The 57,671-nt window shown below is 66.4% G+C and carries 51 protein-coding genes; 41 read left to right on the top strand and 10 right to left on the bottom strand.

Features of this window, described 5'->3' with window-relative positions:
- Nucleotides 1-17: 17 nt before the first annotated feature.
- A complete protein-coding gene (gene fabZ / locus G020_RS0109285; RefSeq protein ID WP_018947806.1) occupies nt 18-476 on the top strand; it encodes a 3-hydroxyacyl-ACP dehydratase FabZ in 459 nt (152 codons plus the stop codon).
- The gene (gene lpxA / locus G020_RS0109280) at nt 473-1,255 is read left to right on the top strand and encodes an acyl-ACP--UDP-N-acetylglucosamine O-acyltransferase (protein ID WP_018947807.1); all 783 of its coding nucleotides are present in this window, start codon (nt 473-475) and stop codon (nt 1,253-1,255) included. Before fabZ ends, lpxA begins: the two co-directional genes overlap by 4 nt.
- Nucleotides 1,256-1,388: 133 nt before the next feature.
- Here the strand turns inward: lpxA and lpxB are convergent, their stop codons facing one another.
- From lpxB to G020_RS0109265, 3 genes are read right to left on the bottom strand one after another with little or no spacing between them, the layout of a single operon-like run.
- On the bottom strand, nt 1,389-2,570 hold the full coding sequence (lpxB, locus tag G020_RS0109275; protein ID WP_024329402.1) for a lipid-A-disaccharide synthase: 1,182 nt from the start codon (nt 2,568-2,570) through the stop codon (nt 1,389-1,391).
- A complete protein-coding gene (locus tag G020_RS0109270) occupies nt 2,567-3,664 on the bottom strand; it encodes a DegT/DnrJ/EryC1/StrS aminotransferase family protein (RefSeq protein ID WP_018947809.1) in 1,098 nt (365 codons plus the stop codon). The genes lpxB and G020_RS0109270 overlap by 4 nt, the downstream gene beginning before the upstream one ends.
- 37 nt (nt 3,665-3,701) lie before the next feature.
- A complete protein-coding gene (locus G020_RS0109265; protein ID WP_029681273.1) occupies nt 3,702-4,688 on the bottom strand; it encodes a Gfo/Idh/MocA family protein in 987 nt (328 codons plus the stop codon).
- Between the two features lie 120 nt (nt 4,689-4,808).
- Here G020_RS0109265 and rnhB point away from each other — a divergent pair, with 120 nt between their 5' ends.
- The 26 genes from rnhB to G020_RS0109135 all read left to right on the top strand — a co-directional run bounded on the left by rnhB (nt 4,809) and on the right by G020_RS0109135 (nt 35,552).
- Nucleotides 4,809-5,408: a ribonuclease HII gene (gene rnhB / locus G020_RS0109260; protein ID WP_024329401.1), complete on the top strand. Its 600-nt coding sequence runs from the start codon at nt 4,809-4,811 to the stop codon at nt 5,406-5,408.
- The gene (dnaE, locus tag G020_RS0109255) at nt 5,408-8,974 is read left to right on the top strand and encodes a DNA polymerase III subunit alpha (protein ID WP_156002729.1); all 3,567 of its coding nucleotides are present in this window, start codon (nt 5,408-5,410) and stop codon (nt 8,972-8,974) included. Before rnhB ends, dnaE begins: the two co-directional genes overlap by 1 nt.
- A 91-nt stretch (nt 8,975-9,065) precedes the next feature.
- A complete protein-coding gene (locus G020_RS0109250; protein WP_024329399.1) occupies nt 9,066-10,031 on the top strand; it encodes an acetyl-CoA carboxylase carboxyltransferase subunit alpha in 966 nt (321 codons plus the stop codon).
- Nucleotides 10,006-11,289, top strand: coding sequence for a tRNA lysidine(34) synthetase TilS (gene tilS / locus G020_RS0109245; RefSeq protein ID WP_024329398.1), 1,284 nt, complete (start codon nt 10,006-10,008; stop codon nt 11,287-11,289). Before G020_RS0109250 ends, tilS begins: the two co-directional genes overlap by 26 nt.
- Nucleotides 11,290-11,466: 177 nt before the next feature.
- Nucleotides 11,467-13,137 (top strand): CTP synthase, encoded by a 1,671-nt coding sequence (locus G020_RS0109240; protein ID WP_024329397.1) that lies wholly within the window; start codon nt 11,467-11,469, stop codon nt 13,135-13,137.
- 10 nt (nt 13,138-13,147) lie between these two features.
- Nucleotides 13,148-13,990, top strand: a complete 843-nt coding sequence (kdsA, locus tag G020_RS0109235; protein ID WP_024329396.1) for a 3-deoxy-8-phosphooctulonate synthase — start codon at nt 13,148-13,150, stop codon at nt 13,988-13,990.
- A 61-nt stretch (nt 13,991-14,051) separates the two neighbouring features.
- On the top strand, nt 14,052-15,329 hold the full coding sequence (eno, locus tag G020_RS0109230; protein ID WP_024329395.1) for a phosphopyruvate hydratase: 1,278 nt from the start codon (nt 14,052-14,054) through the stop codon (nt 15,327-15,329).
- Between the two features lie 39 nt (nt 15,330-15,368).
- Entirely contained in the window at nt 15,369-15,758 is a 390-nt protein-coding gene (gene ftsB, locus G020_RS0109225) for a cell division protein FtsB (protein ID WP_018947818.1), read from the top strand.
- Entirely contained in the window at nt 15,751-16,494 is a 744-nt protein-coding gene (gene ispD, locus G020_RS0109220) for a 2-C-methyl-D-erythritol 4-phosphate cytidylyltransferase (RefSeq protein ID WP_018947819.1), read from the top strand. Before ftsB ends, ispD begins: the two co-directional genes overlap by 8 nt.
- Nucleotides 16,491-16,991: a 2-C-methyl-D-erythritol 2,4-cyclodiphosphate synthase gene (ispF, locus tag G020_RS0109215; RefSeq protein WP_024329394.1), complete on the top strand. Its 501-nt coding sequence runs from the start codon at nt 16,491-16,493 to the stop codon at nt 16,989-16,991. Before ispD ends, ispF begins: the two co-directional genes overlap by 4 nt.
- A complete protein-coding gene (locus G020_RS0109210; RefSeq protein ID WP_024329393.1) occupies nt 16,988-17,368 on the top strand; it encodes a VOC family protein in 381 nt (126 codons plus the stop codon). The genes ispF and G020_RS0109210 overlap by 4 nt, the downstream gene beginning before the upstream one ends.
- Nucleotides 17,369-17,408: 40 nt before the next feature.
- Entirely contained in the window at nt 17,409-19,199 is a 1,791-nt protein-coding gene (locus G020_RS0109205; RefSeq protein WP_024329392.1) for an ABC transporter transmembrane domain-containing protein, read from the top strand.
- A gap of 35 nt (nt 19,200-19,234) precedes the next feature.
- A complete protein-coding gene (gene glpK / locus G020_RS0109200) occupies nt 19,235-20,740 on the top strand; it encodes a glycerol kinase GlpK (protein WP_024329391.1) in 1,506 nt (501 codons plus the stop codon).
- Nucleotides 20,741-20,848: 108 nt separating this feature from the next.
- The gene (locus G020_RS0109195; protein ID WP_024329390.1) at nt 20,849-21,073 is read left to right on the top strand and encodes an addiction module protein; all 225 of its coding nucleotides are present in this window, start codon (nt 20,849-20,851) and stop codon (nt 21,071-21,073) included.
- A 58-nt stretch (nt 21,074-21,131) separates the two neighbouring features.
- Nucleotides 21,132-23,591 carry a type I restriction-modification system subunit M gene (locus tag G020_RS0109190; RefSeq protein WP_024329389.1) on the top strand — a complete coding sequence of 820 codons (2,460 nt, stop codon included), beginning with the start codon at nt 21,132-21,134 and terminating at the stop codon, nt 23,589-23,591.
- Nucleotides 23,584-24,960 carry a restriction endonuclease subunit S gene (locus G020_RS14980; protein ID WP_081647407.1) on the top strand — a complete coding sequence of 459 codons (1,377 nt, stop codon included), beginning with the start codon at nt 23,584-23,586 and terminating at the stop codon, nt 24,958-24,960. Before G020_RS0109190 ends, G020_RS14980 begins: the two co-directional genes overlap by 8 nt.
- The gene (locus G020_RS14975) at nt 24,957-27,542 is read left to right on the top strand and encodes an AAA family ATPase (RefSeq protein ID WP_024329387.1); all 2,586 of its coding nucleotides are present in this window, start codon (nt 24,957-24,959) and stop codon (nt 27,540-27,542) included. The genes G020_RS14980 and G020_RS14975 overlap by 4 nt, the downstream gene beginning before the upstream one ends.
- The gene (locus G020_RS0109175; RefSeq protein ID WP_024329386.1) at nt 27,539-28,129 is read left to right on the top strand and encodes an AAA family ATPase; all 591 of its coding nucleotides are present in this window, start codon (nt 27,539-27,541) and stop codon (nt 28,127-28,129) included. The genes G020_RS14975 and G020_RS0109175 overlap by 4 nt, the downstream gene beginning before the upstream one ends.
- Nucleotides 28,126-28,359 carry a hypothetical protein gene (locus G020_RS0109170; protein WP_024329385.1) on the top strand — a complete coding sequence of 78 codons (234 nt, stop codon included), beginning with the start codon at nt 28,126-28,128 and terminating at the stop codon, nt 28,357-28,359. Before G020_RS0109175 ends, G020_RS0109170 begins: the two co-directional genes overlap by 4 nt.
- On the top strand, nt 28,356-28,505 hold the full coding sequence (locus G020_RS15275) for a hypothetical protein (protein WP_156002726.1): 150 nt from the start codon (nt 28,356-28,358) through the stop codon (nt 28,503-28,505). Before G020_RS0109170 ends, G020_RS15275 begins: the two co-directional genes overlap by 4 nt.
- On the top strand, nt 28,505-29,962 hold the full coding sequence (locus G020_RS0109160; RefSeq protein WP_024329384.1) for an ATP-binding protein: 1,458 nt from the start codon (nt 28,505-28,507) through the stop codon (nt 29,960-29,962). Before G020_RS15275 ends, G020_RS0109160 begins: the two co-directional genes overlap by 1 nt.
- A gap of 182 nt (nt 29,963-30,144) precedes the next feature.
- Nucleotides 30,145-33,225 carry a type I restriction endonuclease subunit R gene (locus G020_RS0109155; protein ID WP_024329383.1) on the top strand — a complete coding sequence of 1,027 codons (3,081 nt, stop codon included), beginning with the start codon at nt 30,145-30,147 and terminating at the stop codon, nt 33,223-33,225.
- Nucleotides 33,215-33,943: a M48 family metallopeptidase gene (locus G020_RS0109150; protein WP_024329382.1), complete on the top strand. Its 729-nt coding sequence runs from the start codon at nt 33,215-33,217 to the stop codon at nt 33,941-33,943. Before G020_RS0109155 ends, G020_RS0109150 begins: the two co-directional genes overlap by 11 nt.
- Nucleotides 33,944-34,108: 165 nt before the next feature.
- The gene (locus G020_RS0109145; protein WP_231363057.1) at nt 34,109-35,038 is read left to right on the top strand and encodes a hypothetical protein; all 930 of its coding nucleotides are present in this window, start codon (nt 34,109-34,111) and stop codon (nt 35,036-35,038) included.
- Between the two features lie 51 nt (nt 35,039-35,089).
- Nucleotides 35,090-35,350: a type II toxin-antitoxin system HicA family toxin gene (locus tag G020_RS0109140; protein ID WP_024329380.1), complete on the top strand. Its 261-nt coding sequence runs from the start codon at nt 35,090-35,092 to the stop codon at nt 35,348-35,350.
- A complete protein-coding gene (locus G020_RS0109135; RefSeq protein ID WP_024329379.1) occupies nt 35,340-35,552 on the top strand; it encodes a type II toxin-antitoxin system HicB family antitoxin in 213 nt (70 codons plus the stop codon). Before G020_RS0109140 ends, G020_RS0109135 begins: the two co-directional genes overlap by 11 nt.
- 42 nt (nt 35,553-35,594) lie before the next feature.
- Here G020_RS0109135 and G020_RS0109130 read toward each other — a convergent pair whose 3' ends face one another.
- The 5 genes from G020_RS0109130 to G020_RS0109110 form a co-directional block, all read right to left on the bottom strand.
- Nucleotides 35,595-36,443 carry a pirin family protein gene (locus tag G020_RS0109130; protein ID WP_024329378.1) on the bottom strand — a complete coding sequence of 283 codons (849 nt, stop codon included), beginning with the start codon at nt 36,441-36,443 and terminating at the stop codon, nt 35,595-35,597.
- Between the two features lie 87 nt (nt 36,444-36,530).
- Nucleotides 36,531-36,890: a hypothetical protein gene (locus G020_RS0109125; RefSeq protein ID WP_024329377.1), complete on the bottom strand. Its 360-nt coding sequence runs from the start codon at nt 36,888-36,890 to the stop codon at nt 36,531-36,533.
- A gap of 3 nt (nt 36,891-36,893) precedes the next feature.
- Nucleotides 36,894-37,724: an ABC transporter ATP-binding protein gene (locus G020_RS0109120; RefSeq protein WP_024329376.1), complete on the bottom strand. Its 831-nt coding sequence runs from the start codon at nt 37,722-37,724 to the stop codon at nt 36,894-36,896.
- Nucleotide 37,725: 1 nt separating this feature from the next.
- Nucleotides 37,726-38,697: an iron ABC transporter permease gene (locus G020_RS0109115; protein ID WP_024329375.1), complete on the bottom strand. Its 972-nt coding sequence runs from the start codon at nt 38,695-38,697 to the stop codon at nt 37,726-37,728.
- Between the two features lie 6 nt (nt 38,698-38,703).
- Nucleotides 38,704-39,621, bottom strand: coding sequence for a cobalamin-binding protein (locus G020_RS0109110; protein ID WP_024329374.1), 918 nt, complete (start codon nt 39,619-39,621; stop codon nt 38,704-38,706).
- 283 nt (nt 39,622-39,904) lie between these two features.
- Between G020_RS0109110 and bluB the strand changes: the two genes are divergently transcribed.
- The 8 genes from bluB to cobS are packed head-to-tail and all read left to right on the top strand — an operon-like array spanning nt 39,905 to nt 47,205.
- Complete coding sequence (gene bluB / locus G020_RS0109105; protein WP_019591327.1) at nt 39,905-40,687, top strand: 5,6-dimethylbenzimidazole synthase; 783 nt, start codon at nt 39,905-39,907, stop codon at nt 40,685-40,687.
- Complete coding sequence (gene cbiB, locus G020_RS0109100) at nt 40,684-41,640, top strand: adenosylcobinamide-phosphate synthase CbiB (protein WP_019591326.1); 957 nt, start codon at nt 40,684-40,686, stop codon at nt 41,638-41,640. The genes bluB and cbiB overlap by 4 nt, the downstream gene beginning before the upstream one ends.
- Before the next feature lie 55 nt (nt 41,641-41,695).
- Complete coding sequence (gene cobD / locus G020_RS0109095; RefSeq protein WP_019591325.1) at nt 41,696-42,685, top strand: threonine-phosphate decarboxylase CobD; 990 nt, start codon at nt 41,696-41,698, stop codon at nt 42,683-42,685.
- Complete coding sequence (locus tag G020_RS0109090) at nt 42,678-44,186, top strand: cobyric acid synthase (RefSeq protein WP_019591324.1); 1,509 nt, start codon at nt 42,678-42,680, stop codon at nt 44,184-44,186. The genes cobD and G020_RS0109090 overlap by 8 nt, the downstream gene beginning before the upstream one ends.
- The gene (cobU, locus tag G020_RS0109085) at nt 44,183-44,710 is read left to right on the top strand and encodes a bifunctional adenosylcobinamide kinase/adenosylcobinamide-phosphate guanylyltransferase (RefSeq protein WP_019591323.1); all 528 of its coding nucleotides are present in this window, start codon (nt 44,183-44,185) and stop codon (nt 44,708-44,710) included. Before G020_RS0109090 ends, cobU begins: the two co-directional genes overlap by 4 nt.
- Nucleotides 44,711-44,738: 28 nt before the next feature.
- Nucleotides 44,739-45,812: a nicotinate-nucleotide--dimethylbenzimidazole phosphoribosyltransferase gene (gene cobT / locus G020_RS0109080; RefSeq protein WP_019591322.1), complete on the top strand. Its 1,074-nt coding sequence runs from the start codon at nt 44,739-44,741 to the stop codon at nt 45,810-45,812.
- Entirely contained in the window at nt 45,809-46,420 is a 612-nt protein-coding gene (locus G020_RS0109075; RefSeq protein WP_019591321.1) for a histidine phosphatase family protein, read from the top strand. The genes cobT and G020_RS0109075 overlap by 4 nt, the downstream gene beginning before the upstream one ends.
- Complete coding sequence (gene cobS / locus G020_RS0109070) at nt 46,417-47,205, top strand: adenosylcobinamide-GDP ribazoletransferase (protein WP_019591320.1); 789 nt, start codon at nt 46,417-46,419, stop codon at nt 47,203-47,205. The genes G020_RS0109075 and cobS overlap by 4 nt, the downstream gene beginning before the upstream one ends.
- A gap of 141 nt (nt 47,206-47,346) precedes the next feature.
- Here cobS and G020_RS0109060 read toward each other — a convergent pair whose 3' ends face one another.
- Nucleotides 47,347-48,078: a SapC family protein gene (locus G020_RS0109060; RefSeq protein ID WP_019591319.1), complete on the bottom strand. Its 732-nt coding sequence runs from the start codon at nt 48,076-48,078 to the stop codon at nt 47,347-47,349.
- 268 nt (nt 48,079-48,346) lie between these two features.
- On the opposite strand from G020_RS0109060, the gene G020_RS0109055 reads away from it, so the two are divergent.
- From G020_RS0109055 to G020_RS0109040, 4 genes are all read left to right on the top strand, one after another.
- Nucleotides 48,347-51,640, top strand: coding sequence for a hypothetical protein (locus G020_RS0109055; RefSeq protein ID WP_019591318.1), 3,294 nt, complete (start codon nt 48,347-48,349; stop codon nt 51,638-51,640).
- Between the two features lie 74 nt (nt 51,641-51,714).
- On the top strand, nt 51,715-52,485 hold the full coding sequence (locus tag G020_RS0109050) for an NTP transferase domain-containing protein (RefSeq protein ID WP_081647406.1): 771 nt from the start codon (nt 51,715-51,717) through the stop codon (nt 52,483-52,485).
- On the top strand, nt 52,479-53,240 hold the full coding sequence (locus tag G020_RS14970; RefSeq protein ID WP_081647405.1) for a LicD family protein: 762 nt from the start codon (nt 52,479-52,481) through the stop codon (nt 53,238-53,240). The genes G020_RS0109050 and G020_RS14970 overlap by 7 nt, the downstream gene beginning before the upstream one ends.
- A complete protein-coding gene (locus G020_RS0109040) occupies nt 53,237-54,295 on the top strand; it encodes an alanine--glyoxylate aminotransferase family protein (protein WP_019591315.1) in 1,059 nt (352 codons plus the stop codon). The genes G020_RS14970 and G020_RS0109040 overlap by 4 nt, the downstream gene beginning before the upstream one ends.
- A 69-nt stretch (nt 54,296-54,364) precedes the next feature.
- On the opposite strand, the gene G020_RS0109035 is transcribed toward G020_RS0109040, so the two are convergent.
- Complete coding sequence (locus G020_RS0109035; protein WP_019591314.1) at nt 54,365-55,915, bottom strand: hypothetical protein; 1,551 nt, start codon at nt 55,913-55,915, stop codon at nt 54,365-54,367.
- Between the two features lie 204 nt (nt 55,916-56,119).
- On the opposite strand from G020_RS0109035, the gene G020_RS0109030 reads away from it, so the two are divergent.
- The gene (locus tag G020_RS0109030) at nt 56,120-57,361 is read left to right on the top strand and encodes a flagellin (protein WP_019591313.1); all 1,242 of its coding nucleotides are present in this window, start codon (nt 56,120-56,122) and stop codon (nt 57,359-57,361) included.
- Nucleotides 57,362-57,671 lie beyond the last annotated feature (310 nt).

Raw genomic sequence — 57,671 nt, 5'->3', positions numbered from 1 at the left:
AACACAGGATACGCCCCGTGGATGCCCTCGACGTTCAGCAGATCATGCAGTACCTCCCCCATCGATACCCGTTCCTCATGGTGGATCGGGTGGTGGAGTGCGAACCCGGCGAGCATCTGGTCGGGCTGAAGAACGTCAGCATCAACGAGCCGTTCTTTCAGGGGCATTTCCCGGTCAAGCCGGTGATGCCGGGGGTGCTGATCCTCGAGGCCCTGGCCCAGGCGACCGGGCTGCTGGCCTTCAAGACCGAGGAGGCGCGCGGCGTCAATCAGGACAAGCAGCAGCTCTACCTGTTCGTGGGCATCGACCAGGCGCGTTTCCGCCGCCAGGTGGTGCCCGGCGATCAGCTGGATCTGCGGGTGGAGCTGACGCGCACGGTGCGCGGGATCTGGCGCTTCGATGCCGAGGCGAAGGTAGGCGACGAGATCTGCGCCACCGCTGAACTGATGTGTGCGGGCAAGGAAATCGACGCGTGATCGATTCGCGGGCGGACATCCATCCGAGCGCCGAGCTCGACAGCTCGGTGGAAGTCGGACCGTTCTCGGTGATCGGCCCGAACGTGCGCATCGGCGCGGGGACCCGAGTCGGGCCGCACGTGGTGATCAACGGTCCGACCGAAATCGGCCGCGACAACCGCATCTTCCAGTTCTCCTCGATCGGCGAGGAGCCGCAGGACACCAGCTATCGCGGTGAGCCGACCCGGCTGGTGATCGGCGACCGCAACGTGATCCGCGAGTCGGTGACCCTCAGCCGCGGCACCGCCAAGGGGCTGGGCGAGACGGTGATCGGCCATGACAACCTGATCATGGCCTATGTGCACATCGCCCACGACTGCACCATCGGCAACGAGATCATCTTCTCCAATGCCACCTCGCTGGCCGGCCACGTGGAGATCCACGACAAGGCCACCCTGGGCGGCTTTACCCTGGTGCACCAGTTCTGCCGCGTGGGGACCTTCGCGTTCACCAGCATGGGCTCGGCGCTCAACCGCGACCTGCCGCCGTACTGTCTGGCCAGCGGCAACTATGCGCGGCTGATCGGCATCAACAAGGTGGGGCTGCGCCGCAACGGTTTCAGCGACGTGGCGATCCAGGGGCTGCATCGGGTGTTTATCCGCGGCATGCGCGGACGGGCCGGGCGCGAATCCCATCTCGACGCGATGCTGGCGGAGACCGATATCCCCGAGGTGCGCGACCTGATCCACTTCGTCCAGGGATCGCGGCGCGGCATCCTGCGGGGTGGTCGCCAGCACTGATCGCGGTTTTCGCGCGTAAGCGCGCTCCTGCAGGGGTACCGCATGGGGCGCACGGGGCATTTGTCGGGTTCCGGCATGCAGGGGCGGCCCTGGTCGCGAACCAGGGGCAAACGCGCCGAGCCCGCACGGGGCGTCAGTCGGCGGGCAGCAGGTGTCCGTGCTCCAGCATCTCGGCGGCCGCTGCGGCCACGCGGCGATCCGCGCCGCCGTCGCCCAGTCTTTCCCGTACCCGTGACAGGCGCTCGCGCATCGCTTCCAGGCGTTCCGGTTCCCGCAGCAGGGCGTCCGCATCCTCGGCGAGGCGTTGCGGCGTCGCGTCGTGCTGCAGGTATTCGGGGACGACCCCTTCCTCGGCGACGATGTTGACCAGAGCGATGTGCTCCAGGTGCACCAGCCGGCGGAACACCAGATGCGACACGGCCCCCATGCGGTAGAACACCAGCATCGGGGCGCGCAGCAGGCCGGCTTCCAGGGTCGCGGTGCCTGACGCGGTGAGCAGGAGGTCGGCATCCGCCATGATCGCGTGGGTCCCGTCCTCTTCACCGACATAGTCCAGTGGCGGCTCGCTGCCGGGCTCCCCGCCCGCGGCGGGTGAGGCGGCCAGCCCGGCGAGGCGCTCCGCGGTGACACCGGGGGCGAGGCCCACCGCGAAGCGCAGATCCGGATGTCGATGGTGCAGGCGGCGGGCGGTTTCCAGCAGCAGGGGCCAGTGGCGCTTGAGCTCGCCGCCGCGACTGCCCGGCAGCAGGCCGATGATTCGGGTGTCCGGTGCGACGCCCAGGCGTTCGCGCAGGGGTGGTTCCGGCGCCTGCACGTGGTCAACGAGGGGGTTGCCGACGTAGCGTACCGGCACGCCGGCGCGTTCGTAGATGGCGGTCTCGAACGGGAACAGCACGGCCATGGCATCCACGTAGCGGCGGATGCGGCGGATGCGGCCGCTGCGCCAGGCCCACAGCTGGGGGCTGACGTAGAACAGCACCGGGATGCCCAGGCGTTTGGCGTGCGCGGCCAGGCGCAGGTTGAATTCGACGTAGTCGACCAGCACCAGCAGCGCGGGGCGGGTGGTCTCGAGATGGTCGCACATGCGGCGGAACAGCCGCCGCAGGCGGGGGTAGTTGACCAGTACGTCGACCAGCCCGACCACCGCCAGTTCTTCCACGTCGATGCGGGTGTCCACGCCGGCGGCGCGCATGCGTTCGCCGCCCATCCCGGAGAAATGCAGGTCGTCCGCGTGGCCGGCGAGTTCCCGCACCAGCCCCGCCCCCAGGGCATCGCCGGAGCTCTCGCCGGCGCAGACGACCACCTCGCGGGTCATGTCAGGGAAACACGGATCCGTTCGACGATGCGGTCGACCTGCGCGTCTTCCAGTTCGGGGAAGATCGGCAGGGACAGGCAGCGCGCGGCCACCGATTCGGTCACCGGCAGGGATTCGGGCTCGCCGTCGGGCTCTGCGAACGCCTTCTGCTGGTGCAGCGGCACCGGGTAGTAGATCGCGTTGGCGATGCCGTCCTCGGTCAGGGCAGGCATCAGCGCGTCGCGGTGATCGGTCAGCAGGGTGTACTGGTGGTAGACGTGCAGGCCGATGCCGTCCTCGTGCGGGGTCTCCAGCGGCAAGCCTTTGAGGCCCTCGCTGTAGCGTGCGGCCACGCGCCGGCGCTCGGCGTTGTAGTGGTCGATGTGCGGCAGTTTGCAGCGCAGGATGGCGGCCTGCATCTCGTCCAGGCGCGAGTTGTAGCCGATCTCGTCGTGGTAGTAGCGCTGGCTGGAGCCATGGTTGCGCAGGCGACGCAGGGCCTCGGCCGAGGACGGGCAGGAGGTGGTGACCAGTCCGCCGTCGCCGAACGCGCCGAGGTTCTTGCTGGGGAAGAAGCTGAATGCCCCGAACGCGGTGGTGGAGCCGGTCTGCGCGCCGTCGATGCTGGCGCCGAAGGACTGCGCGCAGTCCTCGATCACCATCAGCTTGTGGCGCTCGGCGATCTCGCGGATGCGCGGCAGGTCGGCCGGCTGGCCGAACAGATGCACCGGGAGGATGGCGCGGGTACGCGGGCTGATGGCCGGCTCGATCTGCTCCGGATCCAGATTGAAGGTCCGCGGGTCGATGTCCACGAATACCGGCTCGGCGCCCAGGTAACGGATCGCCTCGGCGGTGGCGATGAAGGTGAAGGGCGTGGTGATAACCTCGTCGCCCGGACCGATGCCCGCGGCATGCAGGGCCAGCTGCAGGGCGTCGGTGCCGGATGCGCAGGTGATGGCGTGTTCCACGCCGAGGTAGTCGGCCAGCTCCTCTTCCAGGGCCTGGACGTTGGGTCCGAGGATGAAACGGGCGCCGGTGAGGACTTCCTGCAGGGCGGCATCGATCTCGGTGCGCAGCGTCTGGTACTGACGCTGCAGGTCGACCATGGGGATCACGGGCGGGCTCCTGTTGCCGTTTTCGGGAATGGAGAAATCAAAGGGACGAGTGGGGGCCGTCGGCGCGGCCCATCACGTTGAGATTGGCCTGCACCAGTTCGGTGATGCGGCTGGCGGTCTCCAGCGCGCGCTGGCCGTCGCGGCCGCTGACCAGCACCGGGGCCTGACCGCGCGCGGCGGCGACGAAGGCGCGGATCTCGGCCAGCAGCGCATCGGCTTCGTCGAATACGCGCTCGTCGCGGTGGATCTCGGGCGCTCCGGTCTCGGGATCGACGTCGCCCAGGTGGTTGAACGACAGGATGCGGTTCTGGAAGTCCACCGAGGCATAGGCATGCGACTGGAAGATGCGCATGCGCCGCTCGGATTTGGTGCTGATGCGGCTGGAGGTGACGTTGGCCACGCAGCCGTTCTCGAACTCCAGGCGCGCATTGGCGATGTCGATGTCGCCGGTCAGGACCCGGGCGCCGGAAGCACGGATCTCGGCCAGTGGCGAGTCGACCAGCGCCAGGATGATGTCGATGTCGTGGATCATCAGGTCCAGCACCACCGAGACGTCGGTGGCGCGCGGCTTGTACGGCGCCAGTCGGTGCGACTCGATGAAGCGCGGGTGCAGCGGATTCTCGGTCAGCTGGCGCAGGGCCGCGTTGAAACGCTCCAGATGCCCGACCTGCAGGACCACGCCGCGCTCCTCGGCGAGGCGGTTGAGTGCCTCGGCCTCGTCCAGCGTCGCGGTCACGGGCTTCTCCACCAGCACGTGGCAGCCGGCCTCGATGAAGTCGCGGGCGATCGCGTAGTGCAGGGTGGTGGGCGCGGCGATGGAGACCGCATCCACCCGGCCGATCAGCGCGCGGTGGTCGGTTTCGGCGGCGCAGCCGTGTTCTTCGGCGACGCGCCGGGCGGTTTCGGGGTCGGCATCTGCCACCGCCACCAGTTCGGTATCGGGGAGGGCCGCGTATTTCGCCGCATGCCAGCGGCCGAGGTGGCCAACACCAATGGCGGCGCAGCGCAGGGGATTCTGAGACATGGTCGGGATGCTCGGTCCGGAGGGGGCTGTGCTAGGATTTCGGCGCTATTGTAACGGATCCCCCGGGTGGCGTGCGGGCCATGGGCCGGGGGATTGCGCGCGAACGGCGGGAGCGGCTTCATGAGCGGGATTGCAGGCGGTACAGGGCGGGTCGCGGGCGTCGACGAGGTGGGCCGCGGACCGCTGGCCGGGCCGGTGGTGGCTGCGGCCGTGATCCTGCCGGAGGGCTTCTATGCCCCCGGTCTGACCGATTCCAAGAAACTGACGGCGCGCCGGCGCGAAGCCCTGGACGAGCAGATCCGCGATGGCGCCCTGGCCTGGGCCCTGGGGCGCGCCGAGGCGGGCGAGATTGATCGCCTGAACATCCATCGCGCGACCCTGTTGGCCATGCAGCGGGCGGTGCAGGCCCTGGATCCGGCCCCGGCACATCTGCTGGTGGACGGGCGCTTCACCCCCGAGGGTCCCTGGACCGCCGAGGCCCGGGTCGGCGGTGATGGCAGCGTCGCGGCCATCAGTGCCGCCTCGGTGATCGCCAAGGTGGCACGCGACGGTGAACTGCGCGCGCTGCACGAGCAGTGGCCGGAATACGGCTTCGACCGGCATGCGGGTTATCCCACCGCCGCGCATCGGGCGGCGCTGGAACAGCACGGGCCGTGCCCCGAGCATCGGCGCAGCTATGGTCCGGTGGCGCGGGCGCTGGCGGCCGCCAGCGAGGCATGATGATGAATACCCAAACCACTGACGATCTCAACCTGCAGGACCCGGGGTTCGTGCACCTGCGGCTGCACTCGGAGTATTCCCTGATTGACGGCCTGGTGCGTCTGAAGCCGCTGGTGCAGAGCGTGGCCGCGGCCGGGATGCCGGCGGTGGCGGTCACCGATCACTGCAACCTGTTCGGCCTGGTGAAGTTCTACAAGGCGGCGATCGGCGCCGGCGTGCAGCCGATCGTGGGCGCGGACGTGCTGGTGCGCGACGCGCGCGCCGATGCCACCCCGGCGCGCATGACCCTGCTGGCGCAGAACGATGCCGGCTATCGCAACCTGACCCGGCTGATCTCGCGCGCCTGGCAGGAAGGCCAGGAGAAAGGCGTGCCGCGGATCGACTGCGCGTGGCTGGATGGCGGCGCGGCGGAGGGGCTGATCGCGTTGTCCGGGACCATCGACGGGCTGTTCGTCAGCGGCAGCGGGGTCGCGCAGACCCTCGCCGAACCCGTACTGCGCCCGTGGCTGGAGCGTTTCCCCGGGCGCTTCTACCTGGAGCTCACGCGCACCGGGCGGCCGGGCGAGGAGGCCTGGATCGAGGCCGCGATCGGCGCGGCCGAGAGCCACGGGCTTCCGGTGGTCGCGACCAACGACGTGCGTTTTCTCGGCAGCGAGGATTTCGAGGCCCACGAGGCGCGGGTGTGCATCCACGACGGCCACACCCTGGACGACGCGCGCCGGCCGCGGCGCTACTCCGAGCAACAGTACCTGCGCACGCCACAGGAGATGGCCGCGCTGTTCGACGATATCCCCGAGGCCCTGGCCAACAGCGTGGCCATCGCCCGGCGCTGCAGCGTGCGCCTGACCCTCGGGGAGTCGGTGCTGCCGGATTTTCCGGTGCCCGCGGGGCGCACGGTGGAGCAGCATCTGCGCGAGATCTCCGATCAGGGGCTGCGCGCACGCCTGGAGCGCTTCCAGTTCGCCGAGACCGCGGACTACGAGGCACGGCTGACGCGCGAGCTGGACGTGATCTGCCAGATGGGTTTCCCCGGCTACTTCCTGATCGTGGCCGACTTCATCCAGTGGGCCAAGGACAACGGGATTCCCGTGGGGCCCGGGCGCGGTTCCGGTGCCGGCTCGCTGGTGGCCTACGTGCTGGGCATTACCGACCTGGATCCATTGCGTTACGAGCTTCTGTTCGAGCGCTTTCTCAATCCCGAACGCGTCTCCATGCCCGACTTCGACGTCGACTTCTGCATGGAGAAACGCGACGACGTGATCGAATACGTCGCCGAGCGCTACGGCCGTGACAAGGTCTCGCAGATCATCACCCACGGCACCATGGCGGCCAAGGCCGTGGTACGCGACGTCGGGCGCGTGCTGGGGCATGGCTACGGTTTCGTCGATCGCATCGCCAAGCTGATCCCGTTCGAACTGGGCATGACCCTGGAAAAGGCCCTGGCCGAGAGCGAGGACCTCAAGGCGCAGTACGACGAGGACGAGGAGGTCCGCGCGATCATTGATCTGGCGATGAAACTGGAAGGCCTGACCCGCAACGCCGGCAAGCATGCCGGCGGGGTGGTGATTGCGCCGTCGGCCCTGACCGACTTCTCCCCGCTGTACTGTGAAGACGACGGCGGCTCGCTGGTCACCCACTTCGACAAGGACGACGTCGAAGCGGTGGGCCTGGTCAAGTTCGACTTCCTCGGCCTGCGCACGTTGACCATCATCGACTGGGCGGTGCAGAACCTGCGGCGCATGGACCCGGAGATCGAGATCGACCTGGAGGGTGTCCCGCTGGATGATCCGGAGTCGTTCCGCCTGTTGAAGAACTACCAGACTACGGCAGTGTTCCAGCTGGAATCCGGCGGCATGAAGGATCTCATCCGGCGCCTGCAGCCGGATTCCTTCGAGGACATCATCGCGCTGGTGGCATTGTACCGGCCGGGTCCGTTGCAGTCGGGCATGGTGGACGACTTCATCGACCGCAAGCACGGGCGCTCCGAGGTGGAATACCCGCACCCGGATCTGGAGCCGGTGCTCAAGCCGACCTACGGCGTGATCCTGTACCAGGAGCAGGTGATGCAGATCGCCCAGGTGCTGGCCGGCTACACCCTGGGCGGTGCGGACCTGCTGCGCCGCGCGATGGGCAAGAAGAAGCCCGAGGAGATGGCCAAGCAGCGCGAGATCTTCGTCAATGGTGCGGTGGAACGCGGGGTGGAGGAGCACACCGCCACCTACATCTTCGACCTGGTGGAGAAGTTCGCCGGCTACGGCTTCAACAAGTCGCACTCCGCGGCCTATGCCCTGGTGGCCTACCAGACCGCCTGGCTCAAGGCCCATTACCCGGCGCCGTTCATGGCGGCGGTGCTGTCGGCGGACATGGACAACACCGACAAGGTGGTCGGTCTGATCGAGGAATGCCGCAGCATGGAGCTGGCGGTGCTCCCGCCGGACGTGAACCAGTCGGACTACCGCTTTACCGTGCAGGACGCGCGCACGGTGGTGTACGGGCTGGGGGCGATCAAGGGCGTCGGCGAGTCCGCGATCGAGACCCTGCTGAAGGCACGCAACGAGGGCGGGCCGTTCCACGGGCTGGTGGATCTGTGCCAGCGGGTGGATCTGGGCAAGCTCAACAAGCGTGTGCTGGAGACCCTGGTGCGGGCCGGTGCGCTGGATTCCCTCGGTGCCAACCGTGCGACCCTGCTGGCCGACATCCCCACCGCGGTGGCCGCGGCGGAACAGACCGAACGCAACGCCAGCCTGGGCGTGGTGGACCTGTTCGGCGACCCGGCGGCCGCGGTGGTGCCGGAGAGCGAGACGCAGCCGGAGATGGAGGACGACGACCGGCTGCGCGGGGAGAAGGAGACCCTCGGGCTGTATCTCACCGGGCATCCGGTGGAACGTTATCGCGGGGAGCTGCGCGAACTGACCGGCACGAGCCTGGCCGAGCTGGAGGCGAAGCTGGAACAGCGCCCCGACGAGGGCGAGAACCGCGGGCGCGGACGCCAGGAGACCGTGCGCATCGCCGGGCTGGTGGTGGGCGTGCGGGTGCGCAACACCAACAGCGGGCGCATGGGCGTGGCAACCCTGGACGACCGCAGCGGGCGCGCCGAGCTGGTGCTCTTCAACGACGATTTCAACCAGTATCGTGAGCGCCTGGAGCCGGACACCCTGCTGGTGGCCGAGGGTACGGTGACCCTGGACGACTACGCCGGCGGGGTGCGCATGCGCGCGCGCCGGGTCCTGACCCTGGACGAGGCGCGCGCGCAATGGGCACGCGCGCTGTGTCTGGACCTGCGCGAGGTCCGGGCGGAGCAGATCGCGGGGCTGCACGGCCTGCTGCGGGAGCACCGGCCGGCCGGGCGCGGCAACGGCAATGGCAGTGGCGGGACGCCGGAGGGGGGCGAAGAGGGTGCCCCGTCCGGCTGCCCGCTGCGCCTGCGCTATCGCCGCGACGGCATGGAGGCGGAGCTGAAGGTGCCGGAAGAATGGCGGGTCCTGCCGAACGAGACCCTGCTGCGCGGCATCCAGCAGACCCTGGGGCCGTCCTGCGAGGCGCGGCTGCTCTACCAGCGGGGCTAGGCCCCGGCCGGCGGGGCCCGCAGGCGGCCAGCGTAGATCGCGCCGATTCGTTACACTCGCCACCCCGAACGTGACTGACTGGAATCCTTGCATGAACCCGGAATTTCTCGACTTCGAACAGCCGATCGCCGAGCTGGAGGCCCGCATCCGCGACCTGCAGTACGTGGGCGACGACACCGAGGTCAACATCCAGGAAGAGGTCCAGCGGCTGCAGGACAAGTGCCAGTCGCTGACCGAAAGCATCTTTGCCAAGCTCACGCCCTGGCAGATCGCCCAGCTGTCACGTCATCCCCGGCGTCCGTATCTGCTCGACTACATCCCGGCGCTGTTCGAGGAATTCGAGGAACTGCACGGCGACCGCGCCTATGCCGATGATCCCGCGATCGTCGGCGGCATCGCCCGCTTCGACGGGCGGCCGGTGATGATCATCGGCCACCAGAAGGGGCGCCAGACCCGGGACAAGGTGCAGCGCAATTTCGGCATGCCGCGTCCGGAGGGCTATCGCAAGGCCCTGCGCCTGATGGAGATGGCCGAGCGCTTCCGCATGCCGGTGTTCACCTTCATCGACACCCCGGGCGCCTATCCCGGCGTGGGGGCGGAGGAACGCGGCCAGAGCGAGGCGATCGCGCGCAACCTGCGGGTGATGGCGCGGCTGGACACCCCGATCATCGCCACGGTGATCGGTGAGGGTGGCTCCGGCGGTGCGCTGGCGATCGGGGTGGGCGATGCGACGCTCATGCTGCAGTATTCGACCTATTCGGTGATCTCGCCGGAGGGCTGTGCCTCCATCCTGTGGAAGAGTTCGGAGAAGGCCGCCGAGGCCGCCGAGGCGCTGGGGATCACCTCCGGGCGGCTGAAGGAGCTGGGTCTGATCGACCGGGTGATCGACGAACCGCTGGGCGGCGCCCACCGCGATCCGGAGACCATGACCGAGCATCTGCGTGCGGCGCTGGCCGAGACCCTGGGCGGGCTGGAGCGGCTGGACCCGGGCAAGCGCCTGGAACGGCGTTACCGCCGGCTGATGGACTACGGTGCCTTCCAGGAAGCCGGCGCCTGACCCCGTCGACGTCGCGTTGCGGCGGTTCCTCGAGGAGTGTCCCGCGGGCGGCCCCCTGCGCGTTGCCTTCAGTGGCGGGCGTGATTCCTCGGTTCTCCTGTACGCCCTGACCACGGCCTGTCGCACCTCCGGGCACCCCGACCCCGAGGTCTGGCACGTGGACCACGGGCTGCATGTGCAGTCCGGGGCGCAGTCGGAGCATTGTCGGGGTGTGGCGCGGTCTATGGGCCTGCGCTTCGTGCTCCGGGTGGTGCGCGAGCTGGATACCCGCGAGCAAGGCGTGGAGGCCGCGGCGCGACATGCCCGCTATGCGTTGCTGCGCGAGGGCCTGGGGCCGACCGGGGTGGTGGTGACCGCGCATCATGCCGGGGACCAGGCCGAGACCTTCCTGCTCGCGGCCCTGCGCGGCAGCGGACCACACGGACTGCGCGGCATGGTCCCGTGGCGCCGCGAAGGCGAGGGCTGGCTGGCGCGCCCGCTGCTGGACGTGGCGGATGCAGCCGTGGCGGGGCGGGCATGGATGGACGGGCTCACCTGGGTGGAGGATCCCACCAACGCCGATCCGGGGTTCGACCGCAACTTCCTGCGCCGCGAGATCCTGCCGCGGCTCAATGAACGTTTTGCGGCCTCGGCCGGGCTGGCGCGGTCCGCTCGCTGGCAGGCCGAGGTGGCGGGCGGGGAGGACGCCGATCTGGCGCGCCAGCTGGCGGGCGCCGGGGCCGGCGAAGTTCTGCCGCTGGCCGCCCTGCGGCCACGGGAGCCGGGGCGCCGCCGTGCCCTCCTGCGTTACTGGATCCGCGAACATGGCCTGCGCCCGCCGGGGTACCGGCGGCTGGAAGAATTCCTGCGTCAGGCCCTGGAGGCGGACGGGGATCGCCAGCCGCGGCTGGACTGGGACGAGGGCTGCCTGCGGCGCTACCGCGATGCGCTGTATCTGGATCCGCCGGAGACGGAGCCCGCGTCGCCCATTCCGTGGCCGGCCGGCCAGCAGCGGCTGCGTCTGCCCGATGGGCGGGTGCTGACGCGCGAGCATCCCGCCTTCGCCGATCCGCTGCTGGCCGGGGCGGTGGAGGTGGTGTTCCGCCGGGGCGGCGAGCGGGTGGCGGCGGGCGGTCGGCACCGGCGGCTGAAGTCGCTGATGCAGGAGCGCGGCATTCCGCCGTGGCGGCGTGCGCGTATCCCGCTGCTGCGTCCGCCGGGCGGGACCGTCCGGGCGGTGCTGTGGCCGCGCGGGCCGGGAGCGGATTCGATCGCGTGACCCGGTTTGCGTTGTCGGAATACGGCGCCGGTGGCGGAGCCGGGGCGGGGCGCCTCAGGCCCGCCATGACGGGCCCGAAGGCCCTTCGCGGAGCGCGTTCGCGATTGAGCGGAAACGGGGGGTCTGGTACCCTTTGCGGGCATTTTGACCCCCGTCGGTCCCGGCCAGGTTTCCCGCATGACGCGATTCGTTTTTATCACCGGAGGCGTGGTTTCGTCTCTGGGCAAAGGTATTGCATCCGCCTCCCTGGGGGCGATCCTCGAGGCGCGTGGCCTGAAGGTCACGCTGATGAAGCTGGATCCCTACATCAACGTTGATCCGGGGACCATGAGTCCGTTCCAGCACGGCGAGGTGTTCGTCACTCACGACGGGGCCGAGACCGACCTGGATCTCGGGCACTACGAGCGCTTCGTGCGCATCCGTACCTCGCGGCACAACAATTTCACCACCGGCCAGATCTACGAGAGCGTCATCCGCAAGGAGCGCCGCGGTGACTACCTGGGCGGCACGGTGCAGGTCATTCCGCATATCACCGACGAGATCAAGCGTTCGATCCGCGAGGGCGCGGATGACGCCGACATCGCGCTGATCGAGATCGGCGGGACCGTGGGCGACATCGAGTCCCTGCCGTTCCTCGAGGCGATTCGCCAGATGGGCGTGGAGCTGGGGCATGACAACGCCCTGTTCATGCACCTGACCCTGGTGCCCTACATCGATGCCGCCGGCGAGATCAAGACCAAGCCGACCCAGCACTCGGTCAAGGAGCTGCGCTCCATCGGCATCCAGCCGGACATCCTGCTGTGCCGTTCGAGCCATGCGATCCCCGAGGGGGAGCGGCGCAAGATGGCGCTGTTCACCAACGTGGAGGAAAAGGCGGTCATCTCCGCGGTGGACGTCGACAACATCTACAAGATCCCGCTGTGGCTGCATTCGCAGAAGCTCGACGAGATCGTGCTGCGCAAGCTGCACATCGAGGATCTGCCGGTCGCCGACCTGTCCGACTGGAAGCACGTGGTCAACGCCATGGAGTTTCCGGAGTCGGAGGTCACGGTGGGGATGATCGGCAAGTACGTCGATCTGACCGAGTCGTACAAGTCGGTCAACGAGGCCCTGACCCATGCCGGCATCGAGGTGGGTACCCGCGTGCGCATCCGCTACCTGGATTCGGAAAAGCTGGAGGGCGACACCCCCGAGGCGCGCGCCGAGCTGGAAGGGCTGGACGCGATCCTGGTGCCGGGCGGCTTCGGCGAGCGCGGGGTCGAGGGCAAGATCGAGGCGGTTCGCCATGCGCGCGAGGAGGGTATCCCCTATCTGGGGATCTGCCTCGGCATGCAGGTCGCGGTCATCGAGTACGCGCGGCACGTGGCCGGCCTCAATGGCGCGCATTCCACCGAGTTCTCGCCCGAGACGCCGCACCCGGTGATTGCGCTGATCACGGAATGGCAGGACCGCGAGGGGCGCATCGAGCACCGCGACGCCGAGAGCGACCTGGGCGGCACCATGCGCCTGGGTGCGCAGACCGCCTGCCTGAGCGAGGGCTCGCGCATCGCCGCGGCCTACGGCGGCACGCGCATCGAGGAGCGTCACCGCCACCGCTACGAATTCAACAATGCCTACCGCGCGCGTCTGGAAGAAGCCGGACTGGTGATCTCCGGGGTGTCCGAATCCGGAGAGCTCGTGGAGGCGGTGGAACTGGTGGATCACCCGTGGTTCGTCGGTTGCCAGTTCCACCCGGAATTCACGTCCACGCCGCGCGACGGACATCCGCTGTTCGCCGGCTTCGTCCGTGCGGCGCGGGACTACCAGAACGAGCGCGCGCCGGATGTCGGCGCGGCGCTGACCGATTGAGGGCGGGTTGATGGAACTGTGCGGTTTTACCGTGGGCCTGGACCGGCCGTTCTTCCTGATTGCCGGTCCCTGCGTGATCGAATCGGAGGCCATGGCCGAGGAAACCGCGGGGCAGCTCGCCGAAATCACGGGCGAACTGGGGATCCCGTTCGTCTACAAGTCGTCCTTCGACAAGGCCAACCGTTCCTCCACCCGCAGCTATCGCGGGCCGGGCATGGAGGAAGGGCTGCGCATCCTCGAAACGGTGCGCGAGCGCATGGGCGTGCCGGTGCTGACCGACGTGCACGAGGACACCCCGCTGGCGGAGGTCGCCGCGGTGGTGGACGTGCTGCAGACCCCGGCGTTTTTGTGCCGCCAGACCAATTTCATCCAGAACGTGGCCCGTCAGGGGCTCCCGGTGAACATCAAGAAGGGCCAGTTCATGGCCCCCTGGGACATGGGCAACGTGGTGGACAAGGCGCGCGAGGCCGGCAACGAGTCGGTGATGGTCTGCGAGCGCGGGGTGTCCTTCGGCTACAACACCCTGATCTCCGACATGCGCGGCCTGGCCGACATGCGCCGCACCGGCGCCCCGGTGGTGTTCGACGCCACCCACTCGGTGCAGCAGCCGGGCGGGCAGGGTGCCAGCTCCGGCGGGCAGCGCGAATACGTGCCGGTGCTGGCGCGTGCGGCCGTGGCCAGCGGTATCTCCGGGCTGTTCATGGAGACCCACCCCGATCCGGCGAACGCGCTGTCGGATGGTCCCAATGCCTGGCCGCTGCCGCGCATGCGCGAGCTGCTGGAAACCCTGAAGGCGCTGGACGAGGCGACCAAGTCGCGTCCGCTGGCGGAAGCCGAATACGGCCTGGGCTGACCCCGGGGTGACCCGGGGGCGGCCGGCCCCGAATCGAACGAGTCAAGGAGAGAGTACGAGCATGTCCCAGATTGCCGAGATCCACGCGCGCGAGATCATCGATTCCCGCGGCAACCCGACGGTGGAAGCCGACGTCGTCCTGGCCTCCGGTGCGACCGGGCGGGCGTCGGTGCCGTCGGGGGCTTCCACCGGGGCGCGCGAGGCCCTGGAGCTGCGCGACGCCGCGGCCCGCTATGGCGGCAAGGGCGTGGAGAAGGCGGTGGGCCACGTGAACGGCGAGATCCGCGACACCCTGCGCGGCATGGAGGCGGACCAGACCGCGGTCGACCAGCGCATGCTGGAGCTGGACGGTACCGAGAACAAGTCGCGCCTGGGCGCCAACGCCCTGCTGGCGGTGTCCATGGCCGTGGCGCATGCCCGCGCGGCCGATGCCGAGCGCCCGCTGTTCGAGACGGTCGGCGGGCCGGATGCGCATCTGCTGCCGGTGCCGATGATGAACATCGTCAACGGCGGTGAGCATGCCGACAACAGCGTCGACATGCAGGAATTCATGATCCTGCCGGTGGGCGCGCCCAGCCTGCGCGAAGCGGTGCGCTACGGCGCCGAGGTCTTTCACGCACTGAAGAAGGTGCTCAACCAGCGCGGTCTGGGCACCGGCGTGGGCGACGAGGGCGGGTTCGCGCCCAACCTGGAGTCCAACTCGGCCGCGGTGGAGACCATCCTCGAGGCGATCCATCAGGCCGGGTTCAAGGCCGGGCGCGACATCTGGCTGGGCCTCGACTGCGCCGCCTCCGAGTTCTACCGCGATGGCCGCTACCACCTGGATTCCGAGGGCAAGTCGTTTAATGCCGAGGAATTCTGCGACTACCTCGCGCACTGGGTCGATCAGTACCCCATCCTCAGCATCGAGGACGGGCTGGCCGAAGACGACTGGGAGGGCTGGAAGATCCTGACCGAGCGTCTGGGTGAGCGCGTGCAGCTGGTGGGCGACGATCTGTTCGTGACCAACACGCAGATCCTGCGCGAGGGCATCGACCGCGGCGTGGCCAACTCCATCCTGATCAAGCTGAACCAGATCGGCACCGTGACCGAGACCCTGCAGGCGATCGAGATGGCGCGCGAGGCGGGTTACACCTCGGTGATCTCGCACCGCTCGGGCGAGACCGAGGACGTGACCATCGCCGATCTGGCCGTGGCCACCGGCGCCGGGCAGATCAAGACCGGCTCGCTGTCGCGCTCCGATCGCGTGGCCAAGTACAACCAGCTCATGCGGATCGAGGAGCATCTTGGCGGGCAGGCCCGCTACCCGGGCATGGACGCCTTCCGGGTCCGGCCCTGACCCCGGGGAACCGGGGTGTCCCGGCCGGAGGCCTGAGCGATGCGCTGGCTGCTGCCGGGCGGTCTGGTGCTGCTCGTGCTGGCGCTGCAGTGGCCGTTGTGGTTCGGCGAGGGCGGCTGGCCGGATGTCCGCGAACTGCGCAGCGAGACGGCCATGCAGGAAGCGGAAAATCAGCGCCTGCGTGAACGCAACCGGGCGCTGGAGGCCGAGGTCCGCGATCTGCGCGAGGGCTCCGCGGCGGTGGAAGAACGCGCCCGGCGTGACCTGGGCATGATTCGCGAGGACGAGACCTTTTTCTTCATCGTGGATGAAGAAGACGAAGCCCCGGGCGAAGTCCCGGGGCTGATGCCCGAGGACGCGTCCACCGGGGCCGCGCCGGAGCATTTCGAGGAGGACACGACGATCGTGGAGGATCCGTTCGATGAGTGATGCCGACTCCCCCGAAGGTTCGGGAGTCTTCTGGGCGCTGATCCCCGCAGCCGGGATTGGTCGTCGCATGGGGACGGATCGTCCCAAACAGTTCCTCACCCTGGGGCCGCGCAGCGTGCTGGCCCATACCCTGTCGATCTTTCTGGAGCATCCGCGGATTCGCGGCGTGATCCTGGTGCTGGGCCCGGACGTGGACCCGGACGCGCTCGACCTGCCGCTGGCCGGCGGGCGTCTGTTCCGCGTGGCCGGCGGCGACGAGCGGGCCGACTCCGTGCAGAACGGCCTGGACTTCCTCGAGGAACGCGCCGGCCCCGAGGACTGGGTGCTGGTGCACGACGCCGCGCGCCCGTGCCTGCCGCCGGACGATCTCGACCGCATGCTGGACGAGCTGCGCGACGATCCCGTGGGGGGAGTGCTGGCGGCCCCGTCCACCGATACCATCAAGTGGGCGGACGCCGACGGTCGGGTGGAATCCACGCTCGATCGCGAGCGGGTGTGGCGGGCCCTCACCCCGCAGATGTTCCGCCTGGGTACGCTGCGTGACGCCAACGCCCGCGCGCGTGCCGCCGGACACCCGGTGACCGACGAGGCCAGCGCGATCGAATGGGCGGGACTGCGGCCGCGCCTGGTGGAGGGGTCGCTGATGAACATCAAGATCACCCGTGCCGAGGACCTCGAACTGGCCCGTCTATACTTGCTGGAACAGGGCCGGCTCGACGGAGGGTATCGGGGATGACGGCGATGCGTGTGGGCCAGGGTTTCGATGTACACGCCTATGAGGCGGGGGATCACGTGGTGGTCGGCGGGGTGCGGATCCCGTTCGATTACGGCGTGCGCGCCCACTCCGACGGTGACGTGCTGCTGCACGCGCTGTGCGATGCCCTGCTGGGGGCGGCCGGTCTGGGCGACATCGGCCGCCACTTTCCCGACAGCGATCCGGCGTTCTCCGGTGCCGACAGCCGCGACCTGCTGGAAGAGACCCTGCGCCGGGTGCGCGCGGCGGGCTGGGTCCCGGTGAACATCGACGCCACCATCATCGCGCAGCGTCCGCGCATGGGCCCGCATGTGGAGGCCATGCGCGCCAACATCGCCGCGGACACCGGGTTGCCGGCGGACGCGGTCAACGTGAAGGCCACCACCACCGAGCGGCTGGGCTATACCGGCCGCGAGGAGGGTCTCGCCGCGCAGACCGTGGTGCTGCTGCAGACCCCGGGAGACGGGGCGGTCGCATGAGCGACGGCGTGGTGCGCGGGGTGCACCACGTGAGCGTGGTGGTGGCGGAACCGGAGCGCTCGGCCACGTTCTACGGGGATCTGCTCGGGCTGGCGCCGTTGCCGCGCCCGGATCTCGGGTTCCCCGGGCGCTGGTTCGATCTGGGTGACGGGCGCGCCCTGCATCTGCTGGGTGTGCCCAACCCGGATCCGGTGGAGCGCGGGGTCGCCGGGGGCCGCGACCGCCATCTGGCCCTGGCGGTGGACGGGCTGGAGGCCCTGCTGGCACGTCTGGAGGCGGCGGGTTTCCCCGCGCAGCGCAGCCGTTCCGGGCGTCCCGCGGCCTTTGTGCGCGATCCTGACGGGAACACCGTCGAATTCGTCGCAGCCGGCGGATGACCCTCTCCGCACCCGCATTCCCCCACCGCCGGCAGCCGGCATGAACTGGGACGACGCCGACACCCCGCGGCCCGCGGCCCGCAACCTGCGGGTCCTGATGCCGCTGCTCGCATTCCTGCGGCCGTACCGGCGGCGCATCGTGTTCGGGCTGGTGGCGCTGGTGGTGGGCTCGGGGGCGATCCTGGCCTTCGGCGGGGTGCTGCGCCTGCTGGTGGACGCCGGCCTGGGCCCCGAGGACCCCGCCGGGCTCAACCGCGCGCTGGTGCTGCTGCTGGTGGTGGTGACGGTGATGGCCATCGGGGTGGGGGCGCGAATCTATCTGGTGACCTGGCTGGGCGAGCGGGTGGTGGCTGACCTGCGCCGCGCGGTGTTCGCCAACGTGATCCGGCTGGATCCGGCGTTTTTCGAGCAGACCCGTACCGGCGAGGTGATCTCGCGCCTGACGGCCGACGCGACACTGATCCAGACCGTGGTCGGCACGACCCTGACCATTGCCGCGCGCAACCTGCTGCTGATCGTCGGCGGGCTGGTCCTGATGTTCCTGTCCAGCCCGCCGCTGGCGGCCCTGCTGGTGGCCGGCCTGCCGGCGGTGGCCGTGCCGGTGTGGCTGCTCGGTCGGCGGGTGCGGCGGCTGTCGCGCCGGACCCAGGACCGGGTCGCGGACGTGGGCGCGCGCACCGACGAGACCCTGTACGCGATCGAGACGGTACAGGCCCACGGCCAGGAAGACGCCGAACGCGGCCGGCATGCTTCGGCGGTGGAAGCCGCCTTTGGCATGGCCACGCGTCGGGCCGCCACCGGCGCACTGCTGGCCGCTGCGGTGATGCTCTTGATGTTCGGCCTGATCGCCGGGGTCCTGTGGATCGGTGGCCACCGCGTGCTGGACGGGATGATGACCCCGGGCGAGCTGGCCGCGTTCCTGTTCTACGCGGCCCTGGTGGCGGGTTCGATCGCCGCGCTCAGCGAGGTGACCAATGAACTGCTGCGGGCGGCCGGGGCCGCGGAGCGCCTGCTGGAACTCGCGGAGGTCCGTTCCGGGCCGCCCTGGCCACGACACCCCGAAGCCCTGGCGGACCCGGTGCGCGGCGAGATCGCGCTGGAGGACGTGGTCTTCGCCTATCCGACGCGCCCGCAGCCGCCGGCACTGGACGGGGTCTCCCTGCGGGTACGCCCGGGCGAGTCGGTGGCGCTGGTGGGACCGTCGGGGTCCGGCAAGTCGACCCTGTTCCGGCTGCTGCTGCGGTTTCATGACCCGGATGCGGGCTGTATCCGGCTCGACGGGCACGACCTGCGCCGCCTGCGGCCGGACGAACTGCGCCGGCACATCGCGGTGGTGCCGCAGGAGCCGGTGCTGTTCTCCGGGACCGTGCGCGAAAACGTGGCCTACGGCGTGCCGGATGCGTCCGACGCGGCGCTGCAGGCGGCCGCGGAGGCGGCGCATGCGCGGGGGTTCATCGAGGCGCTGCCGGAAGGCTGGGACACCGCGCTGGGCGAGCGCGGCGTGCGCCTGTCCGGCGGCCAGCGGGCGCGTCTGGCGCTGGCCCGCGCCCTGCTGCGCGAGCCGGCCGTGCTGCTGCTGGACGAGGCCACCAGCGCGCTGGACGCCGAAAGCGAACGCGAGGTGCAGGCGGCGCTGGAAGAGGTGCGGCACGCGCGCACCGTGCTGACCATTGCCCACCGGCTGGCCACCGTGCAGTCGGCGGACTGGATCGTCGTGCTGGACGGCGGCCGCGTGGTCGGCGAGGGCACCCATGCCGAACTGCTGGCGCAGGGCGGGCTGTATGCACGGCTGGCGGCGCTGCAGTTTGCGGATGCGGACGCGCTCGCCTGAAACTCGGGGCGAGGCGGATCAAGCGGGAGGACATCATGGCCAACGGATACATCCTCGCCCTGGACCAGGGCACCACCAGCTGCCGGGCCATCCTGTTCGATCTGGAGGGCGGTATCGCCGGGGTCGCGCAGAAAGAGTTCGCCCAGTCCTACCCGCACTCCGGCTGGGTGGAGCATGACGCGATGGAGATCTGGGGCACCCAGATCGGCGTGGCGCGCGAGGCGCTGGAGCGCAATGGCATCAAGCCCGCGCAGCTGGCGGCCATCGGCATCACCAACCAGCGCGAGACCACGCTGGTATGGGATCGTCACAGCGGCCGCCCGATCCATCCGGCCATCGTGTGGCAGGACCGGCGTACCGCGGATCTCTGCGACCGCCTGCGCGACGAGGGTCTGGAAGGCCATATCCGCGCGACCACCGGGCTGCTGCCGGACGCCTATTTCTCCGGTACCAAGATCCGCTGGATCCTCGATCACGTGGACGGCGCGCGCGAGAAGGCCCGCAACGGCGACCTGCTGTTCGGCACCATGGACAGCTGGCTGGTGTGGAACCTCACGCGCGGCGACCGCCACGTCACCGACGTGACCAACGCCTCGCGCACCATGCTGTTCGACATCCACCGCCTGCAGTGGGATGACACCCTGCTGGACGCGCTGGACATCCCGCGCGCCATGCTGCCCGAGGTGGTGTCCTCCAGCGAGGTACTGGGCCACACCGGCACGGAGATGTTCGGCGGCGCGCGGGTGCCGGTGGCCGGCATGGCCGGGGACCAGCACGCGGCCCTGTTCGGCCAGGCCTGTTTCGAGCCGGGCATGGCCAAGAACACCTACGGCACCGGCTGTTTCCTGCTGATGAACACCGGCACCCGCCCGGTGACCTCGGAACACGGCCTGCTGACCACCATCGCCTGGGGCCTGGACGGGCAGGTGGAATATGCACTGGAGGGCTCCATCTTCATCGCCGGTGCCGCCGTGCAGTGGCTGCGCGACGAGATGCACCTGATCGATACGGCCGCGGAGTCGGAGTACTTCGCGAGCCGGGTGGAGGACGCCGGCGGGGTCTACGTGGTGCCGGCCTTCGCCGGGCTGGGGGCGCCGTACTGGGATCCGCATGCGCGCGGGGCGATCTTCGGCCTGACCCGGGGCACGCGCAAGGAGCACGTGACGCGCGCGACGCTGGATGCCCTGGCCTACCAGACCCGCGACGTGATCGAGGCCATGCAGGCCGATTCCGGCCTGGCCCTGCAGACCCTGCGGGTGGACGGCGGTGCGGTGGCCAACAATCTGATGGTCCAGTTCCAGGCCGACCAGCTGGGGGTGCGGGTGGAGCGCCCGGCCATCACCGAGAGCACCGCCCTGGGCGCCGCCGGCCTGGCCGGTCTGGCCACGGGCCTGTGGAGCCGCGACGACCTGCGCGCATTCAGCCGCATCGAACGCGTGTTCGAGCCGCAGCTGGACGCCGCCACGCGCGACCGCCAGTACCACGGCTGGAAGGAAGCCGTGCGCCGCTGCATGAACTGGGAACGCGACGCGCGGGGGTAGGCCCGCGTCGCGGAGTATTGTGGTGTAGTACCGTCCGGGGGCCGATCGTGTCTTGAGCGTCTGATGGCTGGCGTTCGGAAGTAACAGGATCTACGTGAGAGGTGATCTATGAGGATCAAGGACCTGATTGATGAAGCCGAGGCACTCCCAGTTGAGGAGCGTGCGCTGGTGGTCGATTCGCTTCTGCGCAGTCTCAATCCCCCCGAATCCCGGATCGATGAAAAATGGGCTTCGGTGGCGCAGGAGCGATTGAAGGAGTTTCGTTCCGGTGATGTGGAGGCCGTTCCCGGAGAACAAGTGTTCGCGAAGATCTGGGACGGGCAATCTCAATGAGCTTCCGCTTTCACCCTGAAACCAAGCACTGACTGCGAAAAGAGAAAACAGTTAATCCATGGCAATCAAGAAATCCGAGCTCTACTCCTCCCTCTGGCAGTCCTGCGACGAACTGCGCGGCGGGATGGACGCTTCGCAGTACAAGGACTACGTACTGACGCTGCTGTTCATGAAGTATGTCAGCGACAAGAAGGACTCGCTGATCGAGGTCCCCGAGGGCGGCAGCTTCGCCGACATGGTGGCGCTGAAGGGCGACAAGGAGATCGGTGACAAGATCAACAAGATCATCGGCCGACTCGCCGAGGCCAATGACCTCAAGGGCGTCATCGATCAGGCGGATTTCAACGACGAGACCAAGCTGGGCTCGGGCAAGGACATGCAAGACCGGCTGTCGAAGCTGGTGGCCATCTTCGAGCAGCTCGATCTGGGCGCCAACCGTGCCGACGGCGACGACCTGTTGGGTGACGCTTACGAATACCTGATGCGCCACTTTGCCACCGAGTCCGGCAAGAGCAAGGGTCAGTTCTACACCCCGGGCGAAGTCTCCCGGGTGATTGCCCAGGTGGTGGGCATCGGGCCGGACACCCGTCAGGATGAGACCCTTTACGATCCCACCTGCGGGTCCGGGTCGCTGCTTCTGCGCGCCGCCTACGAGGCGCCACAGGGCATGAGCATCTATGGCCAGGAAAACGACAACGCCACCTGGGCGCTGGCGAAGATGAACATGATCCTGCACGACTACCCCACGGCGGAGCTGTGGCGGGACAACACCCTCTCCCGCCCCTATTTCAAGGACGCGTCAAACTCTGGCGACGGCAGCCTCAAGACCTTCGACTACGCCGTCGCCAATCCGCCGTTCTCCGCCAAGTCCTGGACCAACGGCCTGGACCCGGCCAACGACGAGTTCGGCCGCTTCGAGTACGGCATCCCGCCGGCGAAGAACGGCGACTACGCCTTCCTGCTGCATCTCATCAAGTCGCTCAAGTCCACCGGCAAGGGCGCCATCATCCTGCCCCACGGCGTGCTCTTTCGCGGCCACAAGGAGGCCGGCATCCGCCGCAACCTGATCCGGCGCGGGCTGATCAAGGGCATCATCGGTCTGCCGGCCAACCTGTTCTACGGCACCGGCATCCCCGCCTGCATCCTGGTCATCGACAAGGAGCACGCCGCCAACCGCGAGCACATCTTCATGATCGACGCCAGCCGCGAGTTCATGAAGGACGGCAACAAGAACCGCCTGCGCTCGCGCGACATCCACAAGATCGTGGACGTGTTCAACTACCAGCGCGAACTGCCCGGCTATGCCCGCCGCGTGCCCCTGGCCGAGATCGCCTCTGATGCCAACGACTACAACCTCAACATCCCACGCTACATCGACGCCGGCGAGGCGGAGGACCTGCACGACCTCTACGCCCACCTGAACGGCGGCATCCCCGAGCGCGACGTGGACGCGCTCGAAACCTACTGGTCCGTGCTGCCCGGCCTGCGCGAGGCGCTGTTCCGCGACAACGGCCGGCCCGGCTACCTCGAACCCCGGGTCGACGCCCGCGAGGTCAAGGCCACCGTGTTGGGCCACCCCGCCTTCACGGCCTTCGCCGAGCGCGTGTCCGGCGTCACCGACGACTGGCAGGCGGCCCATCGCCCGGACCTTTACGCCCTGCATGCGGGCGACAAGCCCCGCGAAGTGATCCACGGCCTGTCCGAGGATCTGCTGCAACGCTTCACCGATGTGCCCCTGCTGGACCGCTACGCCGTCTACCAGCGCCTGATGGACTACTGGGCGGATGTCATGCAGGACGATGTCTACCTCATCGCCGCCGAGGGCTGGGTCGAAGCGGCCCGGCCCCGGGGCGTGATCGAGAACAAGGAACGCAAGATCAAGGAAGAACCCGACCTCACCGTCGGCAGCGGCAAGAAGGCGAAGAAATACAAGCTGGATCTGATTCCGCCCGCGCTGGTCATTGCCCGCTATTTTGCCGACGAACAGGGCCGGCTCGACGAGCTCCAGGCCGAGTACGAGACGGCCAGCCGCGAGCTGGAGGAATTCATCGAGGAGCACGACGGCGAGGAAGACCCCCTGAGCGAGGTCAAGAACGACAAGGGCAAGGTCACCAAGACCGAGATCCCCAAGCGCCTCAAGGCCCTAAAGGGCGAGCCCGAGGCCGAGGACGAAATCGCCGCCCTCAAGCAGTGCAAGAAACTCATGGACAATGAGGCGGCTGCCAAAAAGGCCGTCAAGGACGCCCAGACGGAACTCGACCAGGCCGTACTGGCCCGCTACTTTGATCTCACCGAGGACGAGATCAAACAGCTCGCCGTGGACGACAAATGGCTGGCCGACATCCGCGCCGCCATCGAATCGGAAGTCGAGCGTATCACCAACCAGCTCGCTGGCCGCGTGCGCGAGCTGGAAGAGCGCTACGCCGAGCCCCTGCCGAGCATCGAGCACGAAGTAGACGCGCTTGCCGCCAAAGTCACGGGCCACCTGGAAAAGATGGGAGTGCGGGTCGATGGCTGAGCGCAGTGGGGCAGTGGAACAGCAGGCCGTTAGGGATGGGGCGGCCTTCTATTCGGTGGAGCCCGAGATCGCGACTACGGAGGACGTGCCGCCCGGGTACAAGCGGACCGAGGTAGGAGTGATTCCGGAGGATTGGCGTTTGTGCGAGTTGAGAAAGTTACTTAGCGCGCCACCAAACTATGGGATTAACGCAGCCGCTACTCAATATGAAGAGTCTCTGCCAGCATATCTCCGGATCACGGATATAGATAACGACGGGCGTTTTTCACCTGATCCTCCGGTGTCTGTGAAGCACAAGAGCGCACACGACTATTTCCTGAACACAGGAGACTTGGTATTCGCTCGCACTGGAGCAAGTGTTGGGAAATCATATGAATATAAGTCCTCAGATGGCCGACTAGTTTATGCGGGATTTCTTATTCGGGTTTCTCCAGACACAAGACGACTAGACCCTACTTTTCTGTCTAATTTTTGCAGGACTGAACATTACTGGAATTGGGTTAGATCCGTCTCTTTGAGAAGCGGGCAACCTGGCGTCAATGGCGCAGAGTACGGTTCCCTATTGGTGCCGGTACCTCCGGTTAAGGAACAACGCGCCATCGCCACCGCCCTGTCGGACGCGGACACGCTGATCGAATCCCTCGACCGCCTGATCGCCAAAAAGCGCGCCATCAAACAGGCTGCTATGCAAAAACTCCTCACCGGCCAGACCCGCCTGCCGGGTTTCGCCGGCGAGTGGGAGACGAGGCGGTTGGGGAATCATGTGAGTTTCCTGAAAACTGGCACGAATTCCCGCGCCGAACTTGCTAGTAATGGTCGCGTCGCATACCTGCACTATGGAGATATTCATGTTCGATCCAGCGTCACACTGAACCCGAACGCCGTAACAACGCCGCATATTGCGGCTTCGAAAGTGCGCCATCTGGACAAGTTGGCGCCGGGCGACTTGGTGTTCGTGGACGCATCGGAGGATCTCGAAGGTGTCGGAAAGTCCGTCGAAATTATTGACGTGCCAAAAGAGGGCATGGTTGCTGGACTGCACACCATCGCAGCACGATTCGATAAGGACGTGCTCGCCGACGGATTCAAGGCTTACTTGCAGTTTTGTCCGCAGTTTATCGGCACCCTTCGACGGTTGGCGGCGGGCACGAAAGTTCTTGCCACTAATTGGCAACACCTAGCGAGCGTTGAGATGGAGCTTCCTTGTGTAGCGGAGCAGCAGGCCATCGCTGCCGTCCTCTCAGACATGGACGCGGAAATCGAGACCCTGGAACGCCGCCGTGACAAGTCCCGCCAGACCAAGCAAGGCATGATGCAGCAGCTCCTGACCGGGCGGGTGCGCTTAGTTAAACCAGGGAAAGCAGCATGACGGACGTTACCCAGGAAATCGTTGATTGGCTTCGCGCAAGGCCGGATTGGCTTCAGGACGCCGCTGAGCGGTTATTGGCCTCTGGCAACCTGGGCGACGGCGACATTCAGGAAATCGCGCAATATTTGAAAACAGAAGACGGACGAAGGGTTTCAACACATAGAACGTTCGACGGCCTTGGCGGGGGGAATGCTAGCGCCGACGAATTACGGTTGGTGTCAATCGGGGACATTCAAGGTATCGAGAATCTCGCACCCCGAGTCCCCATTTCCTTCGGCCAGGGAAATCTTGTAGTCGTGTACGGCCACAATGGGTCCGGCAAAAGCGGCTATACGCGAATTCTCAAGCGGGCTTGCGGTCATCCACGGGCCGTGGAGCTGAAGCCAAATATCTTCCAGCAGCCGCCGCCCAGCCAACAGTGCAACATTACGTACAGCGTCGCAGGCCGTGAACAGACCGTCGCCTGGTCGGCGGATGGGACTTGCGTTGACACGTTGCGCACGGTGGACATTTTCGACTCAGAAGCAGCTTCGTACTACCTGACCAGCGAGACGGAGACATCCTATGTGCCACCCCAAATCGCATTGTTTGAGCGACTGGCCTCGGCATGCGAACGGGTTAAGACATGCCTGAAGAGTGAACAGGTGAGTCTGAAGAGCAGCTTGCCAACACTGCCATCGAAATACGAGCAAACCCCGAGCGGCAAGGCATACCGCCTATTGAAACCCGCCATGGCGCAAGGCGAGATCGAGCGGCTGACGCAATGGACAGATGACAATGAAAAGTCACTGAGCCAGCTCGAAGAGCGTCTCAAGACGGCTGACCCGGCTTCGCAGGCGCAGAAGGCTCGGCGCACGAAGAGTCAGGTCGATCAGCTTATCCAGCAATTGGAATCGACCGCTTCTGGCTGTAGCGCTGAGCGTGTAAAGGCCGTTCGGCAAGCCCGCGAACAAGCCGCCTCGAAGCGGCGGGCTGCAAGTGAGGCGGCACAGATCGATTCCGCTGAACTCGAGGGTATCGGCTCCGAAACGTGGATCGCATTGTGGGAGGCGGCTCGTGCGTATTCTCAAAGCGCCTACCCGGAGCAGGAGTTTCCAGTAACGGATGACGGGACCCGCTGCGTTTTGTGTCATCAAACGCTTGAACCCGACGCACAGCAACGCCTGCGTGACTTTGAGGTTTTTGTTCAGGGCACAGTGGAAGACGAGGCCAAGAAGGCGGAGTTGGCCTACAAAAAAGCGCTGGATGAGTTGCCTCAAATATTGACTAACGATTCGATTCGAACTCGTTGCGAAGCGGCCGATTTGCATGAAGAAGGCTGGGTGGAACGGCTTGAGCAGTTCGGGGAGCAGGCTGAACAAGCCGTGCAATGTCTGCGCCACGAAGAGCGCGCTGGCGAAGCGCGCCCGGTTGCATGGCCCGAGCAGTTGCTAAAGATGCTGACGGAGCGGGCTGAATCCCTTGAACAGCGCGCCCTTCAATACGATGCAGATGCGAAGCACTTTGATCGAAAGCAGGCTGAGCAGTACCGGCTCAACCTGGAAGCTAAACGGTGGGTAGCGCAACAGGCAGATGCCGTCAAAGCGGAAGTGGCGCGACTGAATCAGGTGGCCAAATACGACGAGTGGGCGCGACAGGCGAATCCGCGCGGTATTTCTCTCAAGGCTGGTGAACTTGCGGAGAAAGCCATTTCGCAAGCATATTTGACTCGTTTCCGTGACGAGTTGAAGCGACTCGGAGCGGCACATATCAAGGTCGAGGTCGTTAAAACCCGGACGAAGCAGGGCACAGCGCTTCATCGGGTTGCGCTAAAAGATGCCACTTGGCCGAAAGCTTCGCCCGATATGGTCTTGAGCGAGGGAGAACGTCGCATTATTGCCCTGGCAGCGTTCCTTGCGGACGTTGGTGAAAAGCCGCACCCAGCACCATTCATTTTCGATGACCCCATCTCCTCCCTAGATCAAGAGTTCGAGTGGTACGTTGCCTTGCGGCTCGCACAACTGGGGAAGGAGCGGCAAGTACTAGTGTTTACGCACCGGCTTTCGCTATATGGGGCGGCAGAAGAGGCTGCGAAGAAGGTCGGCGACGACTGGGAGAAGAAAAATCTGGAGCAACGATGTATTGAGTCGTTTAGCGGAACCACTGGTCACCCCGCTGATGAAAGTGCCTGGAGCGCGAAGACGAAAACCGCAAACAACAACCTGTTGAACAGACTCGATGAAGCGAAAAAGGCAGGTGAAGCGGGTGGTGGGGATGGTTATCGGTGTCATGCCCAAGGCATCTGCACGGACTTTCGAAAACTCCTGGAGCGGACGATTGAGGACGACCTCCTCGGCCAGATCGTCAAGCGTAACCGACGGAGTGTTCAGACTGACAACAGGCTCAAATGGCTGCCTAGAATAACTGGCGATGACTGTCAGTTCATCGACGGCTTGATGACGAAGTACTCGGCGTTCGAGCACAGCCAATCGCCGGAAACGCCGGTCCGGATTCCGGATGAAGCTGAACTTAGAGAAGACATCGAGTCATTGAAAGCATGGCGAGAGGAGTTCAACAAACGATCCCCGGAGGCGATGGCGTGAGCACAGCCAGTCAGCCGCCCACCTGCTGGATTATCGCCGGCCCGAACGGTGCGGGCAAGACGACTTTTGCACTGGAATACCTGCCCAACGCGGTCGGCTGCCGGCAGTTCGTCAATGCGGATCTGATTGCGGCGGGCATGGCGCCACTGGCGCCGGAAACCGAGCGGGTGGCGGCGGGGCGGCTGTTTCTGAAAGAGATCGAGCGCCATGTCCGCGCCCGCAGGGACTTCGGTTTCGAGACCACGCTGGCCGGGCGCGGGTACATCCGCCAGATCCATCGTTTGCGGAAGGCAGGATGGCGGGTGGAGCTGATCTACCTTGCGCTCCCCGACCCGGAAGCGGCCAGACAGCGGGTAGCGGAGCGCGTGGCTCATGGCGGACATGATATCCCAGAAGCGGATATTCAGCGGCGGTTCTATCGTGGTCTTCGCAATCTTTTCGATGTCTATATCGGCGAAACCAATCGAACCCGGTGTTTTTCGAACGAAGGCGAACTGCCCGAGCTGGTCTTCGTTCAGGAAGAGGGACGCCGCGACATCTATCGGCAAGATGTTCTCTCGGGGCTTCTTGGAATGGTGCGGAAATGAACAAGTTATCCAAAGACGATGAGTTGGCTCTAGCGGCGCTGCGCCGTGCGGTCGCCAACGCCCTGGAGCGCAAGCGCCGGCTGGGGCAGTACGCCGTGGTCTGGCGCGACGGTGAAATGGTCCGCCTGTCCCCGGAGCAGATTGGCAGCGCGCAGGAGTATGTATCGGAGGCGTCCGCCCCGCCATCCGCTGTACGCGAGCCGGGGCCGGACAGCGAGGGTCCGAAGTGAGCAGTGTCGGCCAACGCGCCCTGCGCGATCTGGATCAGGCAGCGGCGATCGCTGGCAGCAAGGCGCTCTGCGACGCCAATCGCGCTGTCCATGAGAAGCTGCGCTACGGCGTGCACATCAGGCCGCCGGGGCAGGAGGACGTGTGATGGGCGATGCACGCGACATCGAGCTGATCGAGGAGCTTCGTTCGCACTCGAACGAATTGCCCTGGTTGGAGTTCAAGCGAGACAACATCGAGCCGCAGTCGATCGGCAAGCGTTGTTCGGCGATCTCGAATGCAGCCCGCCTTGAGGGCCAGGATTGCGGCTACATGGTGTGGGGCATCGACGATGCAACCCACGCCGTGGTGGGCACGGCTTTCGATCCGGATAACCACAAAGTCGGCAGTCAGGAGTTCCAGCTATGGCTTGCCCAGCGGCTGCAGCCGAGTATCGCTTTCTCGTTCCGTGCCATCGATCACCCCGACGGGCACGTGGTCCTGCTGGAGATCCCGGCGGCCAACAGCGCACCGGTGGCGTTCGACAGTATTGCCTATATCCGCATCGGTAGCACCACGCCCAAACTGGCCGACTATCCCGAGCGCCACCGGGCGTTGATCGATTCACTTCGACCCTACACCTGGGAGCACGGGAACGCCCTGCAATATGCCACGGGCGACGATGTGCTCGAACTGCTGGATTATGCCCAATACTTCCGCCTTACCCGGCAGCCGCTGCCCGACAACCGGGCCGGCATCTTCGATCGCCTGGTGGGCGATAACTTGATTGAGAAAGACGTCGGGCAGCGGTGGAACATCACGAATCTTGGCGCCATTCTGTTTGCGACGGATCTGGATCGGTTTGACGCCTCTCTGTCACGCAAGTCGGTTCGATTGGTTGTCTACGATGGCCGAAATCGGGCCGCGAAGGTCAGTCATCGGATGGATGGCGCCAAGGGATACGCCTGTGGCTTCGAGGGGTTGGTAGGCTACATCAACGACATCGTGCCCCACAATGAACACATCGGTCGCGCCTTGCGCGAGGTCCGACCTGTGTTCCCCGAGCTCGCCGTGCGTGAGCTGGTGGCGAACGCTCTGATTCATCAGGATATGACCATCACCGGTGCCGGGCCACAGATCGAGATCTTCGAGGACAGGATGGAAATCACGAACCCCGGTCGTCCGCTGATTCAGCCGGACCGGATGATTGATCTGCCCCCGCGCTCACGCAATGAGGCACTGGCATCGTTGATGCGGCGGATGAGGTTTTGCGAGGAGCAAGGCAGCGGACTGGACAAGGTGGTTGCCGAGGTGGAACTGTACCAACTGCCACCACCGTGGTTCCGTGGAGACGATAACTCCATGCAAGTAATCCTCTATGCGCCGCGCTCTTTCGCCAACATGACCCAGGAGGAGCGGATTCGCGCCTGCTATCAGCACGCGGTACTGAAGTTCCTGACTGGCGGGGAACGGATGAGGAACGCGACCCTGTGTGAACGGTTCGGGATCGACAGCAGGAATGCCTCTCAGGCCTCCGGCGTGATCAAGCACGCGTTGGAGGCCGGGCTGATCAAGCCCGCAGATCCTGAGCATCCCCGGGCCGGCTATGTCCCCATCTGGGCGTGATTTCTTGATTGGGTTTTCATTCCAGCAGGGCGGCGGAGACCATCGAGTGACATGAGTGACGTCAAAACAACAGGTTGCGTCTGCATTTCGGCGTTCTATTTCTTGATCGGGTATTCAGCGGGCTCGCCATCCGCTGTACGCGAGCCGGGGCCGGACGGTGACGGCGATGGCGGGAGCCGGAAATGAGTCAGGTCGGCCAACGCGAACACCTCACCCAGCAGCAGGTGCTGCGCGTCTTCCAGGACGAGCTGGGCTATCGCTACCTGGGCGACTGGAAGGACCGGGCCGGCAACCGCAATATCGAGGAAGACCTGCTGCGCGACTGGCTGGCGCGGCAGGGCCATGAGGAGCGCGTCATCAATCGCGCCCTGCGCGATCTGGACCAGGCCGCGGCGATTGCCGGTAGCAAGACCCTCTATGACGCCAACCGCGCCGTCTACGAGAAGCTGCGTTACGGAGTACACGTCAAGCCATCGGTGCAGGAGCAGACGGTCACCGTCTGGCTGATCGACTGGGCCAATCCAGAGAACAACGACTTCGCCGTGGCCGAGGAGGTCACGGTGGTCGGGGCCAACACCAAGCGCCCGGACGTGGTGCTGTACGTCAACGGCATCGCCCTGGGCGTTCTGGAGCTCAAGCGCTCCACCGTGGCGGTGGCCGAGGGCATCCGCCAGAGCCTGGACAACCAGAAGCCGCAGTTTATCCAGCCCTTTTTCGCCACCATGCAGTTGGTGATGGCGGGCAACTCCAGCGAGGGGCTGCGCTACGGGGTGATCGAGACGCCCGAGAAGTTCTGGATGGAGTGGAAGGAGCCATCCGACATCGAGGACCCACTGGAGCAGGGCCTGCACCAGCTCTGCCGCAAGGAGCGGTTACTGGAGATTGCCCACGACTTCATGGTCTTCGATGCCGGCATCAAGAAGACCTGCCGCCACAATCAGTTCTTTGGCGTGCGCGCCGCGCAGGATCATGTGCAGCGTCGTCAGGGCGGCATCATCTGGCACACCCAGGGCAGCGGCAAGTCGCTGACCATGGTGTGGCTGGCGAAGTGGATCCGCGAGAACGTCGATGACGCCCGGGTGCTGGTGATCACCGACCGCACCGAACTGGACGAGCAGATCGAGAAGGTCTTCAAGGGTGTGGACGAGCAGATCCACCGCACCCGGAGCGGCGCCGACCTGATCGATGTGCTCAACCGCAGTGACGAATGGCTCATCGCCTCGCTGGTCCACAAGTTCGGCGCCTCGGAGGAAGGCGACGTCGATGCCTTCATCCAGGACATGCGTAGCCACCTGCCGAAAGGCTTTCGGGCCAGGGGCAATCTGTTCGTGTTCGTGGACGAGTGCCACCGCACCCAGTCCGGCAAGCTGCATGAGGCCATGAAGGCCCTGCTGCCCGAGGCCCTGCTGATCGGCTTCACCGGCACGCCGCTGCTGAAGAAGGACAAGCGCAAGAGCATCGAAGTCTTCGGCCCCTACATCCACAGCTACAAGTTCGACGAGGCGGTGCAGGACGGCGTGGTGCTGGATCTGCGCTACGAGGCGCGGGACATCGACCAGCATGTCACCTCGCAGGCCAAGATTGACCAGTGGTTCGAGCTCAAGACCCAGGGCCTGAACGACTATGCCCGCGCCCAGCTCAAGAAGCGCTGGGGCACGCTGCAGAAGGTGCTTAGCTCACGGGACCGGCTGGAGAAAATCGTCTCCGACATCCTCTGGGACATGGCCACCCGCGACCGGCTGATGAGTGGCCACGGCAACGCCATGCTGGTGGCCGGAAGCATCTATTCGGCCTGCCGGCTGTTCGAGATGTTCGAGAAGACCGAACTGAAGGGCAAGTGCGCCATCGTCACCTCCTATGTGCCGTCCACCGCCGATATCAAGGGTGAGGCGACCGGCGAAGGCGAGACCGAGAAGCTGCACCAGTATGCGATCTACCGGCGCATGCTGGCCGAGCACTTCAACGAGCCGGAGGACACGGCCGTGAACAAGGTGGAGACCTTCGAGCAGGAGGTGAAGAAACGCTTCATCGACGAGCCCGGCCAGATGAAGCTGCTGATCGTGGTCGACAAGCTGCTCACCGGCTTCGACGCCCCACCGGCCACCTATCTCTACATCGACAAGCAGATGCGCGACCACGGCCTGTTCCAGGCCATCTGCCGGGTCAATCGCCTGCACACCGAGGACAAGGAAGTCGGCTACATCGTCGACTACAAGGACCTGTTCAAGTCCCTGGAGCAGTCGATCCAGGACTACACGGGCGGGGCCTTCGATGCCTTCGACGCGGACGACGTCGAAGGGCTGCTGGAGGACCGACTGGACAAGGCGCGGGAACGCTTGGAAGAGACCCGCGAAGCGGTCAAGGCGCTATGCGAGGCGGTGGAGCCGCCCAAGGACAGTCCCGCCTACCGGCGCTATTTCGTCGGCCCCAGCGACATGCCCGAGGTGCAGAAGGAAAACGAGCCGAAGCGGCTGGCCCTGTACAAGCATGTCGGCGCCTTTCTGCGCGCCTACGCCGATCTGGCCAACGAGATGCCACAGGCCGGCTACAGCGAGACCGAGGCCGCCACGATCAAGGCGGAGGTGGAGCACTACGAGAAGGTGCGGGAGGAGGTGAAGCTGGCCAGCGGCGACTACATCGACATGAAGGTGTACGAGCCGGCCATGCGCCATCTGCTGGACAGCTACATCCGCGCGGATGAGAGCGAGAAGCTCTCGGCCTTCGACGATATGACACTGGTGGAACTGGTGGTCGAACGTGGAGAGGAAGCAGTCGATAGTCTCCCTTCATCGATCTCCGGCGACCGAGAGGCCATGGCCGAGACTATCGAGAACAATGTGCGCCGGCTGATCATCGACGAGATGGCCGTCAACCCGAAGTACTACGAGAGGATGTCCGAACTGCTGGATGCCCTGATCGAGCAGCGGCGTCAGGAGGCGCTGGAGTACAAGGAGTATCTGCGCCGCATCGTGGAACTGACGCGGCAGGCGGCCCGGAAGGATAAGGGGATCGGTTATCCCACCGGAGTCGATACTCCATCTCAACAGGCCCTATACGATAATCTGGGTCACGATGCGGCGCTGACCCTTCGGCTTGACGAGAAGATTCGAGCTGTAAGGAAAGCTGACTGGCGTGGCAACAAGTTCAAAGAGCGCGAGGTAAGAAACGCTATTGCGTCGGTGCTGGAGGCGCAGGTACGGGAGACCGAGATTCCCGACGTGGATACCGTTCTCGAGCTGGTGAAGAACCAGAATGACTACTGAGCGCCGTCATATCGAGGTGAGTGGCATTTCGGTGGAGATTCGCCGTAAGGCGATCAGGAACCTGCATGTGGGCGTCTATCCACCCGATGGCAAAGTCCGGGTCGCCGCGCCGGCACACCTGGATGACGAAGCCGTGCGGCTGGCCATTGTCTCACGCCTGGGCTGGATTCGCCGCCAGCAGCAGGCCTTTGCGCGCCAGGTACGTGAGTCCGCCCGGGAGATGGTCACCGGTGAAAGCCACCATTTCGGGGGCAGGCGCTACCGCCTGGATGTGGTGGAACGATCGGGCAATCCGCGCGTGCGCGTGGTCAACAACAGCACCCTCGAGCTGCAAGTCCGACCGGGTGCCGACCGGGCAGCTCGGCAGCAGACGCTCGACCGTTGGTACCGGCGCCAACTCAAAGCCCGCATTCCCGAACTTCTCGCCGCCTGGGAGCCGGTTGTGGGTGTGGTGGTTTCTGATTGCCGCATCAAGCGAATGAAGACCCGCTGGGGGAGTTGCAATATCGAGGCGCGGCGCGTCTGGCTGAACCTGGAGCTCGCCAAGAAACCGCCTGGCTGTTTGGAATACATTCTCGTGCACGAAATGGTGCACTTGCTGGAACGTCACCACACGGAGCGCTTCCGGGCCCTGATGGATCAATACATGCCGGACTGGCGCCTGCGAAAGGACGCGCTCAACGAGACCCCGCTGGCACATGAAGAGTGGGGTTATTGACGTTGCACCCGATTGAGATGAACCGGATGGATGCTCGATCCTGGCTGCCACTATCAGACCTGATATACACGCGATACACGGGGGATCGGCATGGGAAAGTCCGGTCACAATGGGAACGGCTCCGGAATTCCGCCCGTCGACGACATCCGTCGGGCGGTGGAGCAGATGATGAACACGGGCCAGGCTCCCATCCGGGAAGCAGTGGAGCAGATTATTGCGGAGGAAGTAGCGGCGTTCGAGGCTGAGGGCATCGATGACTTCCATGGCCTCAACAGCGATCAGATGCATCGATTGCTCTACCACCCCTTCGATTCGCCGGAGCTGGTCACCTTCGGCGACGGGCTCCGGGAACGGCCCGATTCTCCCGCCTTCCGGCTACTGGAGGTGATTGCCGAGGCGTGTCGGGGCAACGGGATCAAGCTCACACCCAAGGGCAATCTGCCCCGCGCCATCGTGAGCGAGGCCCGGGAGGCCCTGGACGAGAGCGGTTTTGCCTACCGGCGCTCCTTCTATCCCGGTACGATTCGCAACGAGGAGGACCTGGACGAGCTGCATGCCCTTCGGGTCGTCGCCGACATCGGCCGTTTTACCCGCAAGTACCGTGGCCGCCTCAAGCTGGTGCGCGCGGTGGAGAAGCAGTTCGATACGGGTGACTGGGCCGGGCTGTTTACGCGACTGCTGCGGGTTTACTGCCAGGAATTCAACTGGGCCTACCGCGACGGCTATCCCGAACTTCCGATCGTGCAGATGAGTTTCCTCTTCACGCTTTACCTGCTCCATGTGCACGGCCACGAACCCCGACCGGTGAGCTGGTACGAAGTGCAATTCCTCAACGCCTTCCCCATGGCCGAGAGCGAGGTGAACGAGCAACCGTCATACTGGGACCGGGATCCCGCGACGTATGCGGAGCGCCAGGCAAAAAAGGCCTGGTCGCTGCGTTCCATCGAACGTTTCGCTTGCTTCTTCGGTCTTGTGACGCTCGAGGCGGCCCCCGAAACGCGCGACCCCCTGGCACCGATGGGGGATTATCGGGTCCGGGCGCTGCCCTTGCTCGATCAGGCGATCGGCTGGAAGGAAGCCGTGCGCCGCTGCTGAACTGGGAACGCGACGCCGAGATGTCCCCGAAGCCAACAAGGATGTGAATCGATGGGAAAATATTCGAAGCTGTTGTCCAGGATACTGGCCGGATCATCCGATGCGGATATCGAGTTCGCGGCCCTGTGTCGATTGTTGAAACGCCTGGGGTTCGAGGAACGGATCAGGGGCAGCCATCACCTCTTTACGCGGGATGGAGTGGACGAGATCCTGAATCTGCAGCCGAAGGGGAGCAAGGCCAAGCCCTATCAGGTCAAACAGGTGCGGAGTATTGTGGTGCAGTACCGTCTGGGAGAATCGGATGTCGATTAGATACGAGCTGGTCATTTACTGGAGCGAGGACGATCAGTCCTTCATCGTCGAGGTTCCGGAACTCCCGGGCTGCATGGCCGATGGCGAAACCTACGAGCAGGCCGTCAGCAATGCCCGGCGTGTCATCGAGGAGTGGATCGAGACCGCCCGCGAGCTGGGGCGTCCGGTGCCGGAGCCTCGTGGGCGGTTGATGTACGCGTGACCCCGACGGGGTTGGCGGGGCGTCCGGGTTTCGTACCCGCTGTCAGTCGATGCTGGCGGGGCGGGCGGCGAGGCGGCCGGACTGGTAGTCGGAGATGGCCTGCTGGATCTCGGCGTCGGTGTTCATCACGAACGGGCCGTAGTGGGCGATGGGTTCTTCCAGCGGACGGCCCTTGAACAGCAGGACGCGGCTGTCCTGGCGGGCGATCAGGTGGATCATGGTGTGGCCGTGCCAGACGCCCAGTTCGCCGGCGTTCAGGCCGGTGAGCGCGCCCTCGAAGACGTAGCCCAGCACGCGCTCGTCCAGCTGCACGGCCAGTGACAGGCGATAGCCGGCTGGCAGGCTGAGATCCGCCATGCCCGCGCCTTCGCCGATCTGGCCGAGCGGGCCCTCGGTGTCGCCGGCGCTGGTCTGCCAGGAGCCGGCCACGGCCTTGAAGTCCAGCGGGGCGTCTTCCTCCGGCAGGTGGCGCATGGCGTCGGTGCCGACGTCGCGATAGCGCGGGGGTTCCATCTTGCGCGCGGCCGGCAGGTTCACCCACAGCTGGAAGCCGTGCAGCCCTTCCGGCTCGGGATGCAGGCTCTCGGAATGGATCACGCCGCGGCCGGCGCTCATCCATTGCGCGCCGCCGGCCTGCACCTGTCCTTCGTTGCCCATGGAATCGCGATGGCTGACGCCGCCGCGCACCAGATAGGTGAGGGTCTCGAAGCCGCGATGCGGATGGTCGGGAAAGCCGCCCACGTCTTCGTCGCCGGGGGCGGTCTTCAGCTCGTCCAGCATCAGGAACGGGTCGAGGCCGCCGCCGAAGTCATGGATGCGGCGGATCTTCACGCCCGCGCCGTCCTGCGTCGGGTGCGAGTGGCGGATGCTGTCCGGTGGCGTGGGGTTCATGGCGTTCTCCTTCGCGTCGAGTCTGCACCATACCGACCGCAAAACGAAAAGAAAATTGCATGGTCCGATCCGGCGCGATATTGCCGGTCAGGGGAGCTGCCACGCGTCGGCGAAGGCCTCCAGGCTCTCGATGAAGTCGGGCTCGTGTTCGCGCCGATGCATGGTCAGGTGCAGCACGATGGCCGATTCGTCGGGCGGGTGGCCGGTGGTCAGGGTCCAGGCCACGCCGTTGGGGCAGTCCGGCAGGCTGAAGCGCACGCCGCCGTGGATAAGCTCGCGGTTCACGCGGAACTCGCCCCACAGGCAATAGATGACGCCCTGGTCGGCCCCCCGGTCTTCGACCAGGTTGTCGATCAGTTCGCAGGCTGTTGGCAGGGCGGGCACCGTCAGGCGTCGCTGCAGGCTGTCAGGATCGGTCGTGCCGTCGAGGATGCGGTGAAACTCCATGGGCTACTCCACTCGGGGCAGGAATACCGGGTGGCCGTCCACCTCGCCCACGCTCAGGGCCTGGTTGTACAGGCGTTCCAGCGCGGCGGGCACCAGCATGCTGCGGGTGGGGCCCCAGCAGGCGCCGCCGTCGGGGAACATCAGCAGGAGGTGGTCGCAGAAGCGGGCGGCCAGATTGACGTCATGCAGGGCCATCACTGCGGCGCGGCGTTCACCGCCGGCGATTTCGCGCACGCGCTGCAGCACGCTGACCTGGTGGTGCAGGTCGAGCTGGCTGGTGGGTTCGTCCAGCAGCAGAACCTGCGGGTCCTGGGTCAGCACGGTGGCCAGTGCCAGTCGCTGGCGCTCGCCGCCGGACAGGGTGTCCACCTGCCGGCCCTCCATGCCGTCGAGGTCCACGGTGGCCAGCGCGGCACGCGCGGCGTCGACGTCCTCGCGGGTCTCGATGTCCCAGGGGCGCAGGTACGGGTGGCGGCCGATCAGCGCGGTTTCGAGGACGGTGGCAGGGAAGCCGTCGTGGTGGTTCTGGAACACCAGGCCCAGGCGCCGCGCCAGATCCGGCCGCGACAGGTTGCCCAGGGGCTGCCCGGTCAGTTCGATCCCGCCGGCGCGTGCCGGGCGCAGGCGGGCGAGGGTGTGCAGCAGCGTGCTCTTGCCGGCGCCATTGGGCCCGAGAATGCCCCAGCACTGGCCGGGGTTCACGGTCAGGTGCAGCGGCGACGGGTCCGCCCGTTCGGGGATGTCGATCACCAGGTCGCGGGTGGCGAGCAGGGTGTCGGCCGTGGGGGCCTCATGCACGCTGAGGGCATCGGCATGTGCGTCGGCGCGGCTCATCTCAGCGGCTCCGGTACAGCAGGAACAGGAACACCGGCACGCCCAGCATTGCGGTGATCACGCCGACCGGCAGCTGCTCCGGGGCGATGATGGTGCGCGCGAGGGTATCGGCCAGGGTCAGCAGGATGCCGCCGGCCAGCGCCGAGGCGGGCAGGATCACCCGCTGATCGTTGCCGAACACCAGACGCAGCATGTGCGGCACGATCAGGCCGACGAAGCCCACCGCGCCGACCTGGGTGACCGCGGTGGCGGTGATCAGCGACGCGGCGATGTAGATCGACCATTCGACCGGGCGCACCGAGACGCCCAGGGCGGCGGCCTGCATCGGGCCGCGCGCGAGGACGTTGAGGGTGCGGCCCAGCGGCAGGGCCGCCAGCACCACGAACACCAGCACGCCCCAGGCCGGGCCCGGATGGCGGGCATGCGAGACGTCGCCCATCAGCCAGTAGAGCATGCCCGGCAGCTCCGCGGTGGGGCTGACGGCCAGCAGGAAGCTGATCAGCGCGCCCCAGCCGGCGGCCACCACCACGCCGGTCAGCAGCAGGCGGGTGGCGGTCCAGGATCCGGTGCCATGCGCCAGGCCGAACACGATGAGCGTGGAGAGCATGGCCCCGGCAAAGGCCGCGGCCGATACCGAGAACATCGACAGCCCGGCGAGCATGGCCAGCAGTGCGCCCACCGAGGCGCCGCCGGAGAGACCCAGCACGTAGGGGTCGGCCAGCGGATTGCGCAGCAGCACCTGCATCAGCGCACCGGCCATGCCCAGCAGCCCGCCCGCGGCGAACGCGGCCAGCGCGCGTGGCAGGCGCAGTTCGGTGATCAGCGTGGCGTGCAGCGCCGAGGCCTCGCCGGTGAGCACCCGCGGGAGCTCGCCGAGCGGGATGGCCACGCTGCCCCAGGCCAGGGCCACCACCAGCGACAGCAGCGAGGCGGGCAGCAGCACGCCCGCCGCCAGCAGGAAGGATCGGGTCACGGGGGCTTACGGCGATTCGGGGCGCCGGTCGCGGGCGGTCTGCAGCTCCTCGCACATGAGGGCGGTGCCCTCGGCGATGCGCGGGGTGTGGCGCTGCAGCAGCGACGGCGGCAGGAAGAACAGGTTGTCGCGGCGCACCGCGAGCATGTTGTCCCACTCGCGCCAGGCCTCGACCCAGGCGGGGTTGTCCTCGCCCATGCCGCCACCGATGATGACCTCGGGGTCGGCGTGGATCACCGCTTCGCGGTCCATGCGGGGTACCAGGCGGTCGAGGTGGCCGAACACGTTCTCGCCGCCGCAGACCTCGATGGCCTCCGCGATCAGGTGTTCGTTGTTCACCGTCATCAGTGGCTGGTCCCAGACCTGATAGAACAGCGGGACCGGGTCGCGATCCGCGTATTCGGCGCGCAGGGCCTCGATCTCCTGCAGGAAGCGCTGGGCCTCGGCGCGGCCCTGTTCCGCGGTGCCGGCCAGTTCGGCCATGCGCTCCATGCTGGAAGCCACGCCGTCGAACCCGCGCGGTTCGGAGGTGTAGACGGTCAGGCCCAGTTCGCGCAGGCGTTCGATGTGCGAGCGCGAGTTGCCGCTGTCCCAGGCCACCACGAGGTCGGGTTCCTTGGCGAGGATGCGTTCCAGGTCGAGACTGGTGTAGCCCCCGACCCGGGGGATGTCCGCGGCCGGTTCGGGGTAGTCGCTGTGGTCGGTCGCGCCGATCACGCGGTCGCCGGCGCCGATCGCGAACAGCACCTCGGTGATGTGCGGGGCCAGGCTCACGATCCGCTCGGCCGGGGCGTCCAGCCGGACTTCCCGATCCGTGTCGTCGATCACGGAAATGGGGTCGTTGTCGGCGGCGTGGCCGGACGGGCTCAGCAGCAGGGCACTCGCCGCGAGCAGGGCCGGCAACAGGTTCGAACGATATGACATGCGCAGTGGTTCCTGGATTTCCGATTCCGGGGGCTGGCGCGGACGGTGCTTCTGCGGCAGCAAGCCGCAACCGGCGGTATGCCGCGCCTGCAAGGACGCAACATCATAACAGGAGTGTCACGGCCCCCGCGGGAGAGCCCGCCCGCGGCAGGGCCGTGTGTGACCGGGTGCACTGGAGAGGGCGGGTGCGAACGCGTATCATCCTGCCTTCCCGTCCGGCCATGCGCCGGATCCTCGCGACACCCTTGCACCCATCTCGCCCGCTGCCGGGAGACGTCTTCGCATGTCCCGCAACACCCCGTTATCCGCCGAACCTTCCAGCCCTTTCCCGGCCGCCCCGGAGTCGGGTTTTCCGCCGGAAGAAGCCGCCGCGGTCTACCGCGCGATCAACGAGCGCCGCGACATGCGGCATTTCCGTGCCGGCACCGTGGTGGACCCGGAGGTGCTGGGGCGCCTGCTGGAGGCGGCGCATCGTGCCCCCAGCGTCGGCTACATGCAGCCCTGGCGCTTCGTAAGGGTGGCCGATCCGGCGCTGCGCGAACGCATCCACGGCCATGTGGCCGCCGAACACGAGCGCACCGCCGAAGCCTGCGGCGAGCGCGGTGCCGAGGTCCAGCGGCTGAAGCTGGAGGGCATCCGCGACGCCGGGGAGATCCTGGTGGTCGCCCTGACCGACGGGCGCGAACGCTACGTGCTGGGCCGGCGCACCCTGCCGGAGATGGACCTGTGTTCGGCCGCCTGCGCGATCCAGAACCTGTGGCTGGCGGCGCGCGCCGAGGGCCTGGGCATGGGCTGGGTGTCGCTGTTCGAGCCGGAATGGCTGGCGCGCACCCTGGAGATGCCGGAGGGGGCCCACCCGATCGCGATCCTGTGCCTGGGCGAGGTAGAGGCGTTCTACGACGAGCCGATGCTGGAGACCGAGGGCTGGGACACCCGGCGTCCGCTGGAAGAACTGGTGTTCGAGGACCGCTGGGGGCAATCGGCTTCGACGCCCGTGTCCCATTCGCAGGACGACCCCCCGCAGGACGCATCCCGGGACGTTTCCCGAAACAGGAGTGTCTCATGACCGCCTTTCTCGTCCTGCTGGGCGCGCTGACCCTGGACCGGCTGTTCGGCGACCCCCGGCGCTTCCATCCGCTGGCCGGCTTCGGCCGCCTCGCGCAGGGGCTGGAACGGCGCTTCCACGCGGACAGCCGGCTGCGCGGGGCCCTGTTGCTGATGGTGCTGGTGCTGCCCTGGGTGGTGCTGGCGGCCTGGGCCGCCAGCCTCGCCTGGGGCTGGATCGTCAGCCTGCTGGTACTGGTGCTGGCACTGGGCTGGCGCTCGCTGGACGAACACGCCGAGCGGGTGGCGGTGGCGCTGGAGCAGGACGACCTTGAAGGCGCGCGCGCCGGAACCGGCATGCTGGTGTCGCGCGCGACCGACGAGATGGATGCCGACGGGGTCAGCCGCGCGACCGTGGAATCGGTGCTGGAGAACGGCAACGACGCCCTGTTCGCCACGGTGTTCTGGTTCCTGGTGGCCGGCGCGCCGGGGGTGGTCGCCTATCGGCTGGTGAACACCCTGGATGCGATGTGGGGCTATCGCACGCCGCGCCACCGCGATTTCGGCTGGGCCGCCGCGCGGCTGGACGACGTGCTCAACTATATCCCCGCGCGCCTGACCGCGCTGGCCTATGCCGCCGCCGGGCGCATGGGCAGTGCGCTGCGCTGCTGGCGCGAACAGGCCGCCGCGTGGAAGAGCCCCAACGCCGGGCCGGTGATGGCCGCCGGCGCGGGCGCGCTGGGCGTGCGGCTGGGCGGCTATGCGTATTATCACGGCCGGCGCGAATGGCGGCCGTCGCTGGGGCCCGAGCCGGTACCGGACATGGCCCCGGAGATGGCCCCGGAGACAGCATCGGAAGATGGCGCCGTAGCCGGGGCCGCGCGCATCCGCCGCGCGATGGCACTGGTGGACCGCGCGCTGGCGCTGTGGATGGCGGTAATCGTGATCGGGGTGTCGTTCGTTGTCCTCGCCTGACGTCCGGTCCGGATCCCGGGACGGCGCGACCCCGGAGTCGCGCCATGGCGGGGGCGTGCGCGCGGCGGCCCGGCGCTGGGGGCATGCGGTCGAGGACTGGCTGGACCTCTCCACCGGCATCAACCCGCGGGGCTGGCCGGTGCCGCCGCTGCCGCCTCAGGCCTGGACCCGGCTGCCGGAAGCGGATGACGGGCTGGAGGCGGCGGCCGCCGCGTATTACGGCAGCAATGCCCTGCTGCCGCTGCCCGGGTCCCAGGCCGCGATCCAGGCCCTGCCGGCGCTGTGGGGCGAGGGCACCGGCCGCGAGCAGGCCTGCGTCGGCGTGCTGCACCCCGGTTACAACGAACACGCCCGCGCCTGGAGCGCCTGCGGCCACGCCGTGCAGCCGGTGGAGCCCGAGGCCGGCGCCATCGAGGCCGTGCTGGACGCGCTCGACGTGCTGGTGCTGATCCATCCCAACAACCCCACCGGCACGCGCTTCGAGCCCGCGCAGCTGCGCGAGTGGCACGCGCGGCTGGCGCGGCGCGGCGGCTGGCTGGTGGTGGACGAGGCGTTCGTCGACAGCGAGCCGCAGCTGAGCCTGGTGCCGGAGGGCCCGCGTGACGGGCTGGTGGTGCTGCGCTCGCTGGGTAAGTTCTTCGGCCTGGCCGGGGCCCGGGTCGGGTTCGTGTTCGCGCCGGAAGCGCTGCGCCGGGCGCTGAGCGCGCGCCTGGGGCCGTGGAGCGTGCCGGGGCCGTCGCGGCAGGTTGCGGCCGGGGCGCTGGCGGATCATGGCTGGCAGTCGGCGCGGCGCATGCAGCTGGCGGGCGAGGGCCAACGCCTGGCGGCCCTGCTGCGCGCGCACGGACTCGCCCCGGGTGGCGGTACCGCGCTGTTCCAGTGGGTGCGCAGCGCACGCGCCGAAGAGATCCAGGACCGGCTGGCGCGCGCGGCGATCCTGGTGCGGCGCTTCGACGAGCCGGCCAGCCTGCGCTTCGGGCTGCCCGGTGACGAGGCGGGCTGGCGGCGCCTGGAGGCCGCGCTTACGGAGCTGAGTGATGACTGATACCGGCGGCACGCTGATGGTCCAGGGCACCACCTCGGATGCCGGCAAGAGCGTGCTGGTGGCCGGGCTGGGGCGCGTGCTGCGCCGGCGCGGCATCGCGGTGGCGCCGTTCAAGCCGCAGAACATGGCGCTCAACAGCGCGGTGACCGCACAGGGCGGCGAGATCGGGCGGGCCCAGGCCCTGCAGGCCGCGGCCTGCGGGCTGGAGCCACATACCGACTTCAACCCGGTGCTGCTCAAGCCCTCCAGCGATCGCGGTGCGCAGGTGATCGTCAACGGCCGCGCGGTGGAGGAGCTGGACGCGCGCGCCTACCATGACTACAAGCCGGTGGCGCGCGAGGCGGTGCTGGCGGCCCACGGGCGTCTGACGGCCCAATATGACTCGGTGCTGGTGGAAGGGGCCGGCTCGCCCGCGGAGATCAACCTGCGCGCGGGTGACATCGCCAACATGGGGTTCGCCGAGGCGGTGGACTGCCCGGTGATCCTGGTCGCGGACATCGATCGCGGCGGGGTGTTCGCGCATCTGGTGGGCACGCTCGCGCTGCTGGCGGAAAGCGAACGGGCGCGGGTGGCCGGCTTCGTGATCAACCGCTTTCGTGGCGATCCGGCGCTGCTGCAGTCCGGGCTGGGCTGGCTGGAGGCCGAGACCGGCAAGCCGGTGCTGGGCGTGCTGCCGTATCTGTCCGGGCTGCAGCTGGATGCCGAGGACGCGCTGCTGCGCGAGGCGGCCCCGGCGAGTGACGCGTGGGCGAGCGGCGGGGACGAGCCCCTGCGGGTGGTGGTGCCGGCGCTGCCGCGTATCTCCAACCACACGGATTTCGACCCGCTGCGCCTGCACCCCGGGGTGTCGCTGCGCTTCGCCGGGCCGGGGGAGCGGCTGCAGCCGGCGGATCTGGTGCTCCTGCCGGGGTCCAAGGCGGTGCGCGACGACCTCGCCTGGCTGCGCGAACAGGGCTTCGAGCGCGAACTGATGCGCCACCTGCGCTACGGTGGCCGGGTGCTGGGGATCTGCGGCGGCTACCAGATGCTGGGGCGCGCGGTACACGACCCGGAAGGCGTCGAGGGCACCCCGGGCTCCTCGATCGGGCTGGGCCTGCTGGACGTGGAGACCACGCTGCGCCCGGCCAAGCAGCTGCGGCAGGTGACCGGCAAGGGCGTGATGGAGCGGGCGGCGCCGGTGCGCGGCTACGAGATCCACGCCGGGCACACCGCCGGGGCGGACTGCGAGCGCCCGGTGCTGCAACTGGCCGCGGGGCCGGACGGCGCGCGTTCGACGGACGACGCAGTGGCCGGCACCTACGTGCACGGGGTGTTCGACGAGCCGGCCGCCGCCGGGGCATTGCTGGCCTGGGCCGGGCTGGACGCGGACGGCGCCGCCGTGGATCTGGACGCGCTGCGCGAGGCGAGCCTGGAGCGTCTGGCCGACGCACTGGAGGAACACATGGACATCGACCGACTGCTGGACCTGTTGCACGTGCCACAAGGGGGCACCCGGTCATGAGAACCCTGATCCTGGGCGGCGTCCGTTCGGGCAAGAGCCGCATGGCGGAACAGCTGGCGCTGGGTTCCGGCCAGCCGGTGACCTACGTGGCCACCGCGCGCGCCGACGACGACGAGATGCTGCGGCGGGTGGAACAGCACCGCCGCCGCCGTCCGGCCGGCTGGGACCTGATCGAGGCCGGGGACGATCTGGCCGTGCGGCTGCAGGAGGCCGCAGCGCCGGATCGCTGCCTGCTGATCGACTGCCTGACCCTGTGGCTGACCCAGCTGCTGTGCACCGAAGACGAGGCGCACATCGAGCGCGAGCGCGAGGCGCTGGTCGCCACGCTGCCGACCCTGCCGGGTAGCATCATCGCGGTGAGCAACGAGACCGGGCTGGGGATCGTGCCGCTGGATGCGTTGTCGCGGCGCTTCGCCGACGAGGCCGGCGCGCTGCACCAGCGCCTGGCCGCCGATCTCGACCGCGTGGTGCTGACCGTGGCCGGGCTGCCGCACGTGCTCAAGGGCCCGGTGGTGAACGCCTGATGACCGCATCGACCCGCGAGGAACCCGCGTGACCGAAGACTGTGACTGGCTGAACGTCCCCGCCGCGCCCCTGGATGCCGGGGCGGCCGCGCGTGCCCGCGCCCGGCAGGAACGCCTGACCAAGCCGCCGGGTTCGCTGGGCCGTCTGGAGACCCTGGCCGAGCGCCTGGCCGCGCTGCAGGGCCGCGAGTGCCCGAACCCGCCGCACCCGTGGATCACCGTGTTCGCCGGCGACCATGGCGTGGTCGCCGAAGGCATCTCGCGCTTTCCGCAGGCGGTGACCGGGCAGATGGTCGCCAACTTCGCCGCCGGCGGGGCGGCCATCGCCGTGCTCGCGCGCAGCCTGGACGCGGGGCTGGAGATCATCGACCTGGGCACGCTGCCCGGCGGTCCCGAGCCCGAGGGCGTGATCCGCGCCGGGCTGGGCCCGGGCACCGCCAACTTCGCGCGCGAGCCGGCGATGACCCCGGCGCAGCTGGAGCGCGCGCTGAACACCGGACGCCAGGCGGCCGAACGGGCGTGCCAGGGCGGGGCGGGGCTGTTCATCGGCGGCGAGATGGGCATCGGCAACACTACTGCCGCGGCGGCCGTGGCCTGCGGTGTGCTGGGGGCCTCGCCGGACGCGCTGGCGGGCCCGGGTACCGGGCTGGACCCGGCCGGGGTGCGGCACAAGGCCGAGGTGATCGAGCGCGCGCTGGCCCTGCACGCCGAGGCCGGGGATTCGGCGCTGGAGTGGCTGCGGCGGGTCGGGGGCTTCGAGATCGCCGGGCTGACCGGCGCGTTCCTGGCCAGCGCGCAGATCGGCCAGCCGGTGCTGGTGGACGGCTTCATCGCCAGCACCGCGGCACTGGTGGCGACGCGGCTGTGCCCGGGGGCGGGGGACTGGTTCTTCTACGCCCATCGTTCCGCCGAGCCCGGCCACGACCGTGTGCTGGAGGCGCTGGGTGCGCAGCCGCTGCTGGATCTGGGCATGCGCCTGGGTGAGGGCAGTGGCGCGGCGACCGCGGTGCCGCTGCTGCGCATGGCCTGCGAGCTGCACGCCGGCATGGCAACCTTCGACGAGGCCGGGGTGGCGGACGACGAGTCCGGAGCGGGCGCGTGAGTACGGGGGCGTCCGCCAGCGACGGGGCGCGGGTCGGGCTGCTGCGCCACGGCGAGACCACCGGCGAGGGTTTCTGCGGCGCCGGCAGCGACGTGCCGCTGACCGCGCGCGGCCAGGCGGCGATGGAGGGTGAACTGGCACGCCGGCGCCCACCCGGTCTGGACTCCGGGGAACCGGCCTGGGACCGCATCGTGACCTCGCCGCTGCGGCGCTGTCAGGGGCCGGCCTCGGCCTGGGCCCAGCGCTGGGACGTGCCGCTGGTGGTGGAACCGCGCCTGAAAGAGCTGCACTTCGGCACCTGGGAGGGCCGCAGCGCCGCCGCGCTGATGGAGACCGATGCCGACGCGCTGGGCCGCTTCTGGCAGGACCCGGAAGGCTGCCCGCCGCCCGGGGGCGAGGCGCTGGGCGCGTTCCGCGGGCGCGTGCTGGCCGGCTGGCGCGAGAGCGTGGCCACGCCCGGCACCGCGCGCACGCTGGTGGTGACCCACGGCGGCGTCATCCGCGTACTGCGCGCGCACTTCGAGGGCATCCCGCTGGCCGAACTGCTGAGCATCGAGGCCCCGCTGGCGGTGCTGCACTGGGTCGATCCCGCGCGGGTGCAGGCATGAGCCGGCCGGCCACGCTCGTCCCGCTGTGGCTGGCGCTGGTGTTCCTCACCCGGGTGCCGCTGCCGGCGCGCCTGCTGCCGGAGGCCCCGCGCCCGGAGGACGCCGGTCGCTCGCTGCTGTTCTACCCGCTGGTGGGGCTGGTGCTGGGCCTGCTGCTGGCCGCCGGCGGCCTGCTGCTGGGCCTGCTGCCGGGCGCCGAACCGCTGTTGCTCGCCGCGCTGGTACTGGCCGGCTGGGTGGCGATCACCGGCGCGCTGCATCTGGACGGGCTGGCCGACACGGTGGATGCCCGCGTGGGCAGTCACGGCGACCCCGAACGCGCCCGCACCATCATGAAGGACCCGACCTCCGGCCCCATCGCGGTGGCCACCGTGATGCTGGTGCTGCTGGTCAAGTTCGCCGCGCTGGTGCCGCTGGTGGCCGCCGCGCAGTGGCTGGCACTGGTGATCGCCGTGGTCCTCGGCCGCGCCGCGCTGGTGCTGCTGTTCCGCCTCGCCGATTACCTCAATCCCGCCGGCCTGGGCGCCGACATGGCGGCGAACCTGCCCGAACGGGCTGCCGCCGGAGTGCTGGTGGCCACCGCCATCGCCGTGGTCATCCTCGGCGTGGCCGGCGGCCTGCCCGGCGCCATCATCGCCCTGATCCTCACCGGCGCCACCGTGGTCGCCCTGGCCGCGTTCTTCCGCCGCTGGCTCGGCGGCTTCACCGGCGACCCCGCCGGCGCCACCCTCGAGACCGTCGAGGCCGTGGCCCTGGTGGTGATGGCCCTGACCCTCACCGCGTAGGGCCTCGCAGGCGGCCAGCCTCTGGCCGATTACAGCGGCCATCCCCCGGGCCCGATCGGCCGGAGGGCCGGCCTCCTGCCGGGGGGCACGGGTTCAACCGTAGGAGGCCAGCCCCCTGGCCGATCCTGCGCTCCGTTCCGTTCAGGCGTCGAACAGCATGGGTCGCGCCTGCTTTTCCGCTTCGTGCAGGCGACGGCCGAGGAACGGGAAATTGTTCATTGAGACGAGCTGGGCGTGGGCCAGCAGCAGGCCGCCGGCGTCATTCAGGGCTTCAAGCATGGGGCCGCGCAGCCCGGCGAGTGCCTTCTGGTCGACGCCATACAGCCCCTGCGGCTGCAGTGTTTCCCCGTGGAGCGTGATGTCCGGCGCCCACGGGCCGAGGACGCCGGCGACTTCCAGGGACTGGGCCGCAATGCGGGCCGCCATGCGCTCTTCTTCCAGCCAGCGCAGGGCTTTGAGGAGGCGGGTCGTCAATTCAGTCGCCTCTCCGTTTTCCACCAGCGGCCTGGAGCCTCCGGGGTGCACCATTCCGCAGGAAGCATCATAGGCCAGTTCCGGTTCGGCGCCGTTGCCCAGACCCGTTAGCGTAAAAGGATACAGTCGCAGCGCGGAAGGCGTGTAACCCGCATGCCAGCGGCCCTCTTCATCGACCAGCAGGTTGTCATTCTCCTCCACGCCCATGACCGCTACGACCCGGAAAGCTCCCTGTTCGCCATCACGCACCAGGGCCAGCGGCATGGCCGCCGCCGCTTCCAGGCATTCGGACATCCCGATTTCCACCCGTTCGTGACCACGGGCAAAAGCGAAACCCGGCTCCCATTCAATACCCAGGGTCTCTCCGCCCCGGGATAGCGGCATGATGCTTCGGTACATGACGATTCCTTGATCACTGGTTGTTGGACGCGTGAGTCGCGAGCGTTACCGGTTCGTGTGTCCGGCGAAGGCCACCCTGCGATATGATCCCGGCAAGACTAGCACGGGGGGTGGATGCGTGGCTCGGAAAAAACGCAATAAGAAAGCGCCGGTTACGGTCCAGGCTGCATGCCGGCATCTGGACGCGGGGGAGACGGAGCGGGCCGAACGCGAGCTCGCAGGCCTGACCGGACAGGATCGGCAGGGGGAGGTATGGCGAGCCCTGACAATGGCCCGCGAGCGCCTGGGCATGGACTCGGCGCTGGATACGGCCCGCAAGGCCGTGGAGCGAGGAGGTACCACCGATGATCTGAAGCGCCTGTTTCGTATTGCCCGCGCGCGCAAGGACGCACGGTCGATGGTTCTGGCCGCGGATGCGTTGTCGGAAAGAGAGCCCGAGGCGGAAGCGTGGCGCAATGCACGGATGCTTGCGCGCGTGCTTGGTCGGGACATCGACGGGGCGCATTCTGTTGTGACGGAAAATCTCGAGCGGAACCCGGACAACGCGACGCTGAAACTGCAAAAGGCAGCGCTGCAGGGCATGAAAGGGGACCGCGAGGGTGCCCTGGAAACCGCCCTCGAGGCCCTCGAAGCAAGGGGGTACTCCACCGTCCAGCGTGAACCGGACAAGCCTCACGTACTGTTGCTGAGAGCCATGAGTGGCACTCCGCCACGCATTCGGCCCAGCACGGGCCAGATGGTGTTCGAGACGGGCAATGACTTGAACTCTCACCTGGGCCAGGCCGGGTTCTCGACGACCGAAATCTTCATGGAAACCTTGCAGCGTCGGCCCGAGTTGATGGATGAGGTGCCCGCCGCTGATGTCGTGCTGTGTTCCATCACCGACGCTGACAAGTCACCCGAAGAACTGGAAACCGCGTGTCGGCTGCTGGAACGCCTGGACCTTCCGGTAGTTAACCATCCGCGCACTATCCTGGATACCCGTCGGGATTCGAACGCCCGCCGGTTTGCCGACATGCCGGGAATCCGCTTTCCGAAGACCGTGGCCGTCCCGGTTCAGGGCGTTTCCGACCCCGTGGGTGCCGTCGAACAGGCCATGGAATCCAGTGGTATCCGGTATCCCATCATCGTCCGTTCGGCCGGCCTGCAGACCGGGCGCTGGATGTATCGGATCGAAAACCGTCGGGAACTGCGCCGCATGCAGGTGACGGACCGTGTGCGCGAGCTCTATTTGATCGAATGGCTGGATACTCGTGATCCGGCCACGGGCCTCTTCCGGAAATTTCGGGCCTTCCTGATCGGTGATGAACTGCATCCAGCGCATGCCTATTTCACGCCGGAGTGGAGCGTGCATGGTGACTCGGCGGCGGACATGCTCCGTCAGCGGCCGGACCTTTACGAGAGGGCCCGGGCGTTCCTCGGAAATCCCGAGGGGGAATTGTCGAACGACGGATGGGACGCGCTTCACCAGGCTCTGAAAAAGACCGGACTGGATATCTGTGGTGTCGATTGCGCTCCGGACTCGGAGGGCAACATCGTTATCTTCGAGGCCAATGCGGCGATGCAGATCGCGCCCCATGTTCGGGAAGGGATGGATTTCCAGCGAACACACGGTGAGGGCAACGCCGAACGTTCCGTCGAGCTGATCGCCGAGCGTGCCGAGAAAAAACCAAAGCCCACCAACGCTGCGCCTTCGTCACTGCACCACTTGCCCTGGTACATTCGCCGCCTTGAAGCAGAGCCGAATGACTTTACCGGCTCTGCTCTGTTTCAGGCGCAGCGATATATCGATGAAGAGATCATCGAGGCACGGGCGCGGGAGCTCGGTCTGGAAACCCGTCAGTTGCTCCCACGCGTGATGCAGGTTCTCTCCGATGACGGGAAGACGCTGGAAATTAATGTACAGACACCGCAGCTGTCAGCATTCAAGAAAGCCGCCGACTGGGACAAGAGCGTTGTACGCAAAGTGCTCGAACGCGCGGGCCTTCCGGTCGCTCGTGGTGGTGTCTTCAATGACCTGGGCTCCGCTTTGGCTGATTTCGCGACCCGGTCGGGCCCGGTTGTCGTTAAGCCCGTGTCGGCGAACGTATCACGGGGCGTTACCGTCAACGTTCGCACGGAAACCGAATTCTCCAGCGCATGGTCCCGGGCCGCTGAAGTATGCAGCGATGTACTGGTCGAAGATTTCTTTGATGGACACGAACTTCGTATCCTGATCATCGGTGGCAAGGCGGTTGCGACCATCATGCGCCTGCCCGCATCGGTTGTCGGTAACGGGCAGGATTCCATCCGCAAGCTTGTCGAACAGAAAAACCGGCTGCGCCAGCGCAACCCGTTGACCGCAAAACATCCGATCCGCGACTGGCCCGCACTGGAGCGTACCGGGAGGTCGCCGGATGATGTTCCGAAAGACGGAGAGTGGGTAATTCTCGGAGAATTCAACAATATCGGGAATGGGGCACAATACCTGGCTCTTACCAGCGAAGTGTCACCGGCGATCCTGAACGTGGCGGAGCGGGCGGCCGCCGAAATTCCGCCTACGCGTTTCTGCGGAGTGGACCTGCTTGTCCGCGACCCCGGTGGCGATGCCACACCGGATAATCTGGTCATTACGGAAACCAACGCGAATCCGGCGATCGCCATGCATCATTTTCCCTATTCGGGGCCATCTTTCGATGCGGGCGGGCATTTCTTCGAGTTCGGGTTTCGGTTTCTTGCGCGGACTGGTAGACCCGGTCCGGTGGAGGGAGAGGTTCCATCGTGCAGGCCTGCATCGAGTACTTCGGCTCCCGAAGAAATGGCCCCTTCCTCGCATACGCCATTGATTGAGGCCGCCCGAGAAGCGGGCTTCGCGGTGGATGAACTAACCTCCATGTTGTGGAGGATTGATACACCCGACGGGTGGAAAGGCTTCCTCTCGGCGATGAGCGATGAGGTGACCGAGGAGGCGAGGAGGGCTTCGGGTGACATTGTTCTGCGCGACCGGCTACTGAGCGAGGCTGGCCTACCTGTGCCGCCGCGACCGGCGTTTTCCGTGTCCGATGTTTCAGAAATCCTCCATCATTGTAGAAATCTGGGCGCGGCGGTACGTTTGCGAAGCAAAACCGGGCGTGTTGAGGCGCGAATACCCCGGGCCCGGCTGGGTGATCGGTTGCCAGTCATGCTTCAGAGAATGGAGCAGCATTCGGTGAAGGACGTGGTTATCGAGGCGCTAATTCACCCCATACGTCTTCATTGCCTGGTGGCCGGGCCCCGAATGATTGCCGTCAGAGCCCTCGAGGGTTGCTCTGAGGCCGTGCCGGGATCGAAGTTTCCGGAGGGCCTGGTCGAAGCCGCTTCCCGGGCTCGGCACGCGTTACTGGGAGCGCCCTGGGCGTCAGTCCTTATTGGCCTCGAGACGCTGGATCGGCCTGTGAGCCAGCAGAATTGGCAGATAGAGGATGTGGGTGTGAGCCCGGACATACGTTCATTTGTCGATAATCGCGAGGAGCTCATGGAATTGGCAAATGCCCTGCTCGCGGCAGGAGCGAGGCTAGAAGTTACGCCCGTGCTTTCAGAGTGAACGCGTTTGGGGTAATGACGACGGTTGTTAGTCGCGTGTAGGAGCAATGAGATTGAGTTCTCAGGAGATTAGAAATGCCTTCGTTGAAGCGTAGGCGGTCACGCTGGGGGCGTGCGGTGTTGATGGCTGCCGGGTGTGGAACGCGTATCCAAGCCCATATCGGAGAATATCCGAAAAGCGCTCTGGAAGTTGGTGGTGAACCGTTGATCCGGCGCACAGTGAAGCAGCTACTCGAACGGAAGTTGGCCGTCACGGTCGTTCTCGGTTATCGCCGGGAAATAGTGGCTCAGGCTCTCTCGGGCTTGCCGGTAGAAGTGGTATACAACCCTTTTTATAATATAACTAACAGTATTGTCTCGTTGTGGTTCGCCAGGCATGTGCTACACGAATCTCCGCTGCTACTGATTAATGGTGATGTGTACATGGATTCTTCGATTCTCGATATGGCGCTCGCTGACAAGCGTACTCCAGTTATGTTCGCTGATCCGCGACGGGTCGAGAAGGGGGATTTTTTTTTGGGAGTTGATGAGCGCCGTCTCCTGCGCGTCTATGGGAAGGGTCTTCCAGTGGCACAACGGACCGCGGAATACATCGGTCTTGCTAAACTGGAAGTCGGAAGCTTGCCTCAATTTCGGCAACGTTTGCAGTTGCTTGTGGAGAAGCAGAACCATGATGCGTGGTGGGAGCAGGTTCTCTACAGCCTGACCGACGAAGGTGGTGAGGTTTATGTTGGTGAGATTGGTGATCGGTTCTGGTCGGAGATTGACGAACCGGAGGATTACGAGCGTTTGCAAAGGGTTTGTACCATCCCCGAGGCGGTAGATTTGGGAGGCCGCGAATGGTGAAACTGGATCGCTCCCGGCAGCACGCACGACTTCTGATTATGCTCGAGAGGGTGGCCGAGGCACTTGAGTATGGCGGGGTGGGCTATGTGATAAGCCACGGCACGCTGCTTGGGGCGGTCCGGCATGGAGGGTTCATTCCATGGGATGATGATGTAGATCTGCATGTTGCTGCCGAAGACATGGTTCTGGCGTTGACGGTTCTCGAGGAGCGCCTGCCTGCTGAATTTCGAGTCATGCATCAGCGACGGTGCGGTGTGCCTTGGGATGTGGATATTCGGGTGGTGGATCAGCGTACCCGTTTGGAGGGGACGAATAGCAGGGAGCGAATGGGGCTGTACATTGATCTACTCGAGATGCCGCGTATCGGGAGCTGGGGCAGAGCGTGGTACGGTGTGATGAAGGCGGTTCGCAATCAGTCTCGGCGTTTGTCGGCCGGCAGAAAATGTTCGGGTCCGTTGTGTATGTCGTTAAGGGGGATTGGTAAAGGGGCGGAATTGGGGGCATGGCTTAGTCGGGGTTTTCCCGGCGCAAAGCGGCGTGTGGTCAACGACCGCTTGGTCGGCGGAAAACACCCTGAATCAGCTATATTCCCTGCGGTACACCTCCCGTTCGAGAGTCTGAGTCTGCCGGCTCCGCAGGACTATGACCGTGTGCTCCGGGATCTCTATGGCAACTACCAAAAGTTGCCAGCAGTCAATCAACGCAAATCGCATTACGCAGGGGTCTATTGGGACGATGAAGGAGCTTCCTCGTGAAGCTGTTCACGCTTGGTCCCGTGGAAATGGATCCACAGACTCTTGCGGTCGGCGCCGAGCCGCTCCCTTATTTCCGCACCATGGAATTTTCGGAGCGAATGTACCGTCTAGGCGAGCGGCTTCGAATTCTTTGTGGCGCGAATCCGAAGGGGTCGCGGATTGCAATGCTCACGGGCTCCGGAACGGCTGCGATGGAGGCAGCTGTAAGCGGGATACTTGGGGAGCAGGATCGGGTACTGATTATTAATGGTGGCACGTTCGGGGCGCGGTTCGAGGCTCTTTGCCAACATCATGGCATCGCTTATTCGGCCATCAGACTGTCTTTTGGCGAGGAGCTGACGGAACGCCATTTGGAAGATGCAGCCGATACACGACACACAGCCCTTCTAGTCAATGTGCACGAGACTGGAACGGGGCAGTATTATCCAATCGAGATGCTATCGCGTCATTGTCAGCGTCATGGTTTGCTTCTAATAGTTGATGCCATTAGTTCGCTGGTTGCGGATCCCTTTGATATGGAGGGATGGGGTGTGGATGTGGCCCTTTTTAGCTCGCATAAGGGTCTCGCCGCGGCGCCAGGAATGGCGTTCGTGGTGATCGAGGAAAAAACGTACCGGGAACGTGTGGCGGGGAGGGTTGGCCCGATTTTTTACCTCGACCTTGAGAACCACATCTTGGACCAAGAGAGAGGGCAGTCTCCTTTCACGCCGGCGATCTCCGTCGCGTTGCAGGTGGAGGAGAAGCTTGAGCGGATTGAGGCGCATGGGGTTTTGGCCTACGTTGCACGCTGCGCTCGGCTTGCAGAGGGATTCCGGAGTGGGGTTCGGACGATGACTCGCTTTGAATTGCCAACGTATCCACTGTCGAATGCGCAAACTCCGCTGTTGTGTCCAGAAGGGGATGCGCAGTCGGTGTTCGAAAAACTTCGTAGCCGAGGTTTTCTGGTCAATCCGAGCGGGGGGTACCGCGCTAACGACCTGTTGCGTGTGGGGCACATTGGAGCTTTAGATGAGGCGGATCATGAAGACCTGCTGCGTGTGCTGACCGAACTCTAGGTAAATGACAGCGGTTCTGTTTCTTGGTGGAAGGGGGGTGAAGGGGAGGGTTTTCGTCTAGCAGTATCTTTAAATTTGCCGGGACAAAGACACCGCTTTCTCGCACACATGGGCAAGTTTTTTTTCTTCTATATCGAGGAACCGCGTTTCCATGATACCTGAACTGTTGCAGGAAGTGAGTATGCGCGCGCCAATGCTGACACGCAAGGCCGCACCGAGGCCGGCTCCCAGGGGCACGGGCTGGCCGACGTGACAGGCGCGGCGGGCGAGATCGGCCGGCAGGTCCTTCCCGGCCACATGACGAGTCAGGTCCTGGTTCAGTAGTCGGTACAGAACGTTCGACTGGTCGGTCGACAGAGGGTCCCCGTTGGGACCGAGGACGCGGAACGGAAGGAGGGTTGTGCGGCTGGAGAGCTCCGGGCCCCGCCCGTGGTTGCGGTCGGCCGAACGTTGGTGGGGCGTGGTTATGGGCTGAAGTTCAGGGTGTTGCCCCAGGATACGGTCCATGCGCTGCCCGAAATCGTCGAGCAGGCGGAGTCGCTCGGAACGCGGGATGGCGAAGTAGCGGCTCATTTCTTCAAGTGCGGCGATCCAGCGTAGCCGCATTCCGATATCCGCGGGCGCCGGAAGCGGCGGGGCGGTGGCGGCCAGCCAGTCCGGCAGCATGCATCGATCCAGATAATCCGCGAGGCCCGGAGGCAGGCGACGAGCCTTACGTGACCAGCGCTCGATGACGGAACGAGGAAAGAGCGAGGCACCACTGAATGGAGGGCCGGTAAAAAACTTGGAGCCGGTGACGAGCACGATGTGATCCCGGTCCAGGTGTGCCGCGAGATCTTCCGCATCCAGACGCAGCTGACATGCATCGACGATGATCTGCATGGTCTCGCCGAACCGTTGCTGGAGTTCGTCAACGACACCGCTTGATGGGGCCATGGACCCGAGTTTGGACTGGTCCATCAGGTGAAGGAGGACGAAGTATCCGCGCTGGATGGCCCCCGTTACGGTCCTGCGGACTTCTTCGTCCAGGTCCTCCGTGGATTTGCTGTACCCGCGATCGTCCCGGAACGGGATGCCTCGGTAATCGATCTGGGGAAACCCCTCGATGTGCGACCCCTTGTGCACGTTGCGACCGAGTGCAGTGACGCCGTCGAAGTGGTGCCCTGTTACAGAATAGGGTGTGCCGCTACCGGTTTCGTCGCTACCGCAGACAATGCTGATCAGCGGGATTCTTTCCGGGCAGGCAGCCACGGCCGTCGCGTGGAGCTGGGAATCCGTTCCCGAGCTGGACAGCAACACCCCCGGTTGTCGGTCGTGGATCTGCAGCGTGTGTACCAGCAGGTCTGCGAGGTGATGGGTCGTTTCCGCAAGCCGCTGTTCGGACCTGCGCTCGGCTCCGTCGTTGATGAGGCGATTGTGCAGGAGTGATGCCGCTTCGTAGCCGTGTCGAGAGATCGACGTGGCGGTGGAAGAAGCGAAGCTGAAGGCATCTTCGCGTGGCACCGGCGAGCAGCCGTAGCGGTTCAGTCCGGACTCCGGGTTCACGAGAAGTCGGGCATCGCCGCCCAGCGTCAGTTGCTTTGCGGTTGGCTGGAGCAGCCATTGGGGCAGAGCGGTCACGAGCGATCCTGGTCGGCCGGGATGAGCGACGTGGACATTGTTGCACACACGGGATGTCCCGAGGAGCTCTCGGGATGGTCGGTCTCCCGAGCTGCCCTAAAGGTCTTCCCGGGATGGTCGTTAAGGGAATCGAAGGCGGCATGGCGCCGCCCAGGGATTGCCTCAGCCGGCCCGGCCGGCACTCAAGTTCCGGAGGAAGCAAACATGTCTCAGGTCATCAACACCAACGTTCTTTCGCTGAATGCCCAGCGCAATCTGAACCAGACCCAGGGCGATCTCGCCCAGTCGCTGGAACGCCTGTCGTCCGGCCTGCGCATCAACAGCGCCAAGGACGACGCGGCCGGTCTGGCGATCTCGGAGCGGTTCACCACGCAGATCAACGGTCTGAACCAGGCGGTGCGAAATTCGAACGACGGCATCTCGTTCGCGCAGACCGCCGAGGGCGCGCTGGACACCATCGGTGATGCGCTGCAGCGGGCCAGGGAGCTGGCCGTGCAGTCAGCCAACGACACCAATTCGGCCTCGGATCGTCAGGCGATCAACGACGAGGTCCAGCAGCTGATGCAGGAAATCAGTCGTGTGGCCAACTCGGCCGAGTTCAATGGTGGCCGGATCCTCGATGGCACTGTGGAAGACCTGTTCTTCCAGGTGGGGGCGAACCAGGGGCAGACCATTGCCGTGGACGGAGTGGATGCGCGGACCTCGCAGCTGGGCACCACGGAGGTGGTGGGCACCGATGGCCTGACTCAGGAAGAGATCGGAATGATCGATGAACTGACGGACGCGTTTGACGGGCCTTTCGACGATTTGACCATTGACGGCGACAGTTTTGACGCAATTGACGTGCAGCTTTCGGGTGATGCCGGAGAGGAGATTGAAGCAGCGGCGACGCTCGAAGATGCAGTCCGCATGATCAATTCGGCGATTACCGATGCGGCTTCCGCCGGGGACGAGAACGCGAAGAACGTTGCGGACGCTGATCTGCGGGCCTCGCTGCGGGTGACGAACGATGGGAGCACGACCATTGCAATCACCTCCCGGCTGGGTACCGAAGGGCTGGATGTCGATGGAGGAGCTGTGTCGGTCGACGGTGACGCTGTCGATCTGTTCGCCGCATCCGATGCGGAGGACGTCACCCTGAATGATGTGGATGTGGTGACCCGGGAGACCGCTACTCAGGCCATCGGCGCCTTCGATGGCGCCCTGACCAAGGTCAACTCGCTGCGCGCGGAGCTGGGTGCGGTGCAGACGCGTTTCGAGAGCACCATCGCGAATCTGGAGATCGGTTCGGAGAACCTGTCGGATGCGCGCTCGCGGATCCGGGATGCGGACTTCGCGGCAGAGACCGCCGAACTTTCGCGGGCGCAGGTGCTCCAGCAGGCGGGGACCACGGTGTTGTCGCAGGCGAATGCGGTTCCGCAGAACGTGCTGGGTCTGCTGCAGTAAGGCTTCGGTTTCCTCCGGGCCCGCGCTGCGGGCCATCCCTGGGCCCGCCCCGAGTGATCGGGGCGGGCCTTTTTGCGTTTTGGGGGGGTGTGATCTCGAGGCCGGTGGTCCGGGCGGGAGGGGGTTCGCGCGTGAGTTCGCGCGCGAGCGCGCTCCCACAGGGTATGGCCTGGTTCGGGCGTGGCGTTTTTGCCCCTGCGGCAAGAGAGCGGAAATTTTTTGCCGATCGGGGTTAAAGGTTGCCGGTGGGTGGTCGTTACGGGGGGTGAGAGGCAATTCCGAACCTGTCATTGCTGCCGGAACGGCAATG

The organism is Thioalkalivibrio sp. ALR17-21, from assembly GCF_000420185.1.
GTDB classification, from domain to species: Bacteria; Pseudomonadota; Gammaproteobacteria; order Ectothiorhodospirales; family Ectothiorhodospiraceae; genus Thioalkalivibrio; species Thioalkalivibrio halophilus.
Note: the sequence above shows the minus strand (reverse complement) of the source record. Positions and strands in the feature narration are given on the sequence as shown.

Coding starts and splice junctions, on each gene's coding strand:
- lpxB (WP_024329402.1), bottom strand. CDS start 2,570: ATGACCCGCGAGGTGGTCGTCTGCGCCGGCGAGAGCTCCGGCGATGCC.
- G020_RS0109265 (WP_029681273.1), bottom strand. CDS start 4,688: ATGTCTCAGAATCCCCTGCGCTGCGCCGCCATTGGTGTTGGCCACCTC.
- rnhB (WP_024329401.1), top strand. CDS start 4,809: ATGAGCGGGATTGCAGGCGGTACAGGGCGGGTCGCGGGCGTCGACGAG.
- dnaE (WP_156002729.1), top strand. CDS start 5,408: ATGATGAATACCCAAACCACTGACGATCTCAACCTGCAGGACCCGGGG.
- G020_RS0109250 (WP_024329399.1), top strand. CDS start 9,066: ATGAACCCGGAATTTCTCGACTTCGAACAGCCGATCGCCGAGCTGGAG.
- G020_RS0109240 (WP_024329397.1), top strand. CDS start 11,467: ATGACGCGATTCGTTTTTATCACCGGAGGCGTGGTTTCGTCTCTGGGC.
- kdsA (WP_024329396.1), top strand. CDS start 13,148: ATGGAACTGTGCGGTTTTACCGTGGGCCTGGACCGGCCGTTCTTCCTG.
- eno (WP_024329395.1), top strand. CDS start 14,052: ATGTCCCAGATTGCCGAGATCCACGCGCGCGAGATCATCGATTCCCGC.
- ftsB (WP_018947818.1), top strand. CDS start 15,369: ATGCGCTGGCTGCTGCCGGGCGGTCTGGTGCTGCTCGTGCTGGCGCTG.
- ispD (WP_018947819.1), top strand. CDS start 15,751: ATGAGTGATGCCGACTCCCCCGAAGGTTCGGGAGTCTTCTGGGCGCTG.
- ispF (WP_024329394.1), top strand. CDS start 16,491: ATGACGGCGATGCGTGTGGGCCAGGGTTTCGATGTACACGCCTATGAG.
- G020_RS0109210 (WP_024329393.1), top strand. CDS start 16,988: ATGAGCGACGGCGTGGTGCGCGGGGTGCACCACGTGAGCGTGGTGGTG.
- G020_RS0109205 (WP_024329392.1), top strand. CDS start 17,409: ATGAACTGGGACGACGCCGACACCCCGCGGCCCGCGGCCCGCAACCTG.
- glpK (WP_024329391.1), top strand. CDS start 19,235: ATGGCCAACGGATACATCCTCGCCCTGGACCAGGGCACCACCAGCTGC.
- G020_RS0109195 (WP_024329390.1), top strand. CDS start 20,849: ATGAGGATCAAGGACCTGATTGATGAAGCCGAGGCACTCCCAGTTGAG.
- G020_RS0109190 (WP_024329389.1), top strand. CDS start 21,132: ATGGCAATCAAGAAATCCGAGCTCTACTCCTCCCTCTGGCAGTCCTGC.
- G020_RS14980 (WP_081647407.1), top strand. CDS start 23,584: ATGGCTGAGCGCAGTGGGGCAGTGGAACAGCAGGCCGTTAGGGATGGG.
- G020_RS14975 (WP_024329387.1), top strand. CDS start 24,957: ATGACGGACGTTACCCAGGAAATCGTTGATTGGCTTCGCGCAAGGCCG.
- G020_RS0109170 (WP_024329385.1), top strand. CDS start 28,126: ATGAACAAGTTATCCAAAGACGATGAGTTGGCTCTAGCGGCGCTGCGC.
- G020_RS0109160 (WP_024329384.1), top strand. CDS start 28,505: ATGGGCGATGCACGCGACATCGAGCTGATCGAGGAGCTTCGTTCGCAC.
- G020_RS0109155 (WP_024329383.1), top strand. CDS start 30,145: ATGAGTCAGGTCGGCCAACGCGAACACCTCACCCAGCAGCAGGTGCTG.
- G020_RS0109150 (WP_024329382.1), top strand. CDS start 33,215: ATGACTACTGAGCGCCGTCATATCGAGGTGAGTGGCATTTCGGTGGAG.
- G020_RS0109145 (WP_231363057.1), top strand. CDS start 34,109: ATGATGAACACGGGCCAGGCTCCCATCCGGGAAGCAGTGGAGCAGATT.
- G020_RS0109140 (WP_024329380.1), top strand. CDS start 35,090: ATGGGAAAATATTCGAAGCTGTTGTCCAGGATACTGGCCGGATCATCC.
- G020_RS0109135 (WP_024329379.1), top strand. CDS start 35,340: ATGTCGATTAGATACGAGCTGGTCATTTACTGGAGCGAGGACGATCAG.
- G020_RS0109130 (WP_024329378.1), bottom strand. CDS start 36,443: ATGAACCCCACGCCACCGGACAGCATCCGCCACTCGCACCCGACGCAG.
- G020_RS0109125 (WP_024329377.1), bottom strand. CDS start 36,890: ATGGAGTTTCACCGCATCCTCGACGGCACGACCGATCCTGACAGCCTG.
- G020_RS0109120 (WP_024329376.1), bottom strand. CDS start 37,724: ATGAGCCGCGCCGACGCACATGCCGATGCCCTCAGCGTGCATGAGGCC.
- G020_RS0109110 (WP_024329374.1), bottom strand. CDS start 39,621: ATGTCATATCGTTCGAACCTGTTGCCGGCCCTGCTCGCGGCGAGTGCC.
- bluB (WP_019591327.1), top strand. CDS start 39,905: ATGTCCCGCAACACCCCGTTATCCGCCGAACCTTCCAGCCCTTTCCCG.
- cbiB (WP_019591326.1), top strand. CDS start 40,684: ATGACCGCCTTTCTCGTCCTGCTGGGCGCGCTGACCCTGGACCGGCTG.
- G020_RS0109090 (WP_019591324.1), top strand. CDS start 42,678: ATGACTGATACCGGCGGCACGCTGATGGTCCAGGGCACCACCTCGGAT.
- cobU (WP_019591323.1), top strand. CDS start 44,183: ATGAGAACCCTGATCCTGGGCGGCGTCCGTTCGGGCAAGAGCCGCATG.
- cobS (WP_019591320.1), top strand. CDS start 46,417: ATGAGCCGGCCGGCCACGCTCGTCCCGCTGTGGCTGGCGCTGGTGTTC.
- G020_RS0109060 (WP_019591319.1), bottom strand. CDS start 48,078: ATGTACCGAAGCATCATGCCGCTATCCCGGGGCGGAGAGACCCTGGGT.
- G020_RS0109055 (WP_019591318.1), top strand. CDS start 48,347: ATGGCCCGCGAGCGCCTGGGCATGGACTCGGCGCTGGATACGGCCCGC.
- G020_RS0109050 (WP_081647406.1), top strand. CDS start 51,715: ATGCCTTCGTTGAAGCGTAGGCGGTCACGCTGGGGGCGTGCGGTGTTG.
- G020_RS14970 (WP_081647405.1), top strand. CDS start 52,479: ATGGTGAAACTGGATCGCTCCCGGCAGCACGCACGACTTCTGATTATG.
- G020_RS0109030 (WP_019591313.1), top strand. CDS start 56,120: ATGTCTCAGGTCATCAACACCAACGTTCTTTCGCTGAATGCCCAGCGC.